Annotated in this window: 54 protein-coding genes and 1 pseudogene (2 of these 55 running past the window's edge); 27 read left to right on the forward strand and 28 right to left on the reverse strand. The window is 61.2% G+C overall.

Annotated features, from left to right (window positions below):
• The 3 genes from aspS to AC07VG_RS08150 all read right to left on the reverse strand — a co-directional run.
• Nucleotides 1-646: the 5' end (the start) of an aspartate--tRNA ligase gene (gene aspS / locus AC07VG_RS08140; RefSeq protein WP_495020838.1), read on the reverse strand. The gene continues 1,130 nt to the left of window position 1, outside the view; 646 of the gene's 1,776 nt are visible here — the first part of the coding sequence; its start codon is at nt 644-646; its stop codon lies beyond the left edge, outside the window.
• Between the two features lie 83 nt (nt 647-729).
• Complete coding sequence (locus AC07VG_RS08145; protein WP_191487164.1) at nt 730-951, reverse strand: FmdB family zinc ribbon protein; 222 nt, start codon at nt 949-951, stop codon at nt 730-732.
• Nucleotides 952-1,117: 166 nt separating this feature from the next.
• Nucleotides 1,118-1,456: a ribbon-helix-helix domain-containing protein gene (locus AC07VG_RS08150; protein ID WP_100939203.1), complete on the reverse strand. Its 339-nt coding sequence runs from the start codon at nt 1,454-1,456 to the stop codon at nt 1,118-1,120.
• A gap of 516 nt (nt 1,457-1,972) precedes the next feature.
• Between AC07VG_RS08150 and AC07VG_RS08155 the strand changes: the two genes are divergently transcribed.
• Nucleotides 1,973-2,578: a cold-shock protein gene (locus tag AC07VG_RS08155; RefSeq protein WP_318654859.1), complete on the forward strand. Its 606-nt coding sequence runs from the start codon at nt 1,973-1,975 to the stop codon at nt 2,576-2,578.
• A 169-nt stretch (nt 2,579-2,747) separates the two neighbouring features.
• Here the strand turns inward: AC07VG_RS08155 and AC07VG_RS08160 are convergent, their stop codons facing one another.
• Both AC07VG_RS08160 and AC07VG_RS08165 read right to left on the reverse strand, forming a co-directional pair.
• Nucleotides 2,748-2,954 (reverse strand): SlyX family protein, encoded by a 207-nt coding sequence (locus AC07VG_RS08160; RefSeq protein ID WP_103496682.1) that lies wholly within the window; start codon nt 2,952-2,954, stop codon nt 2,748-2,750.
• Nucleotides 2,951-3,382, reverse strand: coding sequence for an HIT family protein (locus AC07VG_RS08165; RefSeq protein WP_494999620.1), 432 nt, complete (start codon nt 3,380-3,382; stop codon nt 2,951-2,953). The genes AC07VG_RS08160 and AC07VG_RS08165 overlap by 4 nt, the downstream gene beginning before the upstream one ends.
• A gap of 959 nt (nt 3,383-4,341) precedes the next feature.
• On the opposite strand from AC07VG_RS08165, the gene AC07VG_RS08170 reads away from it, so the two are divergent.
• The 6 genes from AC07VG_RS08170 to AC07VG_RS08195 all read left to right on the forward strand — a co-directional run bounded on the left by AC07VG_RS08170 (nt 4,342) and on the right by AC07VG_RS08195 (nt 11,630).
• A complete protein-coding gene (locus tag AC07VG_RS08170; protein WP_495020839.1) occupies nt 4,342-5,664 on the forward strand; it encodes an OprD family porin in 1,323 nt (440 codons plus the stop codon).
• Between the two features lie 748 nt (nt 5,665-6,412).
• A complete protein-coding gene (locus AC07VG_RS08175; RefSeq protein ID WP_494999618.1) occupies nt 6,413-7,519 on the forward strand; it encodes an ABC transporter substrate-binding protein in 1,107 nt (368 codons plus the stop codon).
• Between the two features lie 91 nt (nt 7,520-7,610).
• Entirely contained in the window at nt 7,611-8,507 is an 897-nt protein-coding gene (locus tag AC07VG_RS08180; RefSeq protein WP_494999617.1) for an ABC transporter permease, read from the forward strand.
• Nucleotides 8,504-9,289 (forward strand): ABC transporter permease, encoded by a 786-nt coding sequence (locus AC07VG_RS08185; RefSeq protein ID WP_494999616.1) that lies wholly within the window; start codon nt 8,504-8,506, stop codon nt 9,287-9,289. The genes AC07VG_RS08180 and AC07VG_RS08185 overlap by 4 nt, the downstream gene beginning before the upstream one ends.
• Before the next feature lie 74 nt (nt 9,290-9,363).
• On the forward strand, nt 9,364-10,431 hold the full coding sequence (locus tag AC07VG_RS08190; protein ID WP_495020840.1) for an ABC transporter ATP-binding protein: 1,068 nt from the start codon (nt 9,364-9,366) through the stop codon (nt 10,429-10,431).
• 2 nt (nt 10,432-10,433) lie between these two features.
• On the forward strand, nt 10,434-11,630 hold the full coding sequence (locus AC07VG_RS08195; RefSeq protein ID WP_494999614.1) for an HAD family hydrolase: 1,197 nt from the start codon (nt 10,434-10,436) through the stop codon (nt 11,628-11,630).
• A 121-nt stretch (nt 11,631-11,751) separates the two neighbouring features.
• On the opposite strand, the gene AC07VG_RS08200 is transcribed toward AC07VG_RS08195, so the two are convergent.
• Together AC07VG_RS08200 and AC07VG_RS08205 are read right to left on the reverse strand one after the other, a co-directional pair.
• Entirely contained in the window at nt 11,752-12,594 is an 843-nt protein-coding gene (locus AC07VG_RS08200) for a mechanosensitive ion channel family protein (protein ID WP_494999613.1), read from the reverse strand.
• Between the two features lie 123 nt (nt 12,595-12,717).
• Complete coding sequence (locus AC07VG_RS08205) at nt 12,718-13,203, reverse strand: YajQ family cyclic di-GMP-binding protein (protein ID WP_494999612.1); 486 nt, start codon at nt 13,201-13,203, stop codon at nt 12,718-12,720.
• A gap of 118 nt (nt 13,204-13,321) precedes the next feature.
• Between AC07VG_RS08205 and AC07VG_RS08210 the strand changes: the two genes are divergently transcribed.
• From AC07VG_RS08210 to AC07VG_RS08225, 4 genes are all read left to right on the forward strand, one after another.
• A complete protein-coding gene (locus AC07VG_RS08210; protein WP_494999611.1) occupies nt 13,322-14,275 on the forward strand; it encodes a diguanylate cyclase domain-containing protein in 954 nt (317 codons plus the stop codon).
• On the forward strand, nt 14,275-15,192 hold the full coding sequence (locus AC07VG_RS08215) for a putative 2-dehydropantoate 2-reductase (protein WP_495020841.1): 918 nt from the start codon (nt 14,275-14,277) through the stop codon (nt 15,190-15,192). The genes AC07VG_RS08210 and AC07VG_RS08215 overlap by 1 nt, the downstream gene beginning before the upstream one ends.
• A gap of 192 nt (nt 15,193-15,384) precedes the next feature.
• On the forward strand, nt 15,385-17,421 hold the full coding sequence (locus AC07VG_RS08220) for a sensor histidine kinase (RefSeq protein ID WP_494999609.1): 2,037 nt from the start codon (nt 15,385-15,387) through the stop codon (nt 17,419-17,421).
• Nucleotides 17,422-17,423: 2 nt separating this feature from the next.
• Nucleotides 17,424-18,008, forward strand: a complete 585-nt coding sequence (locus tag AC07VG_RS08225; RefSeq protein WP_494999608.1) for a cob(I)yrinic acid a,c-diamide adenosyltransferase — start codon at nt 17,424-17,426, stop codon at nt 18,006-18,008.
• Between the two features lie 123 nt (nt 18,009-18,131).
• Here AC07VG_RS08225 and AC07VG_RS08230 read toward each other — a convergent pair whose 3' ends face one another.
• The 3 genes from AC07VG_RS08230 to secA form a co-directional block, all read right to left on the reverse strand.
• Nucleotides 18,132-19,073, reverse strand: coding sequence for a Nudix family hydrolase (locus AC07VG_RS08230; protein ID WP_494999607.1), 942 nt, complete (start codon nt 19,071-19,073; stop codon nt 18,132-18,134).
• 28 nt (nt 19,074-19,101) lie between these two features.
• The gene (argJ, locus tag AC07VG_RS08235; RefSeq protein WP_494999606.1) at nt 19,102-20,319 is read right to left on the reverse strand and encodes a bifunctional glutamate N-acetyltransferase/amino-acid acetyltransferase ArgJ; all 1,218 of its coding nucleotides are present in this window, start codon (nt 20,317-20,319) and stop codon (nt 19,102-19,104) included.
• 124 nt (nt 20,320-20,443) lie between these two features.
• Complete coding sequence (gene secA, locus AC07VG_RS08240; protein ID WP_495020842.1) at nt 20,444-23,179, reverse strand: preprotein translocase subunit SecA; 2,736 nt, start codon at nt 23,177-23,179, stop codon at nt 20,444-20,446.
• A 307-nt stretch (nt 23,180-23,486) separates the two neighbouring features.
• On the opposite strand from secA, the gene AC07VG_RS08245 reads away from it, so the two are divergent.
• The gene (locus AC07VG_RS08245) at nt 23,487-23,942 is read left to right on the forward strand and encodes a DUF721 domain-containing protein (RefSeq protein WP_494999604.1); all 456 of its coding nucleotides are present in this window, start codon (nt 23,487-23,489) and stop codon (nt 23,940-23,942) included.
• Nucleotides 23,943-24,137: 195 nt separating this feature from the next.
• A pseudogene (locus AC07VG_RS08250) lies at nt 24,138-25,588 on the forward strand (methyl-accepting chemotaxis protein).
• 114 nt (nt 25,589-25,702) lie between these two features.
• On the opposite strand, the gene AC07VG_RS08255 reads toward AC07VG_RS08250, so the two are convergent.
• Both AC07VG_RS08255 and purU read right to left on the reverse strand, forming a co-directional pair.
• Nucleotides 25,703-25,903 carry a hypothetical protein gene (locus AC07VG_RS08255; RefSeq protein WP_494999603.1) on the reverse strand — a complete coding sequence of 67 codons (201 nt, stop codon included), beginning with the start codon at nt 25,901-25,903 and terminating at the stop codon, nt 25,703-25,705.
• 30 nt (nt 25,904-25,933) lie between these two features.
• Entirely contained in the window at nt 25,934-26,782 is an 849-nt protein-coding gene (purU, locus tag AC07VG_RS08260; protein WP_494999602.1) for a formyltetrahydrofolate deformylase, read from the reverse strand.
• Nucleotides 26,783-27,132: 350 nt separating this feature from the next.
• Between purU and mvaT the strand changes: the two genes are divergently transcribed.
• Nucleotides 27,133-27,510: a histone-like nucleoid-structuring protein MvaT gene (gene mvaT / locus AC07VG_RS08265; RefSeq protein WP_494999601.1), complete on the forward strand. Its 378-nt coding sequence runs from the start codon at nt 27,133-27,135 to the stop codon at nt 27,508-27,510.
• A gap of 92 nt (nt 27,511-27,602) precedes the next feature.
• Here the strand turns inward: mvaT and sbcB are convergent, their stop codons facing one another.
• A complete protein-coding gene (sbcB, locus tag AC07VG_RS08270; RefSeq protein ID WP_495020843.1) occupies nt 27,603-29,039 on the reverse strand; it encodes an exodeoxyribonuclease I in 1,437 nt (478 codons plus the stop codon).
• A gap of 171 nt (nt 29,040-29,210) precedes the next feature.
• Between sbcB and AC07VG_RS08275 the strand changes: the two genes are divergently transcribed.
• The 6 genes from AC07VG_RS08275 to AC07VG_RS08300 are packed head-to-tail and all read left to right on the forward strand — an operon-like array spanning nt 29,211 to nt 35,953.
• Entirely contained in the window at nt 29,211-29,936 is a 726-nt protein-coding gene (locus tag AC07VG_RS08275; protein ID WP_495020844.1) for an RDD family protein, read from the forward strand.
• Nucleotides 29,933-30,913 carry a stage II sporulation protein M gene (locus AC07VG_RS08280; protein WP_495020845.1) on the forward strand — a complete coding sequence of 327 codons (981 nt, stop codon included), beginning with the start codon at nt 29,933-29,935 and terminating at the stop codon, nt 30,911-30,913. The genes AC07VG_RS08275 and AC07VG_RS08280 overlap by 4 nt, the downstream gene beginning before the upstream one ends.
• Nucleotides 30,900-32,435 (forward strand): DUF4129 domain-containing protein, encoded by a 1,536-nt coding sequence (locus tag AC07VG_RS08285; protein ID WP_494999597.1) that lies wholly within the window; start codon nt 30,900-30,902, stop codon nt 32,433-32,435. Before AC07VG_RS08280 ends, AC07VG_RS08285 begins: the two co-directional genes overlap by 14 nt.
• On the forward strand, nt 32,432-33,595 hold the full coding sequence (locus AC07VG_RS08290; RefSeq protein ID WP_495020846.1) for a DUF4350 domain-containing protein: 1,164 nt from the start codon (nt 32,432-32,434) through the stop codon (nt 33,593-33,595). Before AC07VG_RS08285 ends, AC07VG_RS08290 begins: the two co-directional genes overlap by 4 nt.
• The gene (locus AC07VG_RS08295) at nt 33,592-34,608 is read left to right on the forward strand and encodes an AAA family ATPase (protein WP_494999595.1); all 1,017 of its coding nucleotides are present in this window, start codon (nt 33,592-33,594) and stop codon (nt 34,606-34,608) included. Before AC07VG_RS08290 ends, AC07VG_RS08295 begins: the two co-directional genes overlap by 4 nt.
• A 13-nt stretch (nt 34,609-34,621) precedes the next feature.
• Nucleotides 34,622-35,953, forward strand: coding sequence for a DUF58 domain-containing protein (locus AC07VG_RS08300; protein WP_494999594.1), 1,332 nt, complete (start codon nt 34,622-34,624; stop codon nt 35,951-35,953).
• Nucleotides 35,954-35,978: 25 nt separating this feature from the next.
• Here the strand turns inward: AC07VG_RS08300 and AC07VG_RS08305 are convergent, their stop codons facing one another.
• Together AC07VG_RS08305 and AC07VG_RS08310 are read right to left on the reverse strand one after the other, a co-directional pair.
• Nucleotides 35,979-36,338 carry a PilZ domain-containing protein gene (locus AC07VG_RS08305; RefSeq protein WP_494999593.1) on the reverse strand — a complete coding sequence of 120 codons (360 nt, stop codon included), beginning with the start codon at nt 36,336-36,338 and terminating at the stop codon, nt 35,979-35,981.
• Between the two features lie 235 nt (nt 36,339-36,573).
• Nucleotides 36,574-36,948: a tetratricopeptide repeat protein gene (locus AC07VG_RS08310; protein WP_494999592.1), complete on the reverse strand. Its 375-nt coding sequence runs from the start codon at nt 36,946-36,948 to the stop codon at nt 36,574-36,576.
• A 172-nt stretch (nt 36,949-37,120) separates the two neighbouring features.
• Here AC07VG_RS08310 and pyk point away from each other — a divergent pair, with 172 nt between their 5' ends.
• The 3 genes from pyk (at nt 37,121) to AC07VG_RS08325 (ending at nt 39,313) form a co-directional block, all read left to right on the forward strand.
• Complete coding sequence (gene pyk / locus AC07VG_RS08315) at nt 37,121-38,572, forward strand: pyruvate kinase (protein WP_494999591.1); 1,452 nt, start codon at nt 37,121-37,123, stop codon at nt 38,570-38,572.
• A gap of 203 nt (nt 38,573-38,775) precedes the next feature.
• Nucleotides 38,776-38,967: a hypothetical protein gene (locus AC07VG_RS08320; protein ID WP_494999590.1), complete on the forward strand. Its 192-nt coding sequence runs from the start codon at nt 38,776-38,778 to the stop codon at nt 38,965-38,967.
• 25 nt (nt 38,968-38,992) lie between these two features.
• Nucleotides 38,993-39,313, forward strand: coding sequence for a hypothetical protein (locus tag AC07VG_RS08325; RefSeq protein WP_494999589.1), 321 nt, complete (start codon nt 38,993-38,995; stop codon nt 39,311-39,313).
• Between the two features lie 3 nt (nt 39,314-39,316).
• Here the strand turns inward: AC07VG_RS08325 and AC07VG_RS08330 are convergent, their stop codons facing one another.
• From AC07VG_RS08330 to AC07VG_RS08340, 3 genes are read right to left on the reverse strand one after another with little or no spacing between them, the layout of a single operon-like run.
• Nucleotides 39,317-40,066, reverse strand: a complete 750-nt coding sequence (locus tag AC07VG_RS08330) for an enoyl-CoA hydratase (RefSeq protein WP_494999588.1) — start codon at nt 40,064-40,066, stop codon at nt 39,317-39,319.
• 30 nt (nt 40,067-40,096) lie between these two features.
• Entirely contained in the window at nt 40,097-41,035 is a 939-nt protein-coding gene (locus AC07VG_RS08335) for an iron-sulfur-binding ferredoxin reductase (protein ID WP_495020847.1), read from the reverse strand.
• A complete protein-coding gene (locus tag AC07VG_RS08340) occupies nt 41,028-42,134 on the reverse strand; it encodes a GGDEF domain-containing protein (protein ID WP_495020848.1) in 1,107 nt (368 codons plus the stop codon). The genes AC07VG_RS08335 and AC07VG_RS08340 overlap by 8 nt, the downstream gene beginning before the upstream one ends.
• Before the next feature lie 335 nt (nt 42,135-42,469).
• On the opposite strand from AC07VG_RS08340, the gene AC07VG_RS08345 reads away from it, so the two are divergent.
• Nucleotides 42,470-43,993 (forward strand): fumarate hydratase, encoded by a 1,524-nt coding sequence (locus tag AC07VG_RS08345; RefSeq protein ID WP_100938784.1) that lies wholly within the window; start codon nt 42,470-42,472, stop codon nt 43,991-43,993.
• Between the two features lie 270 nt (nt 43,994-44,263).
• Here the strand turns inward: AC07VG_RS08345 and AC07VG_RS08350 are convergent, their stop codons facing one another.
• The 7 genes from AC07VG_RS08350 to AC07VG_RS08380 form a co-directional block, all read right to left on the reverse strand.
• Entirely contained in the window at nt 44,264-44,596 is a 333-nt protein-coding gene (locus AC07VG_RS08350; protein WP_152738107.1) for a DUF6124 family protein, read from the reverse strand.
• A 426-nt stretch (nt 44,597-45,022) separates the two neighbouring features.
• Nucleotides 45,023-45,694 (reverse strand): Rossmann-fold NAD(P)-binding domain-containing protein, encoded by a 672-nt coding sequence (locus tag AC07VG_RS08355; RefSeq protein WP_495020849.1) that lies wholly within the window; start codon nt 45,692-45,694, stop codon nt 45,023-45,025.
• A 10-nt stretch (nt 45,695-45,704) separates the two neighbouring features.
• Nucleotides 45,705-46,568, reverse strand: coding sequence for an SDR family NAD(P)-dependent oxidoreductase (locus AC07VG_RS08360; RefSeq protein WP_495020850.1), 864 nt, complete (start codon nt 46,566-46,568; stop codon nt 45,705-45,707).
• Between the two features lie 77 nt (nt 46,569-46,645).
• Nucleotides 46,646-47,218 (reverse strand): TetR/AcrR family transcriptional regulator, encoded by a 573-nt coding sequence (locus AC07VG_RS08365; protein ID WP_494999579.1) that lies wholly within the window; start codon nt 47,216-47,218, stop codon nt 46,646-46,648.
• 129 nt (nt 47,219-47,347) lie between these two features.
• Entirely contained in the window at nt 47,348-48,496 is a 1,149-nt protein-coding gene (yiaY, locus tag AC07VG_RS08370) for an L-threonine dehydrogenase (protein ID WP_494999578.1), read from the reverse strand.
• Between the two features lie 103 nt (nt 48,497-48,599).
• Nucleotides 48,600-49,826, reverse strand: a complete 1,227-nt coding sequence (locus AC07VG_RS08375; protein ID WP_495020851.1) for an HD-GYP domain-containing protein — start codon at nt 49,824-49,826, stop codon at nt 48,600-48,602.
• Nucleotides 49,827-49,881: 55 nt separating this feature from the next.
• On the reverse strand, nt 49,882-51,507 hold the full coding sequence (locus AC07VG_RS08380; RefSeq protein ID WP_495020852.1) for a methyl-accepting chemotaxis protein: 1,626 nt from the start codon (nt 51,505-51,507) through the stop codon (nt 49,882-49,884).
• 190 nt (nt 51,508-51,697) lie between these two features.
• Between AC07VG_RS08380 and AC07VG_RS08385 the strand changes: the two genes are divergently transcribed.
• Both AC07VG_RS08385 and AC07VG_RS08390 read left to right on the forward strand, forming a co-directional pair.
• Nucleotides 51,698-52,702, forward strand: a complete 1,005-nt coding sequence (locus AC07VG_RS08385) for a DUF4917 family protein (protein ID WP_495020853.1) — start codon at nt 51,698-51,700, stop codon at nt 52,700-52,702.
• A gap of 35 nt (nt 52,703-52,737) precedes the next feature.
• Entirely contained in the window at nt 52,738-53,697 is a 960-nt protein-coding gene (locus tag AC07VG_RS08390; RefSeq protein ID WP_495020854.1) for a FecR family protein, read from the forward strand.
• Between the two features lie 25 nt (nt 53,698-53,722).
• Here AC07VG_RS08390 and AC07VG_RS08395 read toward each other — a convergent pair whose 3' ends face one another.
• On the reverse strand, nt 53,723-54,028 hold the full coding sequence (locus tag AC07VG_RS08395) for a ribbon-helix-helix domain-containing protein (RefSeq protein WP_103498159.1): 306 nt from the start codon (nt 54,026-54,028) through the stop codon (nt 53,723-53,725).
• A 14-nt stretch (nt 54,029-54,042) separates the two neighbouring features.
• Entirely contained in the window at nt 54,043-54,624 is a 582-nt protein-coding gene (locus AC07VG_RS08400) for a DJ-1/PfpI family protein (protein ID WP_495020855.1), read from the reverse strand.
• Between the two features lie 204 nt (nt 54,625-54,828).
• Between AC07VG_RS08400 and AC07VG_RS08405 the strand changes: the two genes are divergently transcribed.
• Nucleotides 54,829-55,740, forward strand: a complete 912-nt coding sequence (locus tag AC07VG_RS08405; protein ID WP_494999573.1) for a DMT family transporter — start codon at nt 54,829-54,831, stop codon at nt 55,738-55,740.
• Here AC07VG_RS08405 and AC07VG_RS08410 read toward each other — a convergent pair.
• Nucleotides 55,728-56,225, reverse strand: partial view of a class I SAM-dependent methyltransferase gene (locus AC07VG_RS08410; RefSeq protein ID WP_495020856.1) — the end only. The gene runs 720 nt beyond the window's last position; the window shows 498 of its 1,218 coding nt (coding positions 721-1,218); its start codon lies off the right edge, out of view; the stop codon is at nt 55,728-55,730. The genes AC07VG_RS08405 and AC07VG_RS08410 overlap by 13 nt on opposite strands.

Consider the following 56,225-nt stretch of genomic DNA (forward strand, 5'->3'; position numbering starts at 1 on the left):
CGATCTGGTAGTAACGGTCGAAGCCGGCCACCATCAGCAGTTGCTTGAACAACTGCGGCGATTGCGGCAGGGCGAAGAAGCTGCCGGCGTGGGTGCGACTCGGCACCAGATAGTCACGGGCACCCTCGGGGGTCGCACGGGTCAGGATCGGCGTCTCGACGTCGAGGAAGCCGTTTTCGTCCAGGTAACGACGGATGCTGGTGGTCATGCGCGAACGCAGACGCAGCTTCTCAAGCATTTCCGGACGACGCAGGTCGATAAAGCGATAGCGCAGGCGGGTTTCTTCGCCGACGTCGGAATATTCGTTGAGCGGGAACGGCGGGGTTTCCGCTTCGTTCAGCACTTCCAGCTCATAACCCAGCACTTCGATGGCACCGGAAGCCATGTTGGCATTGCCGGCACCGGTCGGACGCAGGCGGACCTTGCCGGTGATCTTGACCACGTACTCGCTGCGCACGCGATCGGCGGCGGCGAAGGTGTCGGCGCGATCCGGGTCGAAGACCACCTGGGCCAGACCTTCGCGGTCACGGATATCGAGGAAAATCACCCCGCCATGGTCGCGACGACGGTGGACCCATCCGCAAAGGGTGACTTCCTGGCCTTCCAGGCTCTCGTTCAGTTGGCCGCAATAATGGCTGCGCATCATGGTCGTGGTTCGCTTCTAGTCATTCGAATTCGGTGGAGGTCTTGTCTTTGCAACGCGACAAGCGCCCGCTCGTGTCGCTTATTTCAGTCGGCTTTATCGCCACCGGCCAGGTTTTTCTTGCTGCCGGTCTTGAAATCCGTCTCATACCAGCCGGTGCCGCTGAGGCGGAAGCCTGGCATGGAGAGCATTTTCTTCAATTGCGGTGCCTGGCAGGCCGGGCAGTCGACCAGCGGTGCATCACTGATCTTTTGAATGGCTTCCAGTTGATGAGCACAGGAAGCGCATTGGTAGTCGTACATGGGCATGGGGCGTCTCGGCACTCAGATAACGGCATCACTGCTGCCCGAGCCCGGGACGGGCCATGCAGCAAAGAGCGGGATTATATCCGTTAAATCGAGCCTTTGCAGCCGTGGACCGGTCAGCGCCCCAGCCCATGCCGTCTCGCCAATCCATCGAGACGCCCGGGCAAGCCTAGAGGGCCCGGGACAAACCGCCCAACGTCAGCAGATGAACGACACAGACCACCCGAATCAAGCCACTGAAATTTTTCACCCCGCCATAACGCAGGTGAACCTCCATATCCACATTGGACAGCAAGGCATTGACCGTACATTCATGGGTATTGGCTATATCGGCCAGTACCTTCCAGTAAACCTCCTCCAGACGCAAGCAGGTGGCAAAACCATTCAAACGCACCGAGCGCGAAACTGGCTTCGCCAACCCAATATCGAAATCCAGTAACAGGGGATCCACCCGGGTCTTGCGCAAACAACCGGAACTCCCCACCTCATGCCCTACCCACTGAACCATTTTCATCGCACTCCGTCGCTGCACACCTTTGAATAAAGGCGCTCCTGGCAAACCTCCTGACATAAAACATTAAGTAAAAAACCCTATCCAGCAGACTGCACTACAGCCTCCGTAGGAAGAGTCCATTAATAAGGAAGAACAACGAAAAGCCTGGGGCCGGGCCTGGGCGAAGGCCTGCGCCGTCGCGAATACCACGGGCTCGCTGGTGCCCACGGTTCGAGCTGCCATGGCGACTGCGACAAATCCGCCACGCCCCCCCCCCTGCCAGGTGTCTGGCCCGCGGGCTGTGTCGACACGGGCCCCGCCCCGCCGCAAGTTCTCCAACAGTGGCCTGGCGTCGAAGTTTGAGAAGGCAGGGGCTTTGCTGTTAAATAGAGGCTGTGTCGTGACTGTCGAATCTCTGACAGTGACGCATAGGCGGATGCCCACACGTGCCCAACGCCTCACCTTTTTTCCAGAAGCGAACCGTGTGCCACCCGCTCTTCCTTGTGATCTGTCTTGAGTGAGTCAATTAAAATGTTGAAAATCGTCCACCTGCTAACGGGCGCCGTTGCCCTGCTGCTGTCCTTTATCCCCAGCCTGCGATCCGAAGCCCTGCCTTACCTGCAACAACCCGACGCGCTGTACCTGGCATTCTTCGGCTTGCTCAACCTGACCCTCGCGCCAGTCATTCCTTACTGGAACAAGGGTCCACGGCATCAACTGCAAATCCTGGTCAGTATCCTGCTGATCGTCGCCGTGGCACTGCAAATCCTCACCCTGCTTGCCCCCCTGACTCTGATCGGCGGTCAACCCGCCGTGCTTCCGAGTCTGCTGGCCGCCGTGCTTGCCGTGTTGCTGCACCTGGCGGTGAGTTTCTACAAGAAATCTTCCCCGGCGGCGGCTTCCCACAGCTACGACATGAGCAATCGCGATACCGGTACCGTGAAGTGGTTCAACACCTCCAAGGGGTTCGGCTTTATCTCGCGGGATTCCGGCGATGATATTTTCGTGCACTTCCGCGCCATCCGTGGCGAAGGCCACCGCGTCCTGGTCGAAGGCCAGCGCGTGGAGTTCTCGGTGATGAACCGGGACAAGGGCCTGCAAGCCGAAGACGTGATCGCGGCCCTGCCGCGGCGCTGATCGGCCACAAAAAAACGCGAGACAGCTTGGCTGCCTCGCGTTTTTTTATGGTCGAAAACCTGTAGGAGCCGGCTTGCCGGCGATGGCGTCCGGATGGACGCTACAAGGCTCATCGCCGGCAAGCCGGCTCCCACAAATCTGCGTATCACCGCAAAATATCATGAGGCCTTCAATAATGCGGCGGCGGAGCTTCTTCCTCGAAGGAATCGAACTGCCCCATCATTTCTTCATGACGCTTGAGCAAAGCCGCCATCTGCAGTTGCAGGCGCTCGACCACCCGCTGTTGCTCCACCAGCACATCATTGAGGGCCTGAATGGTGTCATCCTGAAACGCCTGGCGACTTTCCAGTTCGGTCACGCGATCTTCAAGATTCATACGCCCACCTGCACAAAACGCGGGTCATGCCGGAACGCCAGGCGCAATTGCTCGCGAATCACCCCGACTTCCCCATCGGTATAAGGCCGCGCCGGCTGCTTGCCCCAGACCGGTGCCGGCCAGGCCGCGTCGTCACGGCGACGCACGATCACATGCATGTGCAACTGGCTGACCACATTGCCCAAGGCCGCGACATTCATCTTGTCCGCCTCGAAGGTGACCTGGAGCAACTGCGCCAGCTCCGTGGTCTCGCGCCACAATTGCTGCTGATCGGCCGCCTCCAGCTGGAACACCTCACTGATATCCGCGCGCCGTGGCACCAGAATGAACCAGGGATAGTTCGCATCATTGGACAGCAGCACGCGGCACAACGGCAGGTCGCCCATCGGCAAGGTGTCTTGTTGAAGGCGCGAATCGAGAACGAACACCGTGAATACTCCTGCGTGACGGATAGGTTTGCGCCCGGCGAACGCCCGGCGACAGGCGATCAGGATACCCGTGATCGGTCGCCGGTTCACGGGCCACGCAAGCGCCGGACGCAAATGCGCGAATACGGAGCACGCACTGCGCCAGAATGGAACAAGCGGTGCTTTTTCATCGCCACAAAGACCACAAAATTACACATTGGCAACAAAAAACCCATGTAGCCACAAAAATGTCACCTTTTTCTGAAATCCTTGACCTACATCATCGACGGTGAAAGCTGACTCAAGGGATAAGAGAAGACTTCTTGCCAGTACCCGATGCCCGCATCGAAACTGTTGATCAACTTTTTGCACCAAAACCGCACACTGCGGCTACTATCAGTGCACGTTTCAGCCACGACTACCCAGTCGCAGTGTGGACCGGTAACGTTTTTGGCTTTTCATGGATTTTCAATGGATTAGCAGCACAAGGAAAAGCACTACGTCAAGCCCCGGCGCAAACGCCAACCGCCCTAGGTTTCATAAGGGTTTCAGCGTGATGACGGAGGCGGATAAAATTTTTCTCACGAATTTTTCACTTTGTGCATGCTTGTTGCATTGGTGAGTAAATAGTCGCGACAGAGGGTCAGCCCGGACGCTGAAGCCCCTGCGACACCGTAACAACGCAGCACAGTGCGCCCATGGAGAGTTCAGGGCTTGAACATAGACGATTTGTTTCTATGCTCATGCCCTTGAAAACAGCGCTGAAGTTGTGCAGCCGCGGCACAAAGGCTGTGAATTTGCGACATGGAGCTAGCTTTTTGCGACAGGCTCGTAAAGAAGCCGCAAGGATAGGTGTGCAAGTATCGCCAAGTTTGTCAGCGTGATATAAGTTTGCGCCGACACAAAAAAGAAAGAGCCGCCCAGACAAAAATACAGGTGGGACGGCAGTACTCTTCCTAAAACCAAAGGAGCAAATCACGATGCGCGTGATGAAGTGGAGCATGATCGCCCTGGCTGTTTACGCAGCAGGTTCGCAAGTGGCTATGGCCGACCCGTTCGTAACCCCTCAGTCTGACGCCAAGGGTTTCGTTGAAGGTGCTTCGGCTGGTGTGGTTCTGAAGAACTACTATTTCAATCGTGACAAGACAAGCGGTCACGACCAAGTCGACTGGACCCAAGGTGTTCTCGGCAAATTCAGTTCGGGTTACACCCAAGGCACCGTCGGTGTAAAGGTTGAAGGCTTCGGCGATGCTGGCTTCAAGCTGGACGGCTCTGACGGCAAAACCGGCAGTGGTAACATGACCACCTCATCAACCGGCGAAGAAAACAACAGCTTCGGCAAAGCTGGTGCCGACGTTGCAGTTCGAATCTCCAAAACCGAGCTGAAATTCGGTGACTTCAGCCCGAGCACTGCACCCGTATTCGCCGTGGGCGGCAGCCGTCTGTTCCAACAGACAGCTCGTGGCTTCCAGCTGCAGAGCAGTGAGATCAAAGACCTTGACCTCGAAGCCGGTCATTTCTATGCAGGTAGCAGCCAGGACAAAACATCGCTGCAAGGCGGCCTCTGGACGCAGTATGGCGGTACGAAGGTTGAGAGCGCCGACTACGTGGGTGGTAAATACGCCATCAATGAAAACCTGACCGCGTCCCTCTATGGCGCCAAGTTCCAGGACACCTGGAACCAGTACTACACCAACGTGAACTACACCCTGCCAGTGGCGACTGACCAGTCCGTTAACTTCGACTTCAACCTGTATCGCACAACCGATACTGGTGCGGCGAAGGCAGGTAAAATCTCCAACACCGCTTTCTCGCTGGCAGCCGCCTATTCGTTCCTGAAGGCACACACCGTTACTGTGGCGTTCCAGAAGGTCAACGGCAACGAGCCATTCGACTACGTCGGTGTGGGTGACAACAACCGCGGTGGCGACTCGATCTTCCTGGCGAACTCCATCCAGTACTCCGACTTCAACGGCCCAGGTGAAAAATCCTGGCAAGCCCGTTATGACATTAAAATGGCTGAGTACGGCGTCCCAGGCCTGAGCTTCATGGCTCGTTATGTCCATGGTGATGGCATCGACGGCACCCATATGAACGCTGCATATGCTGCCAATAACGGTTATGGCGATGACGGTCATCACTTCGAAACCAACCTGGAAGCTAAGTACGTTGTCCAGTCTGGCCCTCTGAAGGACCTGTCCTTCCGTGCACGCCAAGCTTGGCATCGTGGTAACGCTGCAGATGGCGATCAGAACATCAACGAGTTCCGCCTGATCACCGAGTACCCAATCACCATCCTGTAATCACCTGATTACTTGCTTGATGATGTAACACTCGTTTGAAGAAAGGCCCATCCTGGTGATGGGCCTTTTTTTGTGCACCCAGTATGGATGCAATCTTGTGGCTGAACGTCCCGCCAACGGCTGAAAAAGTCAAAAAACATCGTTCGGAACAGCTCTTAGTACCAAGAACAGTTCGCTGAGTATGAACTCGTTGAGTTCCTGCCGCCCGCACCTACCCCGCTTCTTGCCAACTTCAAAGCCTCATAACCTTATTGCGTCACAAGGATGGCTTTGCGCAGTGTAGCCATCAATCAAATCATATGGCCTCTGCCTGACACCTGAAGTCAAGAAACAGCTCAAATACCAGCTCAAGCTCAACAGCCAAAACAGGGCTTCCAAAATGAATCGGACAACCTCGTTTTCCTACCTCCAACGGCAATGAAGCTCTATCTGGAACACCGACAATCTCGGTGCCTACGCGAGGGTTGGACCTCACACCCATTTCAGCCCGCACATTGCCATTTACGACCAAATTGTCGCGAAAGAGTCATAAATCGCCACTACGATTGCGCAGGCGCAGCGCCGACAGTAGTATGCAATTGAAGTTCTGAAAGTTACATTTCTTTCCTGTACCGCCAGCCTAGGCTAGGTGTCGGCTGATTGTTTACATAATAGATGTAATGACCTTGCCATTGCGCCAAGGTGATTCGCTGTGCCCTGATCTTCCGCCGTCAAACTCCCATCTACCGGACACCGAAAAGGAAGTGATATGCCACGTCAAACATTCAAAGTCCTTGCTCTAACAGCAGCCATCCCCGCGGCTCTAGTCTGCGCACAAAATGCATCGGCCGCATCGGCGGAACTTGTCGCAGCAGCCAAGGCAGAGGGCGAGCTGACAGTTATCGCCCTGGCGAACTCCTGGTGCGGTTATGGCGACCAGATCAAGAACTTCAAAGCCAAGTATGGCATCAAGGTCAACGAACTGAACCCTGACGCCGGTTCAGGCGACGAACTCGAAGCCATCAAGGCGAACAAGGACAACAAGGGCCCGCAAGCACCTGACACCATCGACGTGGGACTGTCTTTCGGCCCCCAGGCCAAGGCTGCCGGCTTGCTGCAGCCCTACAAAGTAGCCAGTTGGGCGACCATCCCTGACTCGGTGAAAGATCCGGAAGGCTACTGGTATGGCGACTACTATGGCGTGCTGGCTTTCGAGGTCAACACCGACCTGATCAGCTCGATACCGGCCGACTGGAGCGACCTGCTCAAAGCTGATTACAAGAACTCCGTGGCATTGGCGGGCGACCCGCGTTCCGCCAACCAGGCCATCCAGGGCATCTATGCCGCCGGTATTGCGACCGCTGGTGGCGATCCCGCCAAGGCCGCCGCCGCCGGCCTGAAGTTCTTCGGCGATCTGAACAAGGCCGGCAATTTTGTGCCGGTGATCGGCAAGGCCGCCTCCCTGGCACAAGGCACGACCCCTATCATCATCCGCTGGGACTACAACGCCTTGGCCGACCGCGACGCACTCAAGGGCAACCCCAATGTGCAAGTGGTGGTACCCAAGTCGGGCGTGGTCGCGGGCGTGTATGTGCAGGCCATCAGCGCTTATGCACCACACCCGAATGCCGCCAAGCTGTGGCTGGAATACCTGTATTCGGACGAAGGCCAAGTGGGCTGGTTGAATGGCTACTGCCACCCGATCCGCTTCAACGACCTGGTCGCGAACAACAAGCTGCCCAAGGCCATGCTCGACAAGCTGCCACCCGCGGAAGGCTATGCCAAGGCCGTGTTCCCGACTTTGGACGAACAGAACTCGAGCAAGGAAGCCATCACCAAGCAGTGGGACAGCCTGGTTGGCGCCAGCGTGAAGTAACCGGCCTTCGAGGGCTTCGCACTGGCATGGCCTTCACCGGTCATGCCAGTCATTTTATGGCTTGGATGGTTGCTTGAAAGGCGGGCTTCACTTGACTGATTCCTTGAGCTCTGCAAAACCCGTGGCACCGTCCATACCGGGCCGGTCGCTCAATTGGCACTGGCTGGGTGTGCTGCCATTTCTGGCTTTCGCCGTCCTGTTTTTGATTTTGCCCACCGGCTATCTGATGGTGGGTGCCTTCCAGGACGCGTCCGGCCATTTCACCCTGGCCAATATCGCCGGCTTGGCGGACCCGAACGTGGTCAGCGCCTACTGGATCAGCTTTCGCATCAGTGCGGCGTCGGCCCTGGGCGGTGGAATCATCGGCTTCCTGCTTGCCTGGGCGGCAGTCCAGGGCAAACTGCCCGAGTGGATTCGCCCGACCTTGATGACGTTCTCGGGCGTGGCCTCCAACTTCGCCGGCGTGCCGCTGGCCTTCGCTTTCCTGGCCACGCTGGGACGCGTGGGTCTGGTGACGGCGCTGATGAACAAGTACCTGGGCTTCAATCTCTATTCCACCGGTTTCAACATCCTCAGCTTCACCGGATTGACGCTGACCTATCTGTACTTCCAGATCCCCTTGATGGTGCTGATCGTGTCCCCGGCACTTGAAGGACTAAAACGCGAGTGGCGCGAAGCTTGCGATTGCCTGGGCGGTAACGCCTACCACTACTGGCGTTATATTGCGTTACCGGTGCTGTGGCCCAGCATCATGGGCGCCATGCTGCTGCTGTTTGCGAACGCCTTCGGCGCGGTGGCCACGGCCTATGCGCTGACCGGCAGCTCGCTGAACATCGTGCCTATCCTGCTGTATGCGCAGATCCGCGGCGACGTGTTGCACAACCCGAACCTGGGCTACGCGCTGGCGCTGGGCATGGTGGTGATTACCGGGGTATCCAACGCGGGCTATATCTGGCTGCGCAGCAAATCGGAAAAGGCTCGCAAATGAAACCCACCTCTCGCTTGGGTGCCTGGATCGCCATCGGCGTGGGCACCAGTTATTTCCTGATTCCACTGCTGGCCACCTTTGAATTCAGCCTGCGCATGCTGCGCGGCGAATACAGCTTCGAAGCCTACCGGGTGGTGTTCAGCGATCCTCAGTTCCAGGCCACGTTTGGCTATTCGATCCTGATGGCGATCGTCACCATTGTGGTTGGCGTGCTGCTGGTCGTGCCCACCGCCTATTGGGTGCAATTGCGTCTGCCCAAGCTGCGCCCACTGGTGGAGTTCATCACCTTGCTGCCACTGGTGATCCCGGCCATCGTCATCGTGTTTGGCTATCTGCGCATCTTCGGCAGCAACTCGTGGATACCGCTGACCGGCAACGAGCGGGCGACCGACTTCCTGCTGGTGTGCAGCTACGTCACCTTGTCGCTGCCCTATATGTACCGTTCTATCGATACCGGCTTGCGCACCATCGATGTGCGCACCCTGACGGAGGCCGCCGAGGCCCTGGGCGCGGGCACTTTCACCATTCTGTTCAAGGTGATCTTCCCGAATCTGCGCTCGGCGATTCTCTCGGGGGCGTTCCTGACCTTTGCAGTGGTGATCGGCGAGTTCACCATGGCCAGCCTGTTAAACCGTCCCGCGTTCGGGCCTTACCTGCAACTGGTGGGTGCCAACAAGGCATACGAGCCGTCGGCGCTGGCGGTGATGGCCTTCATGATTACCTGGGCCTCCATGGGTTTGATCCAGGTGTTCGGGCGCAATGCCAAGAACGCGAAGCCTTAAGCACATTCCCGGGTGGCATGCGTTCTGGCTACTGAGCCGAGTAGCAACCCCTACATTGACGGAAAAAACATCCCATGGCCTTCCTTGAAATCTCCCACCTGAAAAAAGCCTTCGGTGTTCAGACCGCGGTGCATGACTTCACGATGGACATCGCCCGTGGCGAGTTCATCACCTTTCTGGGCCCATCGGGTTGCGGCAAGACGACGATTTTGCGCATGCTGGCCGGATTCGAGAGCCCCTCGGGTGGCACCATCAAGTTCGATGGCAAGGATGTGACCCACACGCCGACCAACCAGCGCAACATCGGCATGGTGTTCCAGTCTTACGCGCTGTTCCCCAACATGACGGTGGCCGAGAACATCGGCTTTGGTCTGAAGGTGGCCAAGATGCCTGTGGAGCAGATCCATGAGCGGGTCACCGAAATGCTCAAGCTTATCGGCCTCGCGGCCCTGGGCGCGCGTTATCCCTCGCAGCTGTCGGGCGGCCAGCAACAGCGTGTGGCCCTGGCCCGCGCGCTCGCCGGCAAGCCCCAGGTGCTGCTGCTGGACGAGCCCTTGTCCGCGCTGGACGCCAAGATCCGTGTCTCGCTACGGGAAGAGATCCGCGCCGTACAACGCGAGCTGGGCATCACCTCGGTCTTCGTGACCCATGACCAGGAAGAGGCCTTGTCGATCTCGGACCGTATCGTCGTGCTGAGCGAAGGCCGGGTGGAGCAAATCGGCACGCCGAGCGAGGTCTACAACTTCCCGCGCACCCGCTTTGTGGCCTCGTTTGTCGGAACGCTGAATCTGCTGTCCGGCGTGGTGGTGGATGCCGCTGCAGGCCAGATCTCCGTGGGCGGTCAGCCTTTGGTGACATCGAACCCTATCGTTGATGCCGCCGCAGGCCAAACCCGTGCGTTGGCGATCCGACCCGAGGCCATCGTGCTGGAGCCGCCGACATCGGGGCGCAACTCGCTGGCGGCGACGGTGGAAGACGTTGATTTTCTGGGCGCCGTAGTGCGTATCCGGGTGCGCATGGGCGAGGTGGTGATCTCACTCGACGTGTTTAACGATCCACACCATGCGCTGCCCCAGCGCGGCGAGGACATCACCCTGGGCTTCTCATACGATAATCTTTTGGTACTGGAAGAAACGGCCTGAGCATGACGATCGACAACTTTGTATTGCCTGCGGAACCCGCGGGCTGGTCTGCAGCCAACCGGCGGGCGATCAACCAGCTGCTGCAAACCCGGGGCTGCGCCAGTAGCGATTACAACCCTGCCCAAAAACCGTATGCGGTGTTCGACTGGGACAATACTTGCATCATGAACGACACCGAGGAATCGCTGTTGTTATACCAGGCCGAAAACCTGCTGTTCAAGCTGACGCCGGCCGAGTTTGCCGAAGTACTGCGCCAGGATGTCCCAGGCGGCTTGTTCCACCCGGACTACACCAATCTGGACGGCCAGCGTGTCTCGATGGAAGACCTGGTGGCTGACATCAACGACGCCTACCAGTGGCTGTACACACACTGCGCCGTACTGGGTGGCACGCAGCCCCTGGAGGTCATCCGTGCCAGCGCGCAGTTCCAGAACTTCCGCGCCAAGTTCTACTTTTTGTACGGTGCGCTGTGCGATACCTACCCGATGGAAGTGGGCTACAAGTGGATCATTTATTTCTATAAGAACTTCACCACGGCCGAGCTCCAGGCGATGGTGTCCGACTCCATTGAATACAATCTGGCCGAGGAATTGCGCCAGGCGCCTATCCACAGCAGCGCGCAGCTGCCTGGTCGCGCCGGCCGGGTTGCTCCGGTGCACTTCTACGGCATGCGCGTGCATGCCGAAATTGTGGTCTTGATGGCTACCCTGCGGACCAACGGTTTCGATATCTACATCTCCACCGCATCAATCGACGACGTGGTGCGTGTTTTTGCCTGCGATCCGAAATACGGCTACGGGCTGCCGCCGGAAAATATCCTCGGCCTGAAGCTGGAAATGGTCGATGGAAAATACGCCAATGTGTATAAAAAGGACTGGCACTTCAACTGGGGACCGGGCAAGACCGTCGGCATCCAGAATGTGTTTGTAGCCCAAAAAGGCTACGGCCCGACCCTGGTGTTCGGCGACAGCGATGGCGACGCCTGGATGATGAAGGACTTTGCCGATACACGCCTGGGGGTGATCATCAACCGCCTGCAAAAAGGTGTAATTGGCGACAACAGCCAGCAGGCGGCCGCCACCTTGGGCCGTTCGGACGCCCGCTTTGTGCTGCAGGGCCGGGACGAGCACACCGGCCGCTTCAACGCCGATGAAAAAACCCTGCGCTACGGCCACAGCGAGGCCCGGCTGCTAGCCTGAGCTCAGGTTGATTGAACAGTCCCTTTGACCACGGTTGTAAAAAAGGGGGCTCTGGCCCCCTGTATCACCCGAATTCCCGATCCTTGATGCCCGCCCCACCGGCCAGGCACCAAGACCTCGCTTACGTCGCCGACTCTTGCGCGAACATCCGCACCACCTGCTGCGGAAGCGGAATATCGATCCCCGCCGCTTTCAGGCGATCGCGCACCTGCTCATTGAACATGAACAGCACATCCCAGTAATCCGCGGTATTGACCCACACCCGCAAGGAAACCGTGATCGAATGCGCCCCCAGCGCGGCGACGACCACCGCCGGCGCCGGATCGCTCAACACCCGCCCATCCTTGGCCATTTCCAGCAACACCTCGCGGGCTTCCTGCAGATTCGCCTGGAAATCCACCCCGACATCGAACACCACCCTGCGGGTGGCCTGACGGTTGATATTGGTAATGATGCCGTTCGACAGATTGCCATTGGGCATGATCACCGTCTGGTTGTCGCCGGTACGCAGGATGGTGTGGAAAATCTGGATACTGTCGACCGTCCCGGTCACCCCCTGCGCGGTGATCGTGTCACCGAGCCGAAATGGCCGGAACAGCAGGATCAACACCCCACCGGCAAAATTCGCCAGGCTGCCCTGCAACGCCAGGCCAATGGCCAGCCCCGCCGCACCGATGGCCGCGACAAAGGAGGTGGTCTCCACACCGATCATCGAGGCCACGCTGACAATCAGCAGCACCTTGAGGATGATGTTCGCCAAGCTGCTGATAAACCCCTGCAGCGCCAGGTCGGCATTGCGCAACGCCAGCAACTTGCCCACGCGGTGGGTCAGGTTGTTGATCAACCACCAACCGATGCACAGGGTGACGATAGCCAGCAGCACACGGCTGCCGTATTGCATGATCATCGGGATCCAGGCCTCGGAGGCCTTCACCAACTGATCCACTTGTGCGTTCAAATCCATTGTTCTCTCCGGTTACCATGCGATGAGCCGGCGAAACGACTGGCGCACCGCGCCACCCATCGTTTCACCGTGGCTGGGCCCTCCGACGCCGATAACTCCCAGAGGTTCCCTGACAGACTAGACTCAGTCGCGGAAATTGTTGAATTGCAGGGGCACGTCGAATTCCTTGGCCCGCAGGTTGGCAATGGCCTCCTGCAGGTCGTCGCGCTTCTTGCCGGTGACCCGCACCTGCTCGCCCTGGATGGCGGCCTGGACCTTGAGCTTGGCATCCTTGATATGCGCGACGATTTTCTTCGCCGTATCCTTGTCGATACCTTCCTTGAAGGTCGCTTCCTGCTTCATCAGCTTGCCGGACGCATAGGCATCCTTGATTTCCAGGCACTTGACGTCAATCTTGCGCTTGACCAGAGCCATGCGCAGGATCTCCAGCATGGCTTCGAGCTGGAATTCGGCTTCGGCGGTCAGGGTGATGGTCTGCTCTTTGTCCTTGAACTCGAAGGTGCCTTTGCCCTTGAGGTCATAACGGCGATCCAGCTCCTTGACGGCGTTCTCGACGGCGTTGGTGACTTCGTGCTTGTCCAGTTCGGATACCACGTCGAACGACGGCATCGTATTTCTCCAAAATAAAATCGGCGCGGCTCAATACCGATGGAGCGCGCCCGGTTTGACGGTTAAAATCCGCGAGCATTATAGCGGTTCTTCCCACTCATTCACTTGTGAGTCACCCATGCCGAACCCGGATCTGAGCATTTTGCTGGTGAGCGATGAGAATCTGGCCAGCAGTACGCTGGGCGGCAGCCTCCAGCGCGCGGGTTATCAGGACATTCGTCAGGCCAATGACGGCGTCCTGGCACTGGAACAACTCGACCAGCGGGCCGCCGGCCTGCTGATCTGCGCGGGAAGCGCAGGTCTGGCGCTGGCCGCCAAGGTCCGACAAAGGGACGAGATGAACGATCACTACACCTACGTGATCCTCATCAGCGAACAATCGCCCTCGGTCCTGCTGGACGAGACCTCGGACAACGACATCGATGATCTGCTCGCCCCCGTCGATGTCGAGCGTCATCTACTGACTCGCGTGCTCGCCGCCGATCGCCTGTGCAACACCTTGCAGCGCCTGCGCCAGGAAAACCGCCTGCTGCGCCAGAACATTGCCAGCCTCGAGCAGCGCAATCAGGTGGACTCCCTGACCGGACTGGGCAATGCCCGCTACCTGCGCCAGAAGCTCAGCGACAGCCTGCGCCAGGTCCAGGCCCGTGGCGGTGCCATCTGCTACTTGCTGATCGGTATCGAACAGGCCGATTCGCTGCAACGCCAATATGGCAACGACCTCTACGACGAACTGCTGCAGGCCATCGCCCGACGCCTGCAACAACTGGTGCGGCCACTGGATGTGCTGGCGCGCCTGGACGAACGGCACTTCGTCCTGATGACCTTGCCGGCCGACCTGCAGGAATGCGCCCCGAGCAGCTTCAAACGCCTGCATGAAGGCCTGAACCTCAAGACCTTCATGACCAACGCAGGTCCCATCGAGCTCAAGGCCGGCATCAGCCTGATCGGCCTGGACAGCAAGTGCTTCCCGCTGGATCCGCAAACCTTGTTCGACGAGTCCGAGCGCCTGCTGCTCGATTCCTATGCCGAAGGCGTGGTCAGCGCCAAACGCCTGCCGGCGCGCAGCTGATGAGTACCCACTGGCATGTACTGGGCGCGGGCAGCCTGGGCAGCCTGTGGGCCTCCCGGTTGGCCAGGGCCGGCCTGCCGGTCACATTGATTCTGCGCGATGCGGCGCGGTTGGCGGCGTACGCAACGGCGGGTGGCCTGACCCTGGTGGAACAGGGTCGCGAGCAACACTTTGCGATACCCGCCCAGAGCCTCGACGCCGACACGCCCATCGAGCGCCTGCTGGTCGCCTGCAAAGCCTACGACGCCGAAGCCGCGGTCGCCCGCCTCGCCACGCGACTCAGCCCCGGTGCCGAGCTGGTACTGCTGCAAAACGGCCTCGGCAGCCAGGACGCGGTTGCGGCCCAGGCGCCGCATGCGCGTTGCCTGTTCGCCTCCAGCACCGAAGGCGCCTTTCGCGACGGCGACTGGCGGGTGGTGTTCGCCGGGCACGGCTTCACCTGGCTCGGGGACGTCGCCCATCCGCAACCGCCGTACTGGCTCGATGACCTGACGCTGGCCGGCATTCCCCACGAATGGAACACCCAGATCCTTACCCGCCTCTGGCGCAAGCTGGCGCTCAACTGCGCCATCAACCCGCTGACGGTGCTCTACGACTGCCGCAATGGTGGCTTGCTGGAACATCATTGCGAAGTCGCCACGCTCTGTGCCGAGCTGGCCGAACTGCTCGAATGCTGTGGTCAGCCGACTGCCGCCAAAGACCTGCACAGCGAAGTACAGTGGGTGATCCAGGCCACGGCGGCGAACTACTCCTCCATGCACCAGGACGTCGCCCAGGGCCGGCGCACCGAGATCGGCTACCTGCTGGGTTATGCCTGCGCGGCGGCGGCACGCCATCATCGCAACCTGCCGCACCTGAGCCGTCTGTACAACCGCCTGGTGGCCCATCTGATGGCAAAGGGCTTGCCGAGCACCTGAGTGGGTCACCATAAATGGGGGAGCGGTGCCTGGTCCGGGCGGTGTTCCGACGAAGCTTTTGGCGGCCTCAAGAGCCTCTTCGTGGCGGTCCGGCGTTCCGCTAAATCCTGCTCCCACAGTTTGGTACACTCATAGATGGCGCGGCGGTCGAATTCCGCGCGCCGCCATTCGTCTCTCGAAACAGGACAACCGATGCCTCTGCGCCAGCGTCTCGAAAACCTGCCGGTCGGCCAGAAACTCCTCGCTGCCCTGCTGGTCCTGCTGACCACCGTGCTGCTGGTCGCCAACCTGACGTTCATCAGCGCCGCCTACTGGATTTCCCAGGAGAGCATGGCGCCCCAGGCCCTGCAGACCATCGGTCGGCTGGTGGCGAGCCCGAACCTGGTCAGCCAGGCCCTCGACTCACCGCAAGCCGCCGAAGCCCTGCTCAAGGAACTCGACAGCTACTCGCCGTTGCGCGCCGCCGCCATCTATGACGGCCCAGGCAATCGCATGGCACAGCTGCAACATGGCGATCAGTTGAAACTGCCGGAACGCTTTCGCCATATCGAAGCCTGGCGCCTGACCGAGTTTCGCAGCAACCAGGTCATCGAGATGCCGCGCCCGGGTGCCGCGCCCGGGCACCTGCTGCTGGTCGCCAGCAGCGAACTGCCAGTGGCCTTCTACACCGGCACCCTGACCGCCAGCCTCGGCATCCTGATCTTCAGCATCCTGCTGTGGCTGATCATCGCCCGCCAGATCAAGCGCCTGATCACCCGGCCGATCCACGAACTCGAAGAACTGTCGCGTCAGGTCACCCGCGAGGAGAACTACGCACTGCGGGCCTCGCGTGGCAACCACGACGAAATCGGCAGCCTGGCCGAAGCCTTCAACACCATGCTGTCGCGGATCGAGGCCCGGGAGCAGCAGCTCAAACGCGCCCGTGACGACTCCCAGGCCGCCTACGACCAGGCCCAGGGCCTGGCCGAGGAAACCCGCCACACCAACCGCAAGCTGGAACTCGAAGTCCAGGTACGCAGCAAGATCGAGAAAAAGCTCACAGGTTTCCAGAACTACCTCAACAGCATCATCGACTCCATGCCCTCGGCCCTGATCGCCCTGGACGAGCAGCTCTACGTCACCCAGTGGAACCAGGAAGCCAGTGCCCTTTCCGGCACGCCGCTGGACGAAGCGCTGAACCAGCCGATCTTCCTCGCCTTCGAACCGCTCAAGCCGTTCCTGCCGCAGCTCAAGGAAACCGTCGAGCAACACAGCGTGGCGAAGATCGAGCGGGTAACCTGGATCAAGGACGACGAAGCCCGCCACTATGCCCTGACCTTCTACCCGCTGATGGGCGGGGCCGGACGCGGCGTGGTGATCCGCATCGACGATATCTCCCAGCGCCTGTCGCTGGAGGAAATGATGGTGCAGTCGGAAAAGATGCTCTCGGTCGGCGGTCTCGCCGCCGGCATGGCCCACGAAATCAACAACCCCCTGGGGGCGATCCTGCACAACGTGCAGAACATCCGCCGGCGCCTGTCCGCGGAGCTGCCGAAGAACCTCGAATACGCCCAACAAGCCGGTATCGACCTGGATATCGTCAACCGCTACCTGCAAAGCCGCGAGGTGCCGCAACTGCTCGACGGTATCCAGCAGGCCGGTGCGCGGGCGGCGAAGATCGTCACCCATATGCTCAGTTTCAGCCGACGCAGCAACCGCGAGATGGCCCCCTGCGACCTGCCGGCCCTGATCGACCAGGCAGTGGAAATCGCCGGTAACGACTTCGACCTGACCATCGGTTTCGACTTCAAGGGCCAGGCGATCGTCCGCCAGTTCGACCCGCAGCTGGGCCCGGTTCCGGGCACCGCCAACGAATTGGAGCAGGTGCTGCTGAACCTGCTGAAAAACGCCGCCCAGGCCATCCACCAGCGCGAGAACGACAGCGAACCCGGGCGAATTACCCTGCGCACCCGCTTGAATCCGCCCTGGGCCGAGATCCAGGTCGAGGACAACGGTGTCGGTATGCCGGAACACATCCGCAAGCGCACCTTCGAACCGTTCTTCACCACCAAGGAAATCGGCCAGGGCACCGGGCTGGGCCTGTCGGTGTCCTACTTCATCATCACCAATAACCATAAAGGCCAGATGGAAGTGCAATCGGCACCGGGCGCGGGGACCTGCGTCACCCTGCGCCTGCCGCTGGCCGGCAGCCAGGCGGCGCTTCCCGAACTGAGCAAAGCGGAGTCTTGAGCATGGGTTTTCGTCTGTCGAAGATTTACACACGCACCGGCGATGCGGGGGAAACGGGACTGGGCGATGGGCGTCGGGTGCCGAAAGACCATCCACGGATCGAAGCCATCGGCGAAGTCGATATGCTCAACAGCCAAGTGGGGTTGCTGCTGGCCGGGCTGGCGGAGCTGGTGGTGATTCATCCGGAGCTGAATGAACTGATCGAGGTACTGGCACCGGTTCAGCATCGTTTGTTCGACCTGGGGGGTGAATTGGCGATGCCGACCTACCAGGCCCTCGATACGGCCGAGATCCAGCGTCTGGAAACCGCCATCGATCGCTGGAACGAAGAGTTGGGGCCACTGGAAAACTTCATCCTGCCGGGTGGTTCGATGCTGATTGCCCAGGCGCATATCTGCCGCAGCCAGGCCCGTAGCGCCGAGCGGCGTTGCCAGCAGTTGAATGCCGTTGAACCTTTGAGTGGGGTGGGATTGGCCTACATCAATAGACTGTCGGACCTGCTGTTCGTCGCGGCACGGCTGATTGCGCGGCGCGAGAAGATTGCCGAGATCTTGTGGGAAGCTGCGAAAAAGCCGGTCTCTCATTGAGGGACGAACACCACACTCTGTAGGAGCCTGGCTTGCCAGCGATGAGGCCCTCAAGTCTTGCATCGACTGTCCGGCCGCTATCGCTGGCAAGCCAGCTCCTACAGGGGGATGTATAAGCCGTAATTATTGCGGCCAGAACGCCCGAATACCGGCCACGCCCTGCGCGCCGGTTTCCCAGGCACGTTGCAACTCGTTCGGCCCAACCCCGCCCAGCAGATACACCGGCTTGTTGAAACCCACGATCAACTGCCCGGCCTGCTCCCAACCCAAGGGCTGCGCCTCAGGATGGGTCTGCGTCGGCTGCACCGGCGACAGCGTGACAAAATCCACGCCCATCTGCTCAGCCAAGGCCAGCTCTTCAGCGTTATGGCACGAAGCCGCCAACCAGCGCTCCGCCGGCAACGGACGCCCGGCACTGGCGTACTTGCGCAACTGCGCGGATGTCAGGTGCCAGCCCGCCGACGGGAAGTCTCCCAGCCATTCGAAGGGGCCCTTGAGCATCAGTTGCGCCTTGCCCGCGCACAACCCCACCGCATCCACCGCCAGATCGCGGTATTGCGGGTCATAGCCGTTCGGCGCCCGCAGCTGAACCAGCTTGATCCCACCGGCAATCGCCTTCTGGATCCCCTTGAGCAACTGCGGGGTCTCCAGGCCGTCCGGGGTAATCAGGTACCCCGCCGGCAAACGCGCAGCCGCGACAATCGGTTGGTTGGCCGCCGGAAATTCGTAGTCCGCCAACTCCCGCGCACTGACCCAGGCCAGCGGTTGCCCTTCGGCACCGTGGGGTTCGCCAGTAAAGGCCGAAACCTCCCAGACATCCAGCAACACCTGTTTGTCCGGGTAATCGTGGCGAACCTTGATCAACGGACGGGCGGCACTGACCACAATGCCCAGTTCTTCCTGAAGCTCGCGGGCCAGGGCCACCTGGACGGCTTCGCCGTCCTCGACCTTGCCGCCGGGAAACTCCCAGAGACCACCCTGGTGCTGGGTGTCCGCCCGACGGGCAATCAGGATGCGACCGTCAACACCACGGATAACCGCCGCCGCCACATGGATGCGTTTCACGTTGCAACCTCCTGCTGGAACCTGTGGATCAAGTGCGGTATTCCGCGTTGATCTTCACGTACTCGTGGGACAGGTCGGTGGTCCAGATGGTTTCGCTGCACTGGCCGCGACCCAGTTCGATACGAATGGTGATCTCTTCCCGAGCCATCACCGCCGAACCCTGCTCTTCGGTGTAGCTCGCCGCACGGGCACCGCGGCTGGCGATGCAGACTTCGCCCAGGAACACGTCGATCTTGCTCACGTCCAGGTCCGGCACACCGGCACGGCCGACCGCGGCGAGGATACGACCCCAATTCGGATCGGAGGCAAACAAGGCGGTCTTGATCAGCGGCGAATGCGCCACGGTGTAACCGACATCCAGGCATTCCTGGTGGTTGGCGCCGCCGTTGACTTCGACGGTGACGAACTTGGTCGCACCCTCGCCGTCGCGAACGATGGCCTGGGCCACGTCCATGCAGACTTCGAACACGGCCTTTTTCAGCGCGTCGAACAACGGACCGCGAGCCTCGGTGATTTCCGGCAGCCCGGCCTGGCCGGTGGCGATCAGCATGCAGCAATCGTTGGTCGAGGTGTCGCCGTCGATGGTGATGCGGTTGAACGACTTGTTGGCGCCGTCCAGCATCAGGCTGTGCAAGACCTCGCGGGACACCTTGGCGTCGGTGGCGATGTAGCCGAGCATGGTCGCCATGTTCGGACGGATCATCCCCGCGCCCTTGCTGATTCCGGTGACGGTGATGGTCACGCCGTCGTGCTGGAACTGACGGCTGGCGCCCTTGGGCAGGGTGTCGGTGGTCATGATCCCGGTGGCGGCAGCGGCCCAGTTGTCCACCGACAGGTCATCCAGGGCAGCCTGCAAGGCGCCTTCGATTTTTTCCACCGGCAACGGCTCGCCGATCACCCCGGTGGAGTACGGCAGCACTGCGCTGGCGTCGACACCGGTCAGTTCGGCCAGCTTGGCGCAAGTCCGCTCAGCGGCAGCCAGGCCCGGCTCGCCGGTACCGGCGTTGGCATTGCCGGTGTTGGTCAGCAGATAACGCACGCGGCCCTGGACACGCTGCTTGGCCAGGATCACGGGCGCGGCGCAAAACGCGTTGAGGGTGAACACCCCTGCCACCGTGGAACCTTCGGCACAGCGCATTACTACCACATCCTTGCGCCCCGGGCGCTTGATGCCAGCCGAGGCGATACCGAGTTCAAAACCGGCAACCGGGTGCAACGTGGGCAAAGGACCAAGACCAACAGCCATGAATGCGCTCCTTTCAATGTGATGTCTGCACTGCCGTCACAGGGGGCAGTGTTTCAAATGGAAAAACGCCGCGACGGCATGCCGGTCGCGGCGCGGGTATTTCAAGGTTCAGACCCGCAAGGACTTAGCTGATCTGACCATGGCAATGTTTGTACTTCTTGCCCGAACCGCAGTAGCACAGTTCGTTACGGCCCAGCTTCTGCTCGTTGCGCACTGGCGCGGCGGCCAGGGCGACATCGACTTCTTCACCGAGAATTTCCGGCGCGTCCAGACCGGGTGCTTCAGCGTGCTCGAACTGCATGCGCTGGGCCAAAGCTTCGGCTTCCTGACGCAGGCGTGCCTCTTCTTCGGCCGGGTCTTCGCGACGCACCTGGACATGGGACAGGACGCGAATCGAATCGCGCTTGATCGAGTCCAGCAGTTCGGAGAACAGGGTGAACGACTCGCGCTTGTATTCCTGCTTCGGGTTCTTCTGCGCATAACCGCGCAGGTGAATGCCGTGACGCAGGTGATCCATGGTCGACAGGTGGTCTTTCCACAGGTCGTCGAGCACGCGCAGCACAATCTGCTTCTCGAAGGTGCGCAGTGCTTCGGCACTGGCTTGCTCTTCTTTCTCGTTGTAGGCCAGCAGCAGTTCGTTGAGCAGCTTCTCGCGCAGGGTCTCTTCGTACAGGTGATCGTCTTCATCGAGCCACTGCTGGATCGGCAGTTGCACGCCGAAATCGTTCTGCAGGGCCGACTCCAGGCCGGCCACGTCCCACTGTTCAGGCAGCGACTGTGGAGGAATATGGGCGCTGACGGTGGCGTTGAGTACGTCCTGGCGGAAGTCGGCGATGGTTTCACCGATATTGTCAGCGGCCAGCAACGTGTTACGCATGTGATAGATCACTTTACGCTGTTCGTTGTTGACGTCGTCGAACTCGAGCAGTTGCTTACGGATGTCGAAGTTACGACCTTCGACCTTGCGCTGGGCCTTTTCGATGGCGTTGGTCACCATACGGTGCTCGATCGCTTCGCCAGGCTGCATGCCCAGGGCCTTCATGAAGTTTTTCACCCGGTCCGAGGCGAAGATGCGCATCAGGCTGTCTTCCAGGGACAGGTAGAAACGGCTGGAACCAGCGTCACCCTGACGACCGGCGCGACCGCGCAACTGGTTGTCGATACGACGGGACTCGTGACGCTCGGAGGCGATCACCTGCAAGCCGCCCGATTCGAGCACCTGCTGGTGACGCTTCTGCCAGTCGGCCTTGATCTGAGCGATCTGCTCAGGCGTCGGGTTTTCCAGGGCCGCCACTTCGACTTCCCAGTTGCCGCCCAACAGGATGTCGGTACCACGACCGGCCATGTTGGTGGCGATGGTCAGGGCGCCAGGGCGACCGGCCTGGGCGATGATTTCCGCTTCCTTTTCGTGGAACTTGGCGTTCAGGACCTTGTGTTCGATGTGCTCCAGGTTGAGCAGACTGGACATGTGCTCGGAGGTTTCGATGGTTGCCGTACCCACCAGCACCGGACGGCCCTGGGCCAGGGATTCCTTGATGTCGGTGATGATCGCCGCGTACTTCTCTTCGGCGGTGAGGAACACCAGGTCGTTGTAGTCCTTGCGCGCCAACGGTTTGTTCGGCGGGATAACCGTCACCTGCAGGCCGTAGATCTGGTGGAACTCGAAGGCTTCGGTGTCCGCGGTGCCGGTCATGCCGGACAGTTTGGTGTACAGGCGGAAGTAGTTCTGGAAGGTGGTCGAGGCCAAGGTCTGGCTTTCTGCCTGGATATTGAGGTGTTCCTTGGCCTCGATGGCCTGGTGCAAACCCTCGGACAGGCGACGACCGGGCATGGTCCGGCCGGTGTGTTCGTCCACCAGGACCACCTGGCCTTCCTGGACGATGTATTCGACGTTGCGGTTGAACAGCTTGTGCGCGCGCAGGCCGGCATACACGTGGGTCAGCAGGCCCAGGTTATGCGAAGAATAAAGGCTCTCGCCCTCGGCCAGCAGGCCGACCTGGGTCAGCATCTCTTCGATGAACTGGTGACCGGCTTCGTTCAGCTCGACCTGGCGGGTCTTCTCGTCGACGGTGAAGTGACCTTCTTTGGTCACCACGCCTTCCACTTCCTCGATGTGCAGCACCAGGCGCGGGATCAGCTTGTTGATCTCGGTGTACAGCCGCGAGCTGTCTTCGGCCTGGCCGGAGATGATCAGCGGAGTACGGGCTTCGTCGATCAGGATGGAGTCGACTTCGTCGATCACGGCGAAGTTCAGCTCGCGCTGGAACTTCTCTTCCATGCTGAACGCCATGTTGTCGCGCAGGTAGTCGAAACCGAACTCGTTGTTGGTGCCGTAGGTGATGTCGGCGGCGTAGGCGGCACGCTTCTCTTCCGGCGGCTGGAACGGCGTGACCACGCCGACCGTCAGGCCGAGGAACTCATAGAGCGGGCGCATCCAGTTGGCGTCGCGGCGGGCCAGGTAGTCGTTCACCGTCACTACGTGCACGCCCTTGCCGGACAGCGCGTTGAGGTAAACGCCGAGGGTCGCCACCAGGGTCTTACCCTCGCCGGTGCGCATTTCCGCGATCATGCCTTCATGCAAGGTCATGCCGCCGATCAACTGCACGTCGAAGTGGCGCATGCCCATGACCCGCTTGCCGGCTTCGCGGGCGACCGCAAAAGCTTCGGGCAGGAGTGTGTCGAGGGTCTCACCTTGGGCTATGCGGGCCTTGAACTCTCCGGTCTTGGCACGCAGCTGCTCGTCCGAAAGGGCCACCATTTGCTCTTCGAAGGCATTGACGATCTGTACCGTCTTGAGCATGCGTTTGACTTCACGCTCGTTCTTGCTTCCAAAAAGTTTCTTTAACAAAGGCGCAAACATATCGGCAGGTTCTTCCACACATAGGGATGGAGGGCGGCCCCGTGAGTCGCCCGAGCAGCCCTCATGGCCGCATGCGAACGAGTATTCTACCCGGAAACGATGGTGAGGAAAGTGGCGTTAATCCACGATGCTGGCACAGCGTTGTGACGGGGCCACTCTAAAATAAGGTCTTTTTCCCGAACTTCAAGCCATCGGGTACAGACGTTAACCGCGGACTTTAGGGCCAAAGACGATTCACATCAATGGCCGCAGGTAGAGCGAGCGCTTCTGCTACCATGGCGACTCTGTTTCTTCAGGTGTCTGAATCATGGCATTTCGCCCTCTCACGGCCCGGGCGCCCGCCGCCCTGCTTCGCGAAGCCAAGCCGCTGAAAGCCATTTTCAGTCATGCCCAACGCCTCGCGCATTTGCAGCGTCTGGTGGAAAGCCAGCTGCAACCCGCCGCCCGCGAACACTGTCATGTGGCTTCGTGGCGAGAAGGCAGCCTGCTGCTGATTGTCACCGACGGGCATTGGGCGACTCGCCTGCGCTACCAGCAAAAACGCCTGCAACGGCAATTGCAGGCGTTCGACATGTTCGAAGGCCTGACCCGCATCCTGTTCAAGGTGCAGCCGCCGACCGTGCCGCAGGGTGCGGTGGGGCACACCATGGACTTGTCCGTGAATGCGGCGCAAACCATCCAGGACACCGCCGACGGCATCAGCGACCCGAACCTGCGCGCCGCCCTGGAGCGCCTGGCCAGCCACGCCAGACCCAAGGCCTGAGCCACCAGCCGCGCCCTTGAGATATTGAAAAACGCCATCTACCTGTAGGAGCCGGCTTGCCGGCGATGGCGTTTGCATGGGCGCCGTAAGGCTCAAGGGCCTCATCGCCGGCAAGTCGGCTCCTACAAGGGCATTGCCCGTCCGGCGGGACGCCGGTTCCCTGGACACCCAAAATCTCAGCGGACCTCGAACGCAATGAACAAAAACCTCAAATTCAGCCACAAGATCCTGCTGGCCGCATCGCTGATCGTGCTCGCCGCCTTCTCGCTGTTCAAGCTGTACAACGATTACCTGTAACGCAATGCGATCCGCGATGACCTCAACAGCTATCTGCATGAGATGGGTGGCGTCGCCGCCAATAACATCCAGACTTGGTTGACCGGCCGCAGCCTGCTGGTCGAAAACCTGGCTCAGTCGGTCGCCCTCAACGCCGACCCGACCAACGTTTCCAACCTGCTGGAACAGAAAGCCATCACCTCGACTTTCATGGGCGCCTACCTGGGCAACAAGGACGGCAGCTTCATGATCCGCCCGGACAGCAAGATGCCCGACGGCTATGACCCACGCGCGCGTCCCTGGTACAAGAGTGCCGAGAACAGCAATGGCTCGGCCCTGACCGAGCCCTATATCGACCTGGCGTCCGGGCAGTTGGTGATTTCCATCGTCAATACCGTGCGCAAGGCCGGCCAAGGCATCGGCGTGGTCGGTGGCGACCTGAGCCTGCAAGCCATCGCCGACGGTGAAGGCGACCTGACCCGGCGCCTGACGATCGAATCACAGGACGAGTTCGGGATCCTCGGCACCGCCTTCAACCGCTTCGTCGAGCGCATCCACACTTCGATCCGCGAAGTCTCCTCGGCGACCCAGCAGGTCAACGAAGTGGCCCTACGGGTGGTCAGCGCCTCCAATTCGTCGATGCTCAACTCCGATGAGCAGGCCAGCCGCACCAACAGTGTCGCCGCGGCCATCAACCAGCTGGGTGCCGCCGCCCAGGAAATCGCCCGCAATGCCGCCCAGGCCTCGACCCAGGCCTGGCCGCGGACGGTCAGCAGGTAGTGGAACGCAGCATCAAAGCCATGCACCAGTTGTCGGAAATGCTCGCCACCTCAAGCACCAACATCGAATCGCTGAACAGCAAGACGGTGAATATCGGGCAGATTCTCGAAGTGATCACCAGCATTTCCCAGCAAACCAACCTGCTGGCCCTCAATGCCGCCATCGAGGCCGGACGCGGGTTTGCGGTGGTCGCGGACGAGGTGCGCAACCTGGCTCACCGCACCCAGGAATCGGCACAGCAAATCCAGACCATGATTGAAGAACTGCAGGTCGGTGCCCGGGAGTCGGTCGGCACCATGGGCCATAGCCAGCGCCACAGCCTGGAAAGCGTGGAAATCGCCAACCTGGCCGGCGAGCGGTTGAGCAGCGTAACCCAGCGGATCGGCGAGATCGACGGCATGAACCAGTCCGTCGCGACCGCGACCGAGGAGCAAACCTCGGTGGTCGAGTCGATCAACATGGACATCACCGAGATCAACACCCTCAATCAGGAAGGCGTGGAAAACCTGCAATCGACCCTGCGCGCCTGTGCCGACCTGGAACAGCAGGCTGCACGATTGAAGCAGCTGGTGGGCAGTTTCAGGATTTAAGCGGCGCGCAATCCCTGTGGGAGCGGAGCTTGCCCGCGAGTTTTTTAGCGCTCTCAGGGGCCTCTTCGCGGGCAAGCTCCGCTCCCACACAAGATATGCACTATGCCTTCAGGCTTAACTGGAATCGCCCGGTAGTCGGCAGTGGGAGTTTTCGGCCTTGGCCTCTTCTTCCTGCAATTGCTGCCAGAGTTCGGCGGCACCGGGAAACTCGGTGCCGTCTTCAGGGGTCATGGCGTCGCTGTCGTAACGGCTCAGACAGCCTTCACCCACGGTCGGTGGCGCCTTGGCGGTCGCCTTGTCGAGTGGATCGCTCATCGCCACGCCCCCAGGCCCGTCAACGGGCAATCAGAACACCACGGTCTTGTTGCCGTGCACCAGCACACGATCTTCCAGGTGATAACGCAGGCCACGGGCCAGCACCATCTTCTCGACATCGCGACCGAAACGCACCATGTCCTCGATGCTATCACTGTGACTTACACGCACCACGTCCTGCTCGATGATCGGGCCGGCATCCAACTCCTCGGTTACATAGTGGCAAGTTGCCCCAATCAACTTCACGCCCCGCAGGGACGCCTGGTGATAAGGCTTGGCACCGACGAACGACGGCAGGAAGCTGTGATGGATGTTGATCACCTTATGCGCGTACGCCTGGCACAGGTCCGGTGGCAGGATCTGCATGTAGCGCGCCAGTACCACCACATCGGCCTCGTGGTGCTTGACCAGGCGCGACACTTCAGCAAAGGCCGGCTCTTTGTCCTGTGGATTCACTGGCACGTGGTAATAAGGAATACCGTGCCACTCGACCATGCTGCGCAGGTCGTCGTGGTTGGAAATCACACAGGCGATCTGGCAATCCAGTTCCTCGCTGTGCCAACGGTGCAACAGGTCCGCCAGGCAATGGGACTCACGACTGGCCATCAACACCACACGCTTCTTCTGCTCGGTATCGGTGATACGCCAGGTCATGGAAAATTCCTCGGCGATCGGTGCAAACGCCTCACGAAAGGCGTCCAGGCCAAACGGCAGGCTGTCGGCACGAATCTCGTGACGCATAAAGAACCAGCCACTGAGGTTGTCGGAGTGATGGCTCGCTTCGGTGATCCAACCGTTGTAAGACGCCAGAAAGTTACTGACTTTGGCAACGATGCCAACGCGGTCAGGGCAGGCAATCACCAGCCGGAAAGTGCGCATGAGGGGGAAACTCCAGAACTTCGCAAAGGTCACCATTCTAGCGAGTGCGCGAAAAAACTGCAGTATTCGTTGCACAGGCGCCCCACTCCCGCCGGTCATGGCTTTCTCCCCTCATCTGTAGTGGGTTTTCCCCGAGTGACCCGGCGCCACGCGCCGATAATTCAAACATCGGCACAACAAGAGCGCTCTTGGCCGCCCTGCCGAAAACATCTAAGTCGCTGACAAGCGCCGTGCCTAAGTTTCAAATTAAATGCAATAAACCGCCTATTAAATGTTTACTTGCTCAAATACTCTGACTACTATTGCGTCACTGTACCCCTGTCGCCCTGACTCAACATAAGGTAGTGTCCATGTCCCTGATCCAGAAATACCACGCCACCCAGGAAGCCATCAAACAACTGCAAGCCGAAATGGCCGCAATGGAAAAAGACGGCGCGCTGAAAAAAGAAATGGAATTTGAAAGCAAACTGCGCACTCTGCTGGGCGAGTACAACAAGGCGCTGCCAGATGTCATCAACATTCTGGACCCACAGGCCAAAGCAGGCAAAGCCGTACGCGGCGCCGTGAAAACCACCGGCACCAAGCGCGCACGCAAGGTCAAGCAATACAAAAACCCGCACAACGGTGAAGTGATCGAAACCAAAGGCGGCAACCACAAAACTCTGAAAGAGTGGAAAGCCAAGTGGGGCGGCGACGTGGTTGAAAGCTGGGCTACCCTGCTGGGCTAAGCCAGGCCGGTCACGGACGTTATTCGCGACCCTCCAAAAAAACGCCAGCTCGCTGGCGTTTTTTATTGCCTGTCATTTAATCGCCGAGGTGTTTAACCGACCGTCATGTTAAAGCGCGCGCACAACGATTGTGCATAGTCCTGCCACTGCTCCAGCACCTGACGCTGCGCCACTGTCGCATTCGGTAAACACTTCACGAGGTGCTCGGTAAAATCCGCCAGGGTATTCGGTGCACCCCAGGCCGCCTCGCTCAGACGCTGTCGACAGAATGTCCGCCAGCGTTGTTGCTCTTCTTCACTCAGGCTGCCGGGAAAGTTACGCGCCCGGTAACGGAATAATAATTCCGGCAAACGTTCATCATCGAAAGGCCATTGCCCACGCGCCAACTGCTCGGGGTCGGCACTGCGAACTTGCTCACACAAACGCCGGTCGCGGTCGCCGATAAAACCGTCGTATAACTGCTGCTCCGGATCCTCGCTGGGAGCGAAATCCTCACCGGCATAAAGGGCCAGGACTTTATCCCGCCAAACTTCCTGGGTGTCACTCAATTGCTGGCGGCGCGCCTCATAAAGCGCCATGTCCAACTGCAGGCGCTGCTGATCTTCGCCACGCAATACCTTCAGTGGCGCCACTACCGGACAACGGTTGACATGAATCAACTTGAGCGGCACTGGCAGTTCCCCTTCAGCACGATCCTCATGACGCCTGTAAAGCTGCTGGCGCAAGGTCTCGGCATCCAGGTCGAACAACGGCTGCGGATCCTGCGACAGATCACAGACAATCAGCGCATTGCGGTTACGCGGGTGCCAGGCCAACGGCAGGACAACACCCAGGTAATGGCGCGCGGCGGAGAAACGTCCGGAGATATGCACCATGGGCTGTAACAGACGAATCTGATCCATGACCCGCTGTTTGCTACGCAACTGAAACAGCCAGTCATACAACTTCGGCTGTTTCTCGCGAATCAACCGCGCCAGGGCAATGGTGGCACGCACATCGGACAAGGCTTCGTGGGCGTGACCATGATCGATCCCATTGGCCGCGGTCAGGCGTTCGAGCCGGAGGGTCACCCGCCCGTCTTCCTCGGGCCAGACGATCCCCTGCGGACGCAAGGCGTAGGCCGCCCGTACCACGTCGATCAGGTCCCAACGGCTGTTGCCACCCTGCCATTCGCGGGCATAGGGGTCGAAAAAATTTCGATACAGGCTGTAACGAGTGACTTCGTCGTCAAACCGCAAGGTGTTGTAGCCGGCACCGCAGGTCCCCGGAAGGGCCAGCTGGGCGTGCACCCGGGTCATGAAGTCGGCCTCCGCCAAGCCCTGCTCGGCGAGTTGCCGCGGGGTGATGCCGGTAATCAGGCAAGCCGCCGGGTGCGGCAGGATATCCTCGCTCGGCCGGCAATACAGGTTGACCGGTTCATCGATCTCGTTGAGTTCGGCATCGGTCCGGATACCCGCCACCTGCAAGGCGCGATCACAGCGCGGATTGATCCCGGTGGTTTCGTAGTCGTACCAGAAGATAGAGGTCACGGCGGGTTCCTGAACAGAAGACCGACGCAGTCTAGGCGCTCAGCGCCCCCTCGGACCAGCATCCCGTAACAACTTGACGCTACTACTTCGATACCGTTCATTACAGAGTTAAGTTGCTTAGCCAGGCGCCGCTGGCTAGGATCGGGCCTCTGTCCGCAAGGACCTGTCACTATGCCGTCGATTTCAGCACCGACAAGGAAGACTGCGCTGCCAATCCCCCTGGACACTCACTACCGGGTCGAAACCCCGGAAGGCATCGACCTGCCCCTGCGCCCGGCCGGCCTGCCCGTGCGGGCAGTGGCGTTCGCCATCGACCTGGGCGTGCGCGGCGTGCTGCTCGGGGTCCTGCTGAGCAGCCTGATGCTGCTGGGCAAGCTGGGGCTGGGCCTCGGCTCGATCGTGCTGTTCCTGGTCAGTTGGTGGTACATGGTGCTGTTCGAAGTGCTGAACCAGGGCCGCTCGCCGGGCAAGCAGATGATGGGCCTGCGGGTGGTCCATGACGATGGCACGCCGATCGGCTGGGCCGCCTCCCTGACCCGTAACCTGCTGCGTTTTGTCGACATGCTGCCGTTCGGTTATTTCCTCGGTGCAATCAGTTGCCTGCTGCACCCGACCTTCAAGCGCCTCGGCGACCTGGCCGGCGGTACCCTGGTGGTCTATCGCGAACAACCGCTGCCGCGTCCCAGCCTGCCCCAGGCGACACCGCGCGCCGCGCCTTTCGCCCTGCGTTTGGCGGAACAGCGCGCCGTGTTGAGTTTCGCCGAACGCCAGGGCGACCTCAGCGCCGAACGCACCCGGGAACTGGCGGCGCTGCTGGCGACGCCCCTGGGCGTGCCGGCGTCCCGGGCCGCGGCAGAATTGAACGGGATTGCCCATGGACTGCTGGGGCCGCTATGAAACAGAGTCTCTTCGAAAGCCGCCATCAGCCTGAATGGCAACGTTTTGCCCACTGGCTCGAGCAGATGGAACGCGGCAAGGCGAAAGCCATCGACCTGCGCGAATTCCCCGCCCATTACCGACGCCTTTGCCAACAACTGGCCCTGACCCAGGAGCGCGGCTACAGCAGCCATTTGGTCGATACCCTGCAACAGCTGGCCTTGCGCGGGCACCAGCAACTCTATCGACACCGTAGCCACCTCGGCGCCTCGGTACTGGGTTTTATCTTCGCCGATTTCCCCCGCCTGGTGCGCGAACAATGGCCCTTCGTCCTGGTCGCCGGGGTGCTGTTCTTCGCCAGCCTGGGGCTGACCGGGGTGCTGATCTATCTGTTTCCGGACCTGGTCTACAGCATCGTCAGCCCGCAACAGGTCGCCGACATGCAGGCCATGTACGACCCCGCTGCCAGCACCTTGGGACGCAGTGTCGCGCGGGCTTCCAGCGAAAACTGGGTGATGTTCGGCTACTACATCATGAACAACATCGGCATCGCCTTCCAAACCTTCGCTGGCGGCTTGTTGTTCGGTCTGGGCAGCCTGTTCTTCCTGCTGTTCAACGGCCTGACCATCGGCGCGGTGGCCGGCCACCTGACCCAGATCGGCTACGGGCAGACCTTCTGGTCGTTTGTCATCGGCCACGGCGCCTTCGAACTCACCGCCATCGTCCTGTCCGGGGCCGCTGGCCTGCAACTGGGCTGGGCGCTGGTGGCGCCAGGCCGCCTGCGCCGCGGCGAGGCCCTGCGCCTGGGTGCGCAGAAGAGCATCCAGATCGTCGGCGGAGTGATCCTGTTCCTGCTGATCGCCGCCTTTATCGAAGCCTACTGGTCCTCCATGAGCCAGCTCGCACCGCGGATCAAATATGCGCTGGGCGCTGGACTCTGGCTGCTGGTGGGCGCCTATCTGTTGTTGGCCGGACGGAGCAAGCATGCGCCTGACTGACGCCAGCGTCGCCATTCGTCCCCGCAGCACCTGGGAAGCCATGGACCTCGGCGTGCTGCTGGCCCAGCAACATCGCGGCTTGCTGATGGCTTCCTGGGCTCTGGTCACCTTGCCGGTCTTCGCCCTGCTGAGCCTGCTGCTCTGGGAACACCCTTCAATCGCCCTGCTGCTGTTCTGGTGGTTGAAACCGGCATTCGAGCGTTTGCCGCTGTATATCCTGTCCACGGCCCTGTTCGGTGATACCCCCAGCCTGAAACAGGCGCTCAAGGCCTGGCCGCGCCTGCTCAAACCGCAACTGCTGGCGAGCCTGACCTGGCGCCGCCTGAGCCTGAGTCGCAGCTTCACCTTGCCGGTGCAACAGCTTGAAGGCCTCGCCGGGCAAGCCCGCCAACAGCGCCTGCGAGTGCTTTTGCCCCAGAGCCTGCGCGCAGCGCGCTGGCTGACACTGATCGGCGTGCACCTGGAATATGTCCTGTGGATCGGCCTGATGGCGGTGTTCTATCTATTGTTGCCGCGGCAGATCGACATCGACTGGCACTGGCAGAAACTGCTGTTCGCCGCCCAGCATGAGTGGCTCTGGCTGGAGCACCTGAGCAACGCCTTCTACGCACTGATCCTGATTTTCTGGGAACCGATCTATATCGCCTGCGGCTTCAGCCTCTACCTCAACCGCAGGACCGTGCTGGAGGCCTGGGATATCGAACTGATTTTCCGCCAGCTGCGCCAACGCCTGCTGCCGGTGGTCACCGCGCTGCTGCTCGGCGTCGGCCTGTGGTCGATACCTTTTGCGCAACCGCTGATGGCCGCCGAGCCGCCGGCGCCGAACACGCCACGGCTGCTCAAGCAACCGCTGACCAGCCAGGCGTCCCAGGACGCGATCAAGGCGTTGTTGCAGGCGCCGCCGTTCAAGAACCCGGAAACCGTCACCCGCTGGCGGCTGGGCGAACCTTCCAGCGAACGCCACGGCCAACCCCCCAGCGGCTGGCTGAAGGCCCTGTTGGAACGTTTTGACAGCCGCATCGCCGGCACCCTCACCCAAGGCCTGGAGATTCTGCTCTGGGCCGTGCTGTTCAGCTTGCTGGTCTGGTTGGCCTGGCGCTATCGGGATGGCTTGCGGACCTTCGTTGGCCTGCGCCCGAAGCCGCGCGCCAAGCCCATCCCGAGCGCCGCGCCGCAACTGTTTGGCCTGGCGCTGGGCATCGACACCTTGCCCGACGATATCGCCGCCAGCGCCGAGGCGCTGTGGCCGCAGCAGCCGCGCGAAGCCATGAGCCTGCTCTACCGTGGCCTGCTCAGTCGCCTGCTGCATGACTATCAATTACCCCTGAAGAGCGCCGATACCGAAGGCCAGGTCCTGGAGCGGCTCGCCCAGTTGCGCGAACCGGCCCTGCAGGCCTTCAGCCAGGAACTGACCGGCCACTGGCAGAACCTCGCCTACGGCCATCGCCTGCCGGCGGCCCAGCAGCAACAGGCGCTGTGTGAAGGCTGGCGACAACTCTTCGGTCCGGGGGCCGTCCGATGAACCGGCGTCTTTCCTGGCTGATCGGCCTGGCGCTGCTGGCGTTGCTCGCCGGTGGCGGCCTCTATCTCTACCATAAGGCCACGCCCTACACCGAGGTCATCGATCACGGCCCCTCGCCCGAGGCCCGCGCCAACCCTTACCTGGCTGCCGAACAGTATCTGCGTGGGCGTGGCCTGCAGGTCAGCCATGCCAACAGCCTGGATATCCTCCCCGGCCTCGACCCTCGCGGACGGAGCCTGATGCTGCTGGGCGAGCGCTCGAACATGACCCCGCGCCAGGCCGACCAGTTGCTCAACTGGGCCCGGGCCGGCGGGCGCCTGCTGTTCGTCGCCGAAGCCCTGTGGGACCCCAGGACCGGGAAAAGCGGCGACCTGCTGCTCGACCGCGTGCAACTGCGTCAACTTCTGAGCAAGGACCTCAAGGGCGACGCTCCAGAACCGGAAGACGAGCATTACCCCCTGTTGACCCGCATGTACCTGGAAGACGAGGACGCCCCGGCCTACTTCAGTTTCGACACCGAGTTCCACTTGTCCGACCCGAAGGACCTGGCGCAATCCTGGGCCAACAGCGCGACCTCCACCCACCTGATGCAACTGGACTACGGCGCCGGCAGCGTCACCGTGCTGACCGACGCCGAGCTCTGGACCAACCGCGCCATCGGCCGCTACGACAACGCCTGGCTGCTCTGGTACCTGGCCCAGGACAGCGAGGTAACGCTGCTGTTCAACACCGAGCACGACAACCTGCTGACGCTGTTGTGGCGCTACTTCCCCCAGGCCCTGGTGGCCCTCGCCGCGCTCCTCGGCCTGTGGCTATGGCATGTCGGCCTGCGCCAGGGGCCGTTGCAGGCGCCCGCCTCGCGGGCACGCCGACAATTGCAGGAACACCTGCGGGCCAGCGCCGATTTCCTGCTCCGCCGCAGCGGCCATGAGGCCCTGCTCCAAGCCTTGCAACAGGACATCCTGCGCCGGGCGCGCAAACGCCACCCCGGTTTCGAACGACTCGGCGTTGCCGAACAATGGCAGGTGCTCGCGCGCCTGACCCGCCAACCCACCAGCGCCATTAGCCAGGCCTTGCGCCCGCGACCGAAGCAGCGCCTTTCCAGCGTCGACTTCAGCCGCCAGGTCGCCCACCTGCAAACTCTCAGGAATGCCCTATGAGCGAACAACAAGCCGAACCGACCAGTCCGGTCGACACCGAGGTTCATGCCCAGCAGCAACGTCATCGCGCCAGCCAGTTGGCCCAGGCCGTGCGCCACGAACTGCAAAAGGTGCTGATCGGCCAGGACACGGTGATCGATGACGTGCTCACCGCACTGATCGCCGGTGGCCATGTGCTGCTCGAAGGTGTCCCCGGACTGGGCAAGACCCTGCTGGTGCGGGCCCTGGCCCGCTGCTTCGGCGGCGACTTCGCGCGTATCCAGTTCACCCCCGACCTGATGCCCAGCGATGTCACTGGTCATGCGGTCTACGACTTGCAGACCGAACAGTTCAAGCTGCGCAAGGGCCCTCTGTTTACCAACCTGCTGCTGGCGGATGAAATCAACCGCGCCCCGGCGAAAACCCAGGCAGCACTACTCGAGGCCATGCAGGAACGCCAGGTCACCCTCGAAGGTCGCGCCCTGCCCATCGCCCAGCCGTTCATGGTGCTCGCCACGCAGAACCCGATCGAACAGGAAGGCACCTACCCGCTGCCCGAAGCCGAGCTCGACCGCTTTATGCTCAAGCTGCGCATGGACTATCCCGATGCCCAGCAGGAACTGGACATGGTCCGCCAGGTGACCCGCTCGACCAAGGCCGACATGCTCGAAGTACAGCCGCTGCGTACCCTGTTGCAGGCCAAGGACGTGCTGGCCTTGCAACGGATCGCCAGCGAATTGCCGCTGGACGAGCAGGTCCTCGACTACGCCGTGCGCCTGGCCCGAGCCACCCGCAGTTGGCCGGGCCTGACCCTCGGCGCCGGGCCCCGGGCGTCCATCGCCCTGGTCCGCGGCGCCCGGGCCCGGGCGTTGCTGCGCGGCGGCGAATTTGTGATCCCGGACGATATCAAGGGCTGCGCCCTGGCCGTGCTGCGGCATCGGGTGCGGATCGCCCCCGAGCTGGATATCGAAGGACTGTCGGTCGACCAGGTGCTCAAGCAATTGCTTGACCAGGTCCCGGCGCCGCGCCAGTGAGGCGTCCGCATCCATGAGACCTTCACGGCTGCTGTTGATCTGGCTTGGCGTCCTGCTCGCCCTGGGCATTGGCCTCGGTGCGCTCAGGGCCCTGGGCGTCGAGTTGCCCGGGCGCCTCGGTTCGATTGGCTGGGGCTTGCTCCTGGCCCTGCTGCTGTTGAGCCTGCTCGACGCCGCCCGGCTCAGGCGCTTGCCCTCGCCGCGGCTGCAACGCCAACTGCCCGGTAGCCTGGCCCTGGGCCGTTGGGGCGAAGTACGCATCGAGCTCAGCCACGACCACCCCACGCCCCTGCGGGTGCGGCTCTTCGATCATGTGCCCGCCGGCCTGGCGTTCGCCAACCTGCCCCAGGCCATCACTTTGCAACCGGGCGCAGGCAGCGCGCTGACCTACCGCGTGCGGCCCTTGAGCCGTGGCCATTTTCGCTACGAACGTTGCGAAGTCAGCCTGCCCAGCCCGTTGGGGCTGTGGTCAGAGCGACGCTATCTGGCACTGGCCGATGCCACCCGTGTCTACCCGGATTTCGCCCGTCTCTACGGCGCCCAGCTCCTGGCCGTCGATAACTGGCTCAGCCAGCTCGGTGTGCGTCAGCGCCAGCGGCGCGGCCTGGGCCTGGAGTTCAACCAGTTGCGCGAGTTTCGCGAAGGCGACAGCCTGCGCCAGATCGACTGGAAAGCCACGGCCCGGCAACGCACGCCGATTGCCCGGGAGTACCAGGACGAGCGTGACCAGCAGATCGTCTTCCTGCTCGATTGCGGGCGACGGATGCGCAGCCAGGATGGTGAGTTGGCGCACTTCGACCATGCCCTCAACGCTTGCCTGTTGCTCAGCTACGTGGCCTTGCGCCAGGGCGATGCGGTGGGCCTGTGCACCTTTGCCGGCGAGCAGCCGCGCTTTCTCGCCCCGGTCAAGGGCCAGGGTCAACTGAACGTACTGCTCAACAGTGTCTACGACCTGAACAGCACCCAGCGCCCGGCGGACTACCAGGCCGCGGCCAGCCAACTACTGGCCCGACAGAAACGCCGGGCCCTGGTGGTGTTGGTGACCAATCTGCGCGATGACGACGATGAGGCACTGCTGACGGCGGTCAAACGCCTGAGCCGGCAACATCGGGTGCTGGTGGCCAGCCTCAGGGAGGAAGTGCTCGACCAGTTGCGCCAGGCACCGGTGCAGACTCTGACCGAGGCCCTGGCCTACTGCGGCACGGTGGATTACCTGAATGCCCGAGCCACCCTTCATGAACGGCTCGCCGCCCATGGCGTACCGGTGCTGGATGCCCGCCCGAGCGAACTGGGTGCCGATCTGGTCAGCCGCTACCTGAGTTGGAAAAGAGCCGGAACCTTATAGGAACCCGGCCCCTTGAAGCCCCGCGCTAAGCGGAAGCCTCCAACGGATGGAAGCTGAAGTAATGCTGCAGCGCCGCGACCAGTTGCAGATACTCCGCAGATGACTCGAGCAGCCTGAAGCCCGAGTCGTAATAACCCGGGGACGCCTCCTCATGGCACCACAGGCAGCGGCCGGTCAGATCAACCAGTTGCTGACTGCCATCGCTGAGCGGAAGCTTGAGCTGCAACTTGAATTCGGCCTTGACCAGCAAAGGCAACTGACTGATCAGCATCAGCCCCTCTTCGCAGACATTGCCCAGGTAGCCGATAGGTTTGCCGGTGTGGCGATTGAACACTTGCAGAAAATAAGGTAGCTGATGCCGCTCGATTCGACGGTCAGTAGGCATGGCAATGATCGCTGTGAAGGCCATTCAGCATGGCTGCGCTAATGCTTCGGAGCAGACGAACGGCACTGCCCTCCCTTGGTCTCGGTCGACAGCGGCAAATCGCCCTGTCGCAAACCTCTACCGAGCCATGGCTTTCAATTCAAAAGAATTGATAAAACTGAAACCATACACTCGAATGTTAGCGCAAAGCTGGCAGAGAGCCAGTTTCTATTTCACTCATCATAAAACCACGCTACTACAACGGCGCGGGACTGGGCTGCGCCGCCATGGCGCCATCTGCATGGCCCAACTGCCGCAAGGTTTCCAGGCGCGCCCGGGCACGGTATGCGTATTCGCTGTAAGGGTACTGGGCGATGATAAATTGATAGGTCTGTATCGCGTCGACGAACAGTTTCTGTCGCTCCAGGCACTGGCCACGCAGCATCGACACTTCCGGCTGGACATAGGGCCGGGTGCGGCTCTCACGATCGACCTGAGACAACTGCAGCATGACGTCTTCACAGTTGCCGCGATCATAGGAACGATAGGCATTGTTCAGATGACTGTTCATCGACCAGCGGGTGCAACCAACCATACTGGCGGCCAAGGCTAAAACGAGCAAAATTCGCATGGGGGGTCTCCTGTTCTTGCTAGTGTATCGACCCGATGGCGAAAATCTCCAGAGTGTTCGCCAAACAACCTATTCGAAAAAAATCATCCGCTGAAAAGTAGTGCAAATGAACAATGACTACAGCCGAGGACCATAGTAGCCTTTCGCTGCGCTTGAACTCAGGAGTCTCTGCATGTCCGTTCGTCGTACTAAAATCGTCGCCACACTGGGCCCGGCCAGCAATTCGCCGGAAGTTCTCGAACAGTTGATCCTCGCTGGTCTGGACGTTGCCCGTCTGAACTTCTCCCACGGTACTCCCGACGAGCACAAGGCTCGTGCCAAGCTGGTGCGCGACCTCGCCGCCAAGCACGGGCGCTTCGTCGCGCTGCTGGGTGACCTGCAGGGCCCGAAGATCCGTATCGCCAAGTTCGCCAACAAACGTATCGAACTCAAGGTCGGTGATCGCTTTACCTTCTCCACCAGCCATCCGCTGACCGAGGGCAACCAGCAGGTCGTCGGTATCGACTACCCGGATCTGGTCAAGGATTGCGGCGTCGACGACGAACTGCTGCTCGACGACGGTCGCGTGGTCATGCGTGTTGAAACCGCGACCGACACCGAGCTGCACTGCGTGGTGTTGATCGGTGGTCCGCTCTCGGACCACAAGGGCATCAACCGTCGCGGTGGCGGCCTGACCGCCCCGGCCCTGACCGAAAAAGACAAGGCCGACATCAAGCTCGCCGCCGAAATGGAAGTGGACTACCTCGCGGTCTCCTTCCCGCGCGACGCCGCCGACATGGAATACGCCCGTAAGCTGCGCGACGAGGCCGGCGGTACTGCCTGGCTGGTGGCGAAGATCGAACGCGCCGAAGCCGTGGCCGACGACGAAACCCTCGACGGCCTGATCATGGCCAGCGACGCGGTGATGGTGGCCCGTGGTGACCTCGGTGTGGAAATCGGCGACGCCGAGCTGGTGGGCATCCAGAAGAAAATCATTCTGCATGCGCGCCGCCACAACAAGGCGGTGATCGTCGCGACCCAGATGATGGAGTCGATGATCCAGAACCCGATGCCGACCCGCGCCGAAGTGTCCGACGTAGCCAACGCCGTACTGGACTACACCGACGCCGTGATGCTTTCGGCCGAAAGTGCCGCCGGTGCCTACCCGCTGGAAGCGGTGCAAGCCATGGCGCGTATCTGTATCGGCGCCGAAAAGCACCCGACCAGCAAGACCTCCAGCCACCGGATCGGCAAGGTCTTCGAAAGCTGCGACCAGAGCATCGCGCTGGCAGCCATGTACACCGCCAACCACTTCCCGGGCGTCAAGGCGATCATCGCCCTGACCGAAAGCGGCTACACGCCGTTGATCATGTCGCGGATTCGTTCCTCGGTGCCGATCTACGCATTCTCCCCGCACCGTGAAACCCAGGCCCGCGCGGCGATGTTCCGTGGCGTCTACACCGTGCCGTTCGACCCGGCTTCGCTGCCACCTGAGCAAGTCAGCCAGGCCGCGGTGGACGAGTTGCTCAAGCGCGGCGTAGTCGAGCAAGGCGACTGGGTCATCCTGACCAAGGGCGACAGCTACCACACCATCGGCGGCACCAACGGCATGAAGATCCTGCACGTGGGCGACCCACTGGTTTGATCCTCGTTACAGCGCCGTAAAAAAGCCCCGCCTCTCGCAAGAAGGCGGGGCTTTTTTATGCCTGGACAGGGAGAAAAACCGCCGCGGATGCCGTGTAGGTTTTTTCTGTTTTTATTGTGGTGTCGGCACATAGATCACCTGACAGGCTAGCCTTGTCACTTGACCGCCGGATGCATGCAAAAGCCTCGGCAAGGAGAAGCTCAATGAAAGACCGAAACCGTCCTCCCATCACCCGCAACCCCTTCAACCGGATCATGGACATCCAGATGATCGCCACGACGCTGGGGGGCGCCAGCCTGGCAGGCATGCTCTTCCCCAACATGGGAAGTGCACTGCTGGCAGGCTTGCTGCTGGGCGCCCTGGCCGGATTATGGGCCACAACACCCACCACCTGACACTACCGACCCAAGGAAGGGTGCCATGACACTGGAACAGACCCCTTATTCGATTATCGCCGGCCTGATTCTTATCGCCTTCTATCTGGGGCGGTCCCTGTATTATCGACAACCCGCAGAACTGATCCACGCGGTGATTATCATCACCGCCTGCCAGGGAGTTGTGGCGGCCATCGCGCTGGGTTCACTGACCTATTTTTCCAGCGCCCACGAACTGGGGATTTTGCGAGAACAGAAGGACAGTATCCTGGTCGGCGCACTGGCACTGACGTGGGTGTCGGTGATCTCCGCCTATTCGAGTCTCATGCAACCCGGGCATCGGGCAAAGTCGTCCGGGAAACCTTGACTCTCAACGCCGGGTCATGAAACCCGAAAGCGCAGCAATCGCCTCGGGCGAGCGCAGCCGCTGGATAAACAATGCGGCTTCGGCCTCCACCACCTGTCGCAGTTGCTCACGATCCGGGTCCTTCATCAATTGCTTGCTGACCTGCACCGCCGCCGAGGCCAGTTGATCGAAGCGCAGCGCTACTTCCCGCGCCTTGGCCAAGGCCAGCTCGCCACTGGGCAACGCCTCGCTGGCCAGGCCCCAGACCGCCGCCTGTTCACCACTGAAGCCCTCGCCCAACAGCAGCAACTGCGCCGCTCTGGCGTGGCCGAGCAAACGCGGCAGCAACAGGCTGGAACCGAATTCCGGGCACAGCCCCAGATTGACGAACGGCATGCGCAGACGGGCATCGGCGCTGACGTACACCAGGTCGCAATGCAGCAACATCGTCGTGCCGATCCCCACGGCCGGCCCCGCCACTGCGGCAATCACCGGCTTGCGGCAATCGAGCAGGCTGCGCATGAACGCAAAGACCGGGCTGTCGAGGTTGCTCGGCGGCTCTTCGAGAAAATCGGCAATGTCATTGCCGCTGGTAAAACACTCGCTGCTGCCACAAATCAACACCGCGTTGATCTCGGGGTCGGCATCCGCTTCCCGTAGCGCTAGGCCCAACTGGCTGTACATGGCGCGGGTCAGGGCGTTCTTCTTGTCGGCACGGTTCAGGCGCAGGGTCAGCAAGCTGCCTTCGCGCTCCAGCACAATCGCGTCAGTCATGGAAACTCTCTTATTGTGGGGGCCCGGCGCTCAGGCGTGCGGCACGAACACATCGGCCAGCAGTTGATTGCGCGGCAGCCCGGCCAGGTACAGACGTTTGGCCAACGCCTCGACACTTGCCGGGGCGCCACAGAGTAGAGCCAGGGTTTGCCGGGAGACAAGCCGCAGTTTGGCCAGAAAGTCCGGCAGTTCGGCCCCGATCACGTAGTCGACGCTCAGGTTGGGGAACTGCGTGGCCAATTCGTTCAGCGCCGGCGCCAGATAATGTTCGCTGGCGTCGTGGGCCAGGTGAACCAGGCGTATCGGTCCTTCATGGCCCTGGCGCAGCGCCTCGCGCAACACCCCCCATAACGGTGCCAGGCCCGTACCGGCCGCCAGCAGCCAGAGCGGCCGGACGTGCCAGTCCGGGTCATAATGCAAAGCCCCGCCACGCAGTTCGCCCAGGCGAATCGGCGCGCCGAGCTGAAGCCGACGCGCCGCGTCGCTGAATGCACCGGGTTGCCGGCAATCGAGGTGGAACTCCAGGTAACGGTCTTCCTCGGGCAGGCTGGCCAGCGAATAAGGCCGGGCGACGCCCTGCTCCGTCCACAGCACCAGATGCTGGCCGGCGCTGTAACGCAGGGGGCGTTCGGGCAGCAGGCGCAGGCGCAGAACCGTCGGGCTCAGCCAGTCCAGCTCGACCACCGTTGCCGACAGGCCGTCACGGCGCGGATCGAAGACCTCAATCTGCAGGTCCTCGCGCACCTGGCACTGGCAAGCCAGCCGCCAGCCGCGCTCGCGCTGGGCGAAGGCCAGGGCCTCTGGCTGGTTATCCTGCGGCTCGCCCTGCACGCAACGCACCAGGCAGGTGTGGCAACTACCCGCCCGACAGCTGTAAGGCACCGCCACGCCCGCCTGGTTCAGGGCATCGAGCAGGTTGCTGCCAACGTCCACCGGCCAGGTCCGCTCACCCACCCGCAACTCAGGCATCGGTGTATTCCCAAGCCGCGCAGCAGCGATTGCGCCCGTCGCGCTTGGCGCGGTACAGCGCCTGATCGGCGCGCTGCAAGGCATCGTCGAGGTCGTCGTCCACCCCCACCAGCGTCATGCCCACCGACAGGCTCAGGTTGTTCACCGCCAACCCCACCAGCTCCACCTGAGTAAAGGCCAGGCGCAAGCGCTCACAACAGGAGGTCAGGCGATCAGGGTCGGCATTGGGCAGCAGCAACACGAATTCTTCTCCACCGTAGCGCGCCAGCACATCGCCGTCGCGCACACAGGCATTGGCCACCGCGGCGAACGCCTGCAAGACCTGGTCACCGGCGGCATGCCCATGCATATCGTTGATCCGCTTGAAATGATCGAGGTCGATCAAGGCCAGGCCATGGACCACATCCGCGTCCATCAGCTCCAGCTCACGGGAAGCCAGCCGCAGGAAATGCCGTCTATTGTACAACCCGGTCAGCTCATCGGTCGCCACCAGGTCCTCCAACTGACGCATCATCCCGCGCAGGGTGTCCTGGTGGGCCTGCAAGGCGAAGCGACGCTGGCGCATACGCAGACGGGAGGCTTGCACGTAGCTGGCGTAGAGACACAACCACAGCAGCACGACGAACAGCACGCACACCTGCAGCAACGCCAGGCCCGGGTCTGGCAACTGGAAGTGATAACCCTCCCAGAGATTGAGCGCCGCAAAGGTGAAGAACATCAAGGCCGCACAGCGTATGAACTTGCGTTGCGGCAGATGGAACATGCCGAACAGCAGCACCAGTGGGTAAAATATCAGGAATGTGCCGCGGGCTTGTTCGAGGTTGGCCATCAGGTAGGTTTGCCAACCCAGGCCTATGAGTACCTGCAGCTCGGTCAGGCTGGGATCGCGAAAATGCCGGTTGCGATTGCTGATAAACAGCCAGCCGAGTACGCCCTGACTGAGAATTACCAGGCCACTACCGATCAGGCCCGTGGTTACGCTGGCCTCATAGTGATCGGTGAAAATCGCTACCCATAGTAGCGCCAGCACCAGCAGATAGGTGCCGGCAGCCAGGGCAAAGCGTTTGCGTAACAGACTCTGTATGGCTTTATGGGTCAATCTTTGACTCACTGTGCGCTGAGGGCTCAAGGGGTTTCCTTCCCGTACAGGCCACTTGCCACTCTAGTGATCTGGCTCAAAAATAACTATTCAATTTTTTAAACTCAGACAGCTTTGTTTATACGAGTAGGCAAAAAAGGTGCCGACGTCCCTGCGACCTTGGTGTGAGCACTGACGGATGTGCCCGGCTTAAGGGCAGGTTATACTGCCGCGCCTCATTTTGTGCCGGCCATGCGTGCCCGGCTCGCCTCAAAAGATGTTTTCGACAGACCAGATGCAAACCGGTCGCAAACACCTTATTTCCATGTTCCCGTCTTTATAGAGGAGCGCGACCCATGACCGTGATCAAGCAAGACGACCTGATACAGAGCGTTGCCGACGCCCTGCAGTTCATTTCCTATTACCATCCCGTGGACTTTATCCAGGCCATGCACGAGGCCTACCTGCGGGAAGAGTCGCCGGCGGCCCGCGATTCCATGGCGCAGATCCTGATCAACTCGCGCATGTGCGCCACCGGCCACCGGCCAATCTGCCAGGACACCGGTATTGTCACCGTGTTCGTGCGCGTGGGCATGGATGTGCGCTGGGACGGTGCCACCATGGGCCTGGACGACATGATCAACGAAGGCGTGCGTCGCGCCTACAACCTGCCGGAAAACGTCCTGCGTGCTTCGATCCTGGCCGACCCGGCAGGCGCGCGCAAGAACACCAAGGACAACACCCCGGCGGTCATCCACTACTCCATCGTTCCGGGTAATACCGTGGAAGTGGACGTCGCGGCCAAGGGCGGCGGTTCCGAGAACAAATCGAAAATGGCCATGCTCAACCCATCCGACTCGATCGTCGACTGGGTGCTGAAGACTGTGCCGACCATGGGCGCCGGCTGGTGCCCACCGGGCATGCTCGGCATCGGCATCGGCGGTACTGCCGAGAAAGCCGCGGTCATGGCCAAGGAAGTGTTGATGGAGTCCATCGACATCCACGAACTGAAGAAGCGTGGTCCGTCCAACCGCATCGAAGAAATGCGCCTGGAGCTGTTCGAGAAGGTCAACCAACTGGGCATCGGCGCCCAGGGCCTGGGTGGCCTGACCACCGTGCTCGATGTGAAGATCATGGATTACCCGACGCACGCGGCGTCCCTGCCGGTGTGCATGATCCCGAACTGCGCCGCCACCCGCCACGCGCACTTCGTGCTCGACGGCTCCGGCCCGGCCTCGCTGGAAGCGCCACCGTTGGACGCCTACCCGGAAATCGTCTGGGAAGCCGGTCCGTCGGCTCGTCGCGTCAACCTCGACACCCTGACCCCGGAAGACGTGCAGAGCTGGAAGCCGGGCGAAACCGTCCTGCTCAACGGCAAGATGCTCACCGGCCGCGACGCCGCGCACAAGCGCATGGTGGAAATGCTCAACAAGGGTGAAACCTTGCCGGTGGACCTCAAGGGTCGCTTTATCTACTACGTCGGCCCGGTTGATCCGGTGCGTGAAGAAGTCGTCGGCCCAGCCGGTCCGACCACTGCAACGCGCATGGACAAATTCACCCGGCAGATCCTCGACCAGACCGGCTTGCTGGGCATGATCGGCAAATCCGAGCGCGGCCCGACCGCCATCGAAGCGATCAAGGACTACAAGGCCGTGTACCTGATGGCCGTGGGTGGCGCTGCCTACCTGGTGGCCCAGGCGATCAAGAAATCCAAGGTCGTGGCCTTTGCCGAACTGGGCATGGAAGCGATCTACGAGTTCGAGGTCAAGGACATGCCGGTGACGGTTGCTGTCGACTCCAAGGGCGAGTCGGTGCACATCACCGGTCCGGCCATCTGGCAGAAGAAGATCCACGACAGCCTGGCGGTGGAAGTGCAGTAAGCGCTTTTGTTGCAGGAATAGAGGCGGCCCGGTTGATCCGGGCCGCTTTTTTATTGCCTGGAAAACAGCGTTGGAGCGGCGCACAGGCCTGTAAGACTCAAGGATGGTGATGAAATTAGAACGCTATCGCCGGCAAGCCAGCTCCTTGGATCGTGGCTGCCATGATACTTGGTGGTGATGCACAAATTTGTGGGAGCTGGCTTGCCGGCGATGGCACCCGGACAGACACCGCTAGGCTCAAGGTCCCCATCGCTGGCAAGCCAGCTACACTCAGACGTGGCTGGAGGTGGGCCAGACCTGCAAGGTGTCATCCACACGCTTGCGCGCCAGTTCGATCAGGCGCACGACTCCCAGCGCCAGTTTGCGTTTCGAACCGTCAAGTTGGTCGGCGGATTCATAAGCCGTCGCGGCAGCCGACTCAAGGATGTCACACACATCAATCAGCGCTTCTTCGACGCCGTTCGGATGATCCGGTTTACAAGCATTTCGGGGGGCCATCGGGTCATCGCTGATCGGCAGGTTGTAGTGGGCGAAAACCCGGTCGACAACCGCGTTGAGTTTCAGGTCTGCGCAAACAGGTGGGTTAGGTGTAACTTTGAACATGACGTCCTCCGGAGTAGTGGAATCGTCATCCATCGCTGCTAAACGAGGTGGGTGGCGACTGTACGCGGGTTAGCAGACCGGGACTCCAGGAACCCAGCGCGCCCGAAGGCGCCCCACGCACAGCCGCCATAACGCATGAAGCGGGCATGAAAAAAGCGCCAGCCAAATGGATATGGGCGCTTTCTGTGCGCCTGGAAGTCAATCGGGCTGCTAAACCCGATCACTGAAATAGCAGTGACGGACCAGAGCCTAGTCCCGTGATTTTCCTGGCGCAAGCGATCTGGATTTTCTAGGAAACTTCAGTCAAGGGAAAGAGAAACGTCCTCCAATAGCCGAAAAACAGTCCCCCATTGCACCTCAATCTAACGTGCCCACAGTCACCACCGCCCGCATACGCTCGCGCAACCACCACCACTCAGCCAAGCCTCAACCTTGCGAAGACAGTTGATTGATCGCCTTGGGATCGAGGATCGCTTGCGGCCCACCGTTTCGGGCCACCGCCAGCATCGCCCGGCCAATGGTTTCGGTGGTCTGGATGGTGTCCGGCCACAACCGCCGCAGCAAGCTTATCAGCGGTCCGGCGAGGCTGTAGACCGCTTGATAGAGCGGGGTCTTGGAACGCACCCCGTGCAGCGGCTGGATCGCACCGGGACGCATCAGGTACACCGCCTTGAACGGCAACCGTTGCAAGGCATTCTCGGTGCGACCCTTGACCCGCGCCCACATGCTGCGGCCCTTTTCGCTGCTGTCGGTGCCCGCCCCTGTGACATAGACAAAAGTCATGTGCGGATTGAGCCGCGACAAGGTCTCGGCCGCGGCCAGTGTCAGGTCGTAGGTCACCCGGGTGTACTGCGCCTCATCCAGGCCCACCGCAGAAACACCCAGGCAGAAAAAGCAGGCATCGAAGCCCTGTAATTCGACCTCGATGCCCTGGTAGTTGAACAGGTCCGCATGCACCACCTGGCTGAGTTTCGGATCAATCTGGGTCACCGGCGTACGGCCAATGACCCGGACCTGCCGTACGTCGTCCGCCAGCAGGCATTCACGCAAGACACCCTGGCCGACCATGCCGGTGGCACCGAACAACAGAACGTTCATGGACGACCTCTCAATGGATTGGAAATGCCGGCAGCTCGACAGGTGCACTGTAGTCGGCGGCACGACTGACCTCCAGCCAACGCTGGCCCGCCTCGGCACGAGCAGTCTCCGCCTGCTCGCAATACTGCAAGGCATCGTTGCCGATCAACAGGTGCAGCGGCAGTTGCTCGTGATAGGCCAACTTCAGCAAAATCCGGGCTATCCGATCAGGATCGCTCGGCTCATTGCCGGCGTAGGTACCGAGCAATTCCTGGATCGCACCGACGCTAGGCAGGTAGTCGTCGATAATCGTTGGCGTGCCCTGGCCTGCCCGCACCGCCCAGTTGGTGCGCATGCCACCCGGCTCCACGGCACAGATCTTGATCCCCAAATGCGCCACTTCCTGCGCCACCACCTCGGTGAAACCACCCACCGCCCACTTCGCCGCCTGATAGGCGCTGAGCCCAGCCATGCCCAAACGCCCGCCCACGGAGGAAATCTGCAGAATGTGCCCGCTGCGTTGCGCGCGCATCACCGGCAATGCGGCCCGAGTCAGGTTGACCACGCCGAAGAAATTGGTCTCGACCTCGGCACGGAATGCCTCTGCGTCGGTCTGCTCGAACGGCGCGAGATGACCGTAACCGGCGTTGTTGACCAGCACGTCGAGTCGACCAAAGGTATCGACCGCCACCTTCACCGCCGCTTCAGCCGCCGCCGCGTCCGTCACATCCAGGGCCACGACCCGCAGCTGATCGCCATAACGCGCCAGCAGATCATCCAAACGCTGCGGCTCACGCGCCGTCGCCACCAGGCGCTCCCCTGCCGCCAGCACCGCCTCGGCGATATTGCGACCCAGGCCACTGGCACTTCCCGTAATCAACCAGACTTTAGACATGCTTGTACTCCTTACGATTATTGAGTGAGCACTCACTCATTTTAAATGCAAAACGTCAATACAAAAAAAAGCCTCGCCTACTCCTTGGCGGTGGCACTCCAGAACGCCTGGAAACCGGCTTCGGCATACCGCTCGGCCTGATCGGGTTCACGGCGGATAAAATCAATGGTGGTATCGGCCAGGGCGCCCATGATCGCCGAAACAAAGGCTGCTGGCTGGTCACGGAACAGGCCGCTGGCAATGCTTTCCTGCATCATGTCGTTGACCTCGCAGAAATCCTGCATGCCGGCCAGCTTGCTCTGTTCGGTGACCTGCGCGGACATCCCGAGCAAGGCCACCACCTTGCGCTTGTGCGGCTCGGCCACGCCCCAGTCGACATAGCGCTGCCAGGCATGCCGGGCGCGCTTCTTCACCGTTTCAGTGCGCGGGTAGCCGGGCATCATCACGTCGCGCAACTCAGCCTTGATGTGCAGATAGAGTTCGTTGAGCAGCACGTCCTTGGAACTGAAGTAGTTGAACAGCGTGCCCTCGGCGACCCCGGCAAGCCGGGCGATCTTCAGCGTCGGACAACCCAGGCCCTGTTCGGCGAACACCTCGATGGCGGCGCTGAGGATGGCGTTGCGTTTGTCTTCACTTTTCGGGCGGGCCATGGGGAACAGCGTTCAACTTATAAATGAGTAATCACTCAATTAAACTCGCATGAACACCTATTTGCAAGCCCGCTGGTCGTGACAGCGCCCTCCCCGACCGGGGAAGGCGCTGGGTGCTGGGGTTTTGCTTCAGAACGCGCTGCGGAAGATCTCTTCGATCTGCCGCTGATCCGCCGCCCGTGGGTTGGTCAGGCCGCAAGCGTCCTTCAAGGCATTGGTGGCGAGGATCGGGATGTCCTGCAACTTGGCACCCAGCTCCCGCAGACCGGCAGGGATCTCGACATCCTTGGCCAGGCTGCGAATCGCCGCGATGGCCGCCTGGGCACCCTCTTCGGCGCTCATGCCCTGGATGTCGGCACCCAGCGCCTTGGCCACATCGCTCAAGCGCTGCGGGCAGACCAGCGCGTTGAAACTCTGCACATGGGGCAGCAGCACCGCATTGCACACGCCATGGGGCAAGTCGTAGAAACCGCCCAACTGGTGCGCCATGGCATGCACGAAGCCCAGCGAAGCATTGTTGAACGCCATGCCCGCGAGGAACTGCGCGTAGGCCATGCTTTCCCGGGCCTGCAGATCGGCGCCATCAAACACCGCCTGACGCAGGTTGACACTGATCAGTTCAATGGCCTTGATCGCGCAGGCATCGGTGATCGGCGTCGCCGCCGTCGAAACATAGGCCTCGATGGCATGGGTCAGGGCGTCCATGCCGGTAGCGGCGGTCAACCCCTTGGGCATGGCGACCATCAGTGCCGGGTCGTTGACCGACAGCAACGGCGTGACGTTGCGGTCGACAATCGCCATTTTCACATGGCGCGATTCGTCGGTGATGATGCAGAAACGGGTCATCTCGCTGGCGGTGCCGGCGGTGGTGTTGATGGCCACCAACGGCAGTTGCGGTTTGGCCGAACGGTCGACGCCTTCGTAGTCGCGGATATGTCCACCATTGGTGGCGCACAGGGCAATGCCCTTGGCGCAGTCATGGGGCGAGCCGCCTCCCAGGGACACGACAAAATCGCACTGAGCAGCCTTGAGTGCCGCCAGCCCTTTCTCGACGTTGTCGATGTTGGGGTTCGGCTTGGCGCCATCGAAGAGCGCCGAGTCGATGTCCTGCATCGCCAGCAGGCCGGCAATCCGTGCCGCGACACCGGCCTTGGCCAGCCCCGCGTCGGTAACGATCAGCGCTTTGCGAAAACCATGCTTGCGAATCGCGCTCATGGCTTCGTCCAGGCAATCAATGCCCATGATATTCACGGCGGGGATGAAAAATGTGCTGCTCACGGTAAGCCTTCCTTTAGCTGACGGACTCCCCTCAGCTTCAGTCGAAGACCCACCGCCTACCTTGACCTGGCGCAAGGAAATCGCGCATCCGAACCACCGTTCGTCAGCCGCCGTTTAGCTGGATCAGCCCACGTCGGCGATAAGTTTCGATATCGACGCCATGAGCCCCGGACGAACAGACCTGGCGAATCGCATACGGCCGGCCCATGGCATCGAACGGGCTGGCAGCCAGATCGATGACCCTCTCCGGGCAGCGCCGCTTGTCCGCCCCGAGCACACGCAACAGGCGCGGCTTGAGTCGATTGCAAGCTGGAGCACCGAGAATGATCGCCACTTCGTCATTGGTCATCTCGACGATTTCGCCACTGGGGTACAGGCCGATCATGCGCACGAAGGCATTGACGATCTGCTCATCGAAATGGCTGTTGGCCGCTTTGAACAGAATGCGCAGGGATTCAAGGGTCGAACGGCCCTTGCTGTAGACCCGGTCGCTGCTGATGGCGTCATAGGCGTCGGTCACCGCGACGATCCGCGCATAAAACGGAATCGCCTCGGCATTCAAGCCGTGGGGATAGCCCGCCCCATCGACGCGCTCATGGTGCGAAAGCACCACATCGAGCGCCGTCAACGGTACGCCGACCTGGCTGACGAGCAAGGTATAGCCTTCCAGGGGGTGGCTTTTCATGATGGCGTATTCTTGCTCGGACAACGCCGACGGCTTGTTCAGGATTTCCCCGGGCACCTTGAGCTTGCCGACATCGTGGAGCATGGCGCCGACCCCGATCTGCTCCAGCTCCATGGCCGGCAACCCCAGTTCGCGGCCCAGGGCAATGGACAGCATCGCCACCCGCAGCGAATGCTCGGCGGTGTAATCGTCCTGAAACTTGATTCGGGTCAGCCAGAGCAAGGCCGAGGGGTTGCGCAGGATACTGTCGACACAGTCCTTGACCACGGCTTTCACCGCGCCGACCTGAATCGGCTCGCCCAGTTCCACGGCCTCGAGGATGCGCCAGGACTGCGCCTGCGCTGCCCCCCAGGAAAGCTCGGCCTGGGCCATTTCAACATTGAAGTCGACCGATTCGGCGAGCGCCTTGCATTCAAGCGGGGCCTCGACCGCCGGCGCACAAGCCCCGGAGGCACTGGCGATATCCACCCAGGCATACGCGCAGTTCTCGCGCAGCAACCGCAGTTCTTCCTCACGGCGGATGCGGAACTCACGAAACGAAAAAGTGGTTTCTTCCCACGGTCGGTCCAGCGCTTCGATCTGCATGCCAATGGCCAGCCGGGCCACGTCGATCTTGATACAGCCTTTGCAAATATCCGGGTCCATTTCACGTCTCCGAACGGATGCGTCAAATAAAGAGTCCAGGGCAAGCGCCGAGGCCTCAGATCGAGAACTGCGTGACCACCTGGTTCAACTCCACCGCCAGCTTGGACAGCTCTTGACTGGCGGCCAGTGTCTGGTTCGCCGCCGATGAGCTCTGGATCGACAGATCGCGGATACTGACCAAGTTCTGGTCCACCGACCGGGCGACCTGGGCCTGCTCCTCGGAAGCGGTCGCGATCATCAGATTGCGGTCGTTGATCTCACTGATGGCGAGGGCAATCTCGGACAAGGCCGAACCGGCTTCGTGAGCAATCAACAGGGTCTTGCCGGCCTCCTCATTGCTACGTTGCATCGAGATCACGGCCTGCCCGGTACCGGTCTGGATGGCGCCGATCATCTGCTCGATTTCCTGGGTCGAGACCTGGGTACGGTGCGCCAGGGCCCGCACCTCATCGGCGACCACGGCAAAGCCGCGGCCCTGCTCACCGGCCCGGGCGGCCTCGATGGCGGCATTGAGCGCCAGCAGGTTGGTCTGTTCGGCGATGGCCCGGATCACATCCAGCACCTTACTGATGCTCTGGGCTTGCTGCGCCAGGGATTCGACTTCCTGCCCGGTGGCCTTGACCGTCGAACTCAGGGTTTCGATAGAGGCAATCGTCTGGTGCACACGATCTGCCCCGGTACGGGTCGAACGCTCGGAACGCTGGGTGGACTCTGACGCCGACACCGCATTGCGCGCCACTTCCTCGACCGCCGCGGTCATTTCATTAACCGCCGTGGCGGCCTGGTCGGTCTCCAGGCTCTGGCGTTGAATACCGCGATTGGACTCATCGGTGACCGCGCTCATTTCTTCCGCGGCCGACGCCAACTGCGCGGAGGAGTTGCTGATATGTCGAAGGGTGTTTTTCAGGCTGGTCTGCATCGCGGCAGTCGAGGCCTGCAACTCGGCCAGCTCATCCTTGCCGTCCACCAGTACCTCGGTGCGCAGGTTGCCCTCGGCAATTTTCCGGGTCGAGACCAGCAACAAGCGCAGCGGACCGGTCAGGCTGCGGGTAAAGACAATCGCCAGTACGACAGTCAAGACGCAGGAAATGGCGATGATGGCGATGGTCAAATAAAAACCGCCGTCGAACTGCTGCTGGGCGGTGATGCCGGACTGCAGGGCGCCATCGTCATTGATTTTTTCCAGCGCCTCGATGCTGGTTTGCAGATCGTTGGCCAAGGGCGGCATGACGGTATTGAGCAAGCCGATCGCCGCTTCGGAGCCCTTCTCGCTGGCGGTCTGCAGCACCTCGTCGAGCTTCTGCTCATAGGCGCTGGCCTTGCGCTGCACCCCCTCGTAAGCCGTTTGCTCCTCGGGGCTTGAGACCAACGGCGCATAGACCTTGAGCTGCTGGTCGAGTGTGCCCTTGAGTTCGTGGATACGTGCGGCTTCGTTCTGTTTCATCTGGGCATCGGTAGCCGTGACCAACCGAAAACTCTCCAGACGCATCCGATAGACGGTCAACTCGATCCGCCCGGCCTGTCGCAGGCTGGCCATCCAGTTGTCCTGCAAATCGACCGCGGCCTCGCGAATCAGATGCATTTTCCATAACGCCAAGAAGCCCAAGGTAATCAACAGCAGCGTGACAAAGGCAAAACTCAGAAAAGCACGTGTGGCTATTTTCAGGTTTCTGACTGACATATCGATCACCTTTTCTTATGGCATTCCATTGCATTGGAAAAAACACCCCAAAAAGATGTCATGACGATATCACCGCAACAGGCGACCCGTGAAAATATCGTAGCGGGCAAATGAGGGCCTTACCCAACAAACCCCGTGTTAAAGTTTGCCGTTGATCCTCCTTAGATTTGGCAACCGACGAATGGCGACGATGGAATTCCAGGTATTTGATACAGCGTTAGAAGACTGGAGCGCCTTGCGTGCCGAAATCCCCTGCAGCGGCCTGTTGATCGGCAACGGCGCAAGCCGGGCGATGTGGCAGGCGTTTGCCTACGATTCGCTGTTCGAACTGGCCCAGACCACCCGCAACCGTCCGCTGGGGCTCAGCGAGCTGGCGGTGTTCAAGGCCCTGGAAACCAGCAACTTCGAACAGGCGCTCAGCGCCCTGAAGAGCACCATCCGGGTCAATGCGGCGCTGACCATCAGTTCGTCGTCGCCGCGCAATCGCTACTTCGCGATCAAGGAAGCGCTGATCCATGCGATACGTTCGGTGCATATCCCCTGGAAGCTCGTGCAACCCGAGAGCCTGGCGCGGATCAATGCCGAGTTGAGTCGCTACCGCACGCTCTACTCGAGCAACTACGACCTGCTTGCCTACTGGGCGATCATGCAGGCGCCCGAGGCGTTCGACGACCTGTTCCGCACTGACGACTTGACCTTCGAGCTGGGCGACACCGATGCCCGCGGTACCCGCATCCTCTACCTGCACGGCGGCTTGCACCTGGTAAAGCACCTTGACGGCAGCACCCGCAAGCTGACCTCTTCGGAAAGTACCCTGCTGGGCAGTTTCGCGATCAATACCCTGGGCGATGTGCCGTTGTTCGTCAGCGAGGGGAATGCCCAGGACAAGCTCAAGGCGATCCGTCATTCGGATTACCTGTCGTACTGCTACGGACAACTGGCCGGGCATCAGGGGGCCCTGTGCATCTTCGGCCACAACCTCGGCGAGCAGGACCGGCATATCGTCCAGGCCCTGCTGGATGCGCGGATCAAGACCCTGGCGATTTCGATCTACCCGCGCAGCCAGGCATTTATCCAACATCAGAAGCGCCACTTCAGCCAGTTGTTCGAGGGCCGGGAGGTGACGCTGCGCTTTTTCGATGCCAAGAGCCATCCGCTGGGCAACCCGCAGTTGCAGATCAACCCCGAGGCCTGAGATAGCCACCCGATGAACAGCAGGGAGCAGCCGGAATGAGCCGTGTCATCGACATCGCCCTCGATGCGAACAGCATCGATGCCCAGGCCGCGAGCTGGTTCGCCCGTCACCGCGACGCCCCCGAACAGCCGTTGGACAAGGCGTTCGAAGCGTGGCGGGCGAAGCCAGAGCATGCCAAGGCCTATGCCGAGTTCGAAGCCCTGTGGGCGGACTTGGCACAACTGCGCCAACTGAATCAGCCGGTGTTGCCGGCAGCGCGGCGCAAGCGTCTCTGGCGACCGCTCCTGACCGGCGTGGCGGCGTTGCTGTTCACATTGCTGAGCGCCAATGTTGGCGCGCCAAATGCCCCGTACCGGCATCAGGTCGCCGCCCATGCCCAGGGCACCCGTAGCCTGAAACTGCCGGACGGCAGCACCCTGTACATCAACGCCAATACCCGGCTGCGCATCAATTTCCGCGCCCGGCAACGGGATATCTACCTGGATCAAGGCCAGCTCTACCTGGAAGCGGCCGCTGACAAGGAGCGGCCGCTCTGGGTCCATGCCGGCAACGCCCGCGTGCAGGTGGTGGGCAGCGGTTTCGATGTGCGCCGCGGCCAGCGCCAACTGGTGGTCAACGTCGCCCATGGCCAGGTCGCCTTCGAGCCCGAAGGCGATCCGAGCAACGTCATCCTGCTCGAAGCCAGGCAACGGGCGATCTTCGACTACACCAAGGGCACGCTGCAGCAGCAGGCCCTGAGCAGCGAGGAAATCGCTGACTGGCGCAGCGGCCACCTGACCTTTCGCAATCGCGAACTGGCCAGCCTGATCGACGAATTGAACCTGTACCGCAGCAAACCGGTACAACTGGCGGACGGTCCACTGGCGCACCTCAAGGTCTCCGGCAGCCTCGATGTGAGGGACCCGGACGCCCTGCTCAATGCCCTGCCCGCCTTGATCCCGGTGAAAACCGTGGCCCTGGACGACGGCCAAGTCAGGATCGAAAGCCGCAAATAGCGATCTGCCGGGATCGCGTTATTTTTCAACCCGCATTCGAACGGACCACGCTGAGCTCCGTTACCTGGGCCCGACGCTGGCTCAGATAACGGGTGCAACTGACCCGCAAAAAGGAGGCGAAATTCAGCACCTCCCCGCGAAAGTCCATCACCTCTTCGTAGAGCCGGGTGATCAACTGGTTGGTGGTCATGCCGTCAGCCTCGGCGATCTCGCCAAGGATGTCCCAGAACTGGTTTTCCAGGCGCAAGGTCGTCACCACGCCACGGATGCGCAGCGAACGGGAACGCGATTCGTAGAGAATCGGATCAGCCTTGACGTAGAGCTCACACATGACCCGCCCCTCCCTTACAACGTGATCTTGGTACCCAGCAGTCCGAGGAACGCCGCCAGCCAGCTTGGATGCGCCGGCCAGGCCGGGGCGGTGGCGAGGTTGCCCTGGACGTGGGCCTGGGTCACTTCGATATCGATATAATGACCACCGGCCAGCCGCACCTCCGGGGCGCACGCCGGATAGGCGCTGCACTCGCGACCGTCGAGAATCCCCGCCGCCGCCAGCAACTGCGCGCCATGACAGACAGCGGCAATCGGCTTGCCGGCGCGGTCGAAGGCCTGCACCAGTTGCAGGACCTTGTCATTCAGGCGCAGGTATTCCGGTGCACGACCACCGGGAATCAGCAGCGCATCGTAGTCGGCGGCATCGACCTTGGCGAAATCGAAGTTCAGGGCGAACAGATGCCCCGGCTTTTCACTATAAGTCTGGTCGCCCTCAAAGTCATGGATCGCGGTGCGCACGGTCTGGCCGGCGCTTTTGTCCGGGCACACCGCATGCACCAGGTGACCGACCATCAGCAGGGCCTGGAACGGCACCATCACTTCGTAATCTTCGACGTAATCGCCAACCAGCATCAGAATCTTTTTCGCGGCCATGGGGGGAACTCCTCTGGGTAAATGCTTGGGCAGACAAGAGTAGTCAAGGTAGACCCTGTGCACGCCGGTGGGTAATCGCCGGCTACTACGCAGGCCGCCCACGGCAAACTGTACGGACAACTCTCTACCCAGCTGTAAGGGCGAACCGACGGGACTTTATGGCTAGATGACAGGCCCTGTTCCCCTGATGACTGGCCAACATTTATGTCCTCCCGTGAAAACACCGGCATGCTGCTCGGCCTGCTGGGTGTGGTGATCTTCAGCCTGACCCTGCCCTTCACCCGTATCGTGGTGCAGGAAATCCATCCGCTGCTCAACGGCCTCGGGCGTGCCCTGATCGCGGCAATTCCGGCGGCGGCACTGCTGCTGTGGCGCCGGGAAAAGTGGCCGACCTGGAGCCAGGTCAAGGGCCTGTCACTGGTGATCATCGGGGTAATCCTGGGTTTTCCGGTGCTCTCGGCCTGGGCCATGCAGACTCTGCCGGCCTCCCATGGCGCCCTGGTCAACGGCCTGCAACCCTTGTGCGTGGCGTTGTACGCGGCCTGGCTGTCCCACGAACGGCCATCCCGGGCCTTCTGGGCCTGCGCCGCCCTGGGCAGTGCGCTGGTGCTGGGTTATGCGCTGATCAGCGGTGCTGGGAGTATTCAGCCCGGAGACCTGTTGATGCTCGGCGCCATCGCCGTCGGCGGCCTGGGCTATGCCGAGGGTGGCCGCCTGGCCCGGGAGATGGGCGGCTGGCAGGTGATCTGCTGGGCGCTGGTGCTGTCGGTGCCGATCCTGATCGGCCCGGTGCTGTATCTGGCCTGGCAACATCAGGGCGCGATTTCCACCAAAACCTGGTGGGCCTTCGGTTATGTGGCGATGTTCTCGCAGTTTCTCGGCTTTTTTGCCTGGTACGCCGGACTTGCCTTGGGCGGTATCGCCCGGGTCAGCCAGATCCAGCTGTTGCAGATTTTCTTCACCATCGCCTTTTCAGCGCTGTTCTTCGGCGAACACGTCGAGCCGATTACCTGGCTGTTTGCCGCTGGCGTGATCGTCACCGTGATGCTCGGGCGCAAGACCAGCGTCCGCCCGGCGCAACCGGGCAGCTTGCCAGCAGGCGTTCAGCTCAAGTAACCGTCGGCCCGCAGCAGGGTTTCCAGGCAGTGCTCCTGGATCTGATAGAACGCCTTCAATTCCTCGATCTTCAGCAACAATTGCGCCGGGTCCACTGGCTCGGCGCGTTTGACCGCGAGGATCATCTTGTTCTTGTTGGTGTGTTCCAGGGAGATGAACTCGAAGACCTTGGTCTCGTAGCCACAGGCTTCGAGGAACAATGCCCGCAAGCTGTCGGTGACCATCTCCGCCTGCTGCCCCAGGTGCAGGCCGTATTGCAGCATCGGCTTGAGTAACGCCGGGCTCTGGATCTGCAAACGAATCTGCTTGTGGCAGCACGGCGAGCACATGATGATCGCCGCGCCCGAACGGATACCGGTGTGGATCGCATAGTCGGTGGCGATATCACAGGCATGCAAGGCGATCATCACTTCCAGCTCGCTCGGCGCCACGCTGCGCACATCGCCGCATTTGAATAGCAGCCCCGGATGCTCCAGGCGGGCCGC

Source organism: Pseudomonas sp. GW821-FHT03C07, from assembly GCF_059420925.1.

Excerpts from the sequence above, each read along its gene's own strand:
- AC07VG_RS08145 (WP_191487164.1), bottom strand. The coding sequence starts at position 951 with ATGCCCATGTACGACTACCAATGCGCTTCCTGTGCTCATCAACTGGAA.
- argJ (WP_494999606.1), bottom strand. The coding sequence starts at position 20,319 with ATGGCTGTTGGTCTTGGTCCTTTGCCCACGTTGCACCCGGTTGCCGGT.
- purU (WP_494999602.1), bottom strand. The coding sequence starts at position 26,782 with ATGCGCACTTTCCGGCTGGTGATTGCCTGCCCTGACCGCGTTGGCATC.
- secA (WP_495020842.1), bottom strand. The coding sequence starts at position 23,179 with ATGTTTGCGCCTTTGTTAAAGAAACTTTTTGGAAGCAAGAACGAGCGT.
- AC07VG_RS08205 (WP_494999612.1), bottom strand. The coding sequence starts at position 13,203 with ATGCCGTCGTTCGACGTGGTATCCGAACTGGACAAGCACGAAGTCACC.
- AC07VG_RS08330 (WP_494999588.1), bottom strand. The coding sequence starts at position 40,066 with ATGACTGACGCGATTGTGCTGGAGCGCGAAGGCAGCTTGCTGACCCTG.
- AC07VG_RS08385 (WP_495020853.1), top strand. The coding sequence starts at position 51,698 with ATGGAATTCCAGGTATTTGATACAGCGTTAGAAGACTGGAGCGCCTTG.
- pyk (WP_494999591.1), top strand. The coding sequence starts at position 37,121 with ATGTCCGTTCGTCGTACTAAAATCGTCGCCACACTGGGCCCGGCCAGC.
- AC07VG_RS08355 (WP_495020849.1), bottom strand. The coding sequence starts at position 45,694 with ATGAACGTTCTGTTGTTCGGTGCCACCGGCATGGTCGGCCAGGGTGTC.
- AC07VG_RS08195 (WP_494999614.1), top strand. The coding sequence starts at position 10,434 with ATGACGATCGACAACTTTGTATTGCCTGCGGAACCCGCGGGCTGGTCT.
- mvaT (WP_494999601.1), top strand. The coding sequence starts at position 27,133 with ATGTCCCTGATCCAGAAATACCACGCCACCCAGGAAGCCATCAAACAA.
- AC07VG_RS08395 (WP_103498159.1), bottom strand. The coding sequence starts at position 54,028 with ATGTGTGAGCTCTACGTCAAGGCTGATCCGATTCTCTACGAATCGCGT.
- AC07VG_RS08295 (WP_494999595.1), top strand. The coding sequence starts at position 33,592 with ATGAGCGAACAACAAGCCGAACCGACCAGTCCGGTCGACACCGAGGTT.
- AC07VG_RS08360 (WP_495020850.1), bottom strand. The coding sequence starts at position 46,568 with ATGTCTAAAGTCTGGTTGATTACGGGAAGTGCCAGTGGCCTGGGTCGC.
- AC07VG_RS08365 (WP_494999579.1), bottom strand. The coding sequence starts at position 47,218 with ATGGCCCGCCCGAAAAGTGAAGACAAACGCAACGCCATCCTCAGCGCC.
- AC07VG_RS08275 (WP_495020844.1), top strand. The coding sequence starts at position 29,211 with ATGCCGTCGATTTCAGCACCGACAAGGAAGACTGCGCTGCCAATCCCC.
- AC07VG_RS08280 (WP_495020845.1), top strand. The coding sequence starts at position 29,933 with ATGAAACAGAGTCTCTTCGAAAGCCGCCATCAGCCTGAATGGCAACGT.
- AC07VG_RS08335 (WP_495020847.1), bottom strand. The coding sequence starts at position 41,035 with ATGCCTGAGTTGCGGGTGGGTGAGCGGACCTGGCCGGTGGACGTTGGC.
- AC07VG_RS08210 (WP_494999611.1), top strand. The coding sequence starts at position 13,322 with ATGCCGAACCCGGATCTGAGCATTTTGCTGGTGAGCGATGAGAATCTG.
- AC07VG_RS08405 (WP_494999573.1), top strand. The coding sequence starts at position 54,829 with ATGTCCTCCCGTGAAAACACCGGCATGCTGCTCGGCCTGCTGGGTGTG.
- AC07VG_RS08290 (WP_495020846.1), top strand. The coding sequence starts at position 32,432 with ATGAACCGGCGTCTTTCCTGGCTGATCGGCCTGGCGCTGCTGGCGTTG.
- AC07VG_RS08320 (WP_494999590.1), top strand. The coding sequence starts at position 38,776 with ATGAAAGACCGAAACCGTCCTCCCATCACCCGCAACCCCTTCAACCGG.
- AC07VG_RS08345 (WP_100938784.1), top strand. The coding sequence starts at position 42,470 with ATGACCGTGATCAAGCAAGACGACCTGATACAGAGCGTTGCCGACGCC.
- AC07VG_RS08390 (WP_495020854.1), top strand. The coding sequence starts at position 52,738 with ATGAGCCGTGTCATCGACATCGCCCTCGATGCGAACAGCATCGATGCC.
- AC07VG_RS08325 (WP_494999589.1), top strand. The coding sequence starts at position 38,993 with ATGACACTGGAACAGACCCCTTATTCGATTATCGCCGGCCTGATTCTT.
- AC07VG_RS08215 (WP_495020841.1), top strand. The coding sequence starts at position 14,275 with ATGAGTACCCACTGGCATGTACTGGGCGCGGGCAGCCTGGGCAGCCTG.
- AC07VG_RS08150 (WP_100939203.1), bottom strand. The coding sequence starts at position 1,456 with ATGGTTCAGTGGGTAGGGCATGAGGTGGGGAGTTCCGGTTGTTTGCGC.
- AC07VG_RS08310 (WP_494999592.1), bottom strand. The coding sequence starts at position 36,948 with ATGCGAATTTTGCTCGTTTTAGCCTTGGCCGCCAGTATGGTTGGTTGC.
- AC07VG_RS08200 (WP_494999613.1), bottom strand. The coding sequence starts at position 12,594 with ATGGATTTGAACGCACAAGTGGATCAGTTGGTGAAGGCCTCCGAGGCC.
- AC07VG_RS08175 (WP_494999618.1), top strand. The coding sequence starts at position 6,413 with ATGCCACGTCAAACATTCAAAGTCCTTGCTCTAACAGCAGCCATCCCC.
- AC07VG_RS08245 (WP_494999604.1), top strand. The coding sequence starts at position 23,487 with ATGGCATTTCGCCCTCTCACGGCCCGGGCGCCCGCCGCCCTGCTTCGC.
- AC07VG_RS08300 (WP_494999594.1), top strand. The coding sequence starts at position 34,622 with ATGAGACCTTCACGGCTGCTGTTGATCTGGCTTGGCGTCCTGCTCGCC.
- AC07VG_RS08375 (WP_495020851.1), bottom strand. The coding sequence starts at position 49,826 with ATGGACCCGGATATTTGCAAAGGCTGTATCAAGATCGACGTGGCCCGG.
- AC07VG_RS08185 (WP_494999616.1), top strand. The coding sequence starts at position 8,504 with ATGAAACCCACCTCTCGCTTGGGTGCCTGGATCGCCATCGGCGTGGGC.
- AC07VG_RS08170 (WP_495020839.1), top strand. The coding sequence starts at position 4,342 with ATGCGCGTGATGAAGTGGAGCATGATCGCCCTGGCTGTTTACGCAGCA.
- AC07VG_RS08225 (WP_494999608.1), top strand. The coding sequence starts at position 17,424 with ATGGGTTTTCGTCTGTCGAAGATTTACACACGCACCGGCGATGCGGGG.
- AC07VG_RS08190 (WP_495020840.1), top strand. The coding sequence starts at position 9,364 with ATGGCCTTCCTTGAAATCTCCCACCTGAAAAAAGCCTTCGGTGTTCAG.
- AC07VG_RS08155 (WP_318654859.1), top strand. The coding sequence starts at position 1,973 with ATGTTGAAAATCGTCCACCTGCTAACGGGCGCCGTTGCCCTGCTGCTG.
- AC07VG_RS08285 (WP_494999597.1), top strand. The coding sequence starts at position 30,900 with ATGCGCCTGACTGACGCCAGCGTCGCCATTCGTCCCCGCAGCACCTGG.
- AC07VG_RS08255 (WP_494999603.1), bottom strand. The coding sequence starts at position 25,903 with ATGAGCGATCCACTCGACAAGGCGACCGCCAAGGCGCCACCGACCGTG.
- AC07VG_RS08380 (WP_495020852.1), bottom strand. The coding sequence starts at position 51,507 with ATGTCAGTCAGAAACCTGAAAATAGCCACACGTGCTTTTCTGAGTTTT.
- AC07VG_RS08400 (WP_495020855.1), bottom strand. The coding sequence starts at position 54,624 with ATGGCCGCGAAAAAGATTCTGATGCTGGTTGGCGATTACGTCGAAGAT.
- AC07VG_RS08350 (WP_152738107.1), bottom strand. The coding sequence starts at position 44,596 with ATGTTCAAAGTTACACCTAACCCACCTGTTTGCGCAGACCTGAAACTC.
- AC07VG_RS08305 (WP_494999593.1), bottom strand. The coding sequence starts at position 36,338 with ATGCCTACTGACCGTCGAATCGAGCGGCATCAGCTACCTTATTTTCTG.
- AC07VG_RS08220 (WP_494999609.1), top strand. The coding sequence starts at position 15,385 with ATGCCTCTGCGCCAGCGTCTCGAAAACCTGCCGGTCGGCCAGAAACTC.
- AC07VG_RS08160 (WP_103496682.1), bottom strand. The coding sequence starts at position 2,954 with ATGAATCTTGAAGATCGCGTGACCGAACTGGAAAGTCGCCAGGCGTTT.